The organism is Citrobacter sp. Igbk 14, from assembly GCF_028069825.1.
Taxonomy (GTDB): Bacteria; Pseudomonadota; Gammaproteobacteria; order Enterobacterales; family Enterobacteriaceae; genus Citrobacter.
The window spans coordinates 1-47,804 of sequence record NZ_JANEWM010000034.1 but is presented as its reverse complement, the minus strand read 5'-3'; the positions used below and the strand labels follow the sequence as shown (position 1 = coordinate 47,804).

Here is a 47,804-nt window from a genome sequence, read left to right as displayed (position 1 = left end):
CAATGAATATGTTTTCTACTTATTATCATTACATTATCTCTTCGAGAAAAAGTCTCTTCCTAGTGGCTCCGGGAGTCCCAATGCAGCGACTAACCTGTCTGATGAAGCCATGTAGCCATCGATATCTGAAGCGTCTAAAGATGTTTCTAGAGCATCTGAAAATACAGCTGCAACCTTTGCATAAATGTGATCCTGTGGGGTCCTAGTAATCTTATAAGATTTTTCGTTACCCTTCATAACCCCTTGAAAAGTCATGTAACTATAATCTTGAAATCTGAATTCAATTTTCAGTGCTTTGTCTTCTAATTTTGAAATAGTGATTTCAGGTAGGCACTTTCTTACAACCTCGCGAATTTGCATCCGGTCAGTATGAGTGACATCATTCAATAGTTCCTCAGAAAACAGACTGAGAATATCTATGATCAACTCATTCAAGTCGCTTTCTGACCCCTGTAGAGACAATTTCTGTTTCAGAGAGTCCAGTTCTAACAATAGGGATTGCTCACGCTGCGAAAGCACTGTGACTTGTTCTATTAGTGCCTGAATTGGCCCTGTTGTGCTTATCGCTTGTGCCTGATGAGTTAGTTGTTTTTTTACTAATCTGAGTTCAGTCTCTTTAGATTCAATTAATGGCGTCAAATCTTCTGCTTTTGTGTTTCCTAGTAGGATACTATGCGTATACCCGTATATCAGAGCACGGGCTGTTAAATTCTCAATAATACTTCCGTTGACTGACCAGACTTTACAGGTCGATTTCTGAATTTTTCCATTTAAACAGACATAGCGGAGTCGCCCTTCTCTACTATACGCAATCATAGGGCCACCACATAGCCCACACTTCAGAACACCTAGTCCAGACAAAAGGCTGATCATCTTTTTCTGTTCGCCTTGTACAAGCTTGTTTCCGGTTCTGATGTCTTGGATACGTGCAAACTGTTCAGGCGTCACCAAAGCAGGGTAATACCCATCTAATTTGTGTTCATAACCTTCAATTGTCAGTTTCTTCACCCCCATTAATGCTGGGTTTTTTCTCATCGTCACTAAGTTAGGGACAGTCCATTTTTTTATACCTTGATCAATCCGCTTCTTTGTTGGTTTTGGGGCTGGATAAAAGTCCAAATGTGAATTCAGATATGCAGTGACACGGAAACAGCCCCAGCCCAAAAGGAACAGTTCTATTGCCTTTTGTGCTGCAATCCAGTGAACAGGATGTGGTTTAACAGCTTCATATTTTGAACCACTTGCGTCAAACCACCATGGATCGTTACTCATATTTTTTATGTTGGTGGGGTGACCTTGCTTAAAACGTGTAACAAGCGCCATAGCGGTAGCGTTGGTGCGATTCTGTTTAGTTTTAGATTCTTCGTTAGACCTACTGAACATCAACAGCGAGATCAACATATCTGTAAGGTTCTCGTTTGCTGATTCCATCGTATAAACGCGCTGATCCATACCTGTTACCACTGTCAAGCCTAGATCGAGCAAATCAAGTAATAACTTTTGTGCAGTACCCACTCCGCTTCGTGTGAGTCGGTCCAAGTTTTCAATAAAAATGGTTGAATCCTTTTCTATAACCCCATCTTTGACAGCCTGAATAAATGCACCTAAAGCACCATGTGTAATATTTTTACCTTTAAATGCGGATACCCCAGCATCTCTAATTTCTGCGTATTCCAAGCCATTCTCAGCAGCATATTTGCGTGCGGCTTCTGTCTGCCTAGCTAAAGATGTCCCCACCGTTTGTTTCTGGCTTGACCAGCGAATATAGCTGTATAATTTTTTCATATATGGTGTATCTGTCCGCCTGTTTCATTGTGGATCTCACAAGTTTACACTGTTGCATTGATTGGCATCTATTTAAATTATGGCTTGCCATTAATGCGCACTCTTAGTAACTTTTGCGCGCCAATGGAGAGATAAGGAGAAACGTATGAATATTAATCTGGCCAAACTTGAGCAAGCAGAAATGGACAAGGTTAACGTCGATCTGGCTGCGGCAGGCGTCGCATTTAAAGAGCGCTACAACATGCCTGTCGTTGCTGAAGTTGTCGAGCGTGAACAGCCTGCACATTTACGCGACTGGTTCCGTGAACGCCTGATCGCGCACCGTTTAGCTTCCGTTTCCCTCTCACGTTTACCTTACGAGCCTAAAGTAAAATAAACCTTATATTAAGTTACGATTCCTTACATGATGCCTGCTACAGTATAAGCACATTCTTAATCTATTATTTAAGGATGGTTGTAGACACTATGAAAAGGAAATCATTATGTCACACTGGAAAATTGCTGCAGCGCAGTACGAACCACTTCAAAGATCATTAAGCGAACACGTCGCCCATCATTTGCAGTTCATTCATGAAGCGGCTAAATGCCAATGCGAATTGTTGGTTTTTCCATCATTGTCCCTGTTGGGATGTGTGGACGAAGACGACGCTCTCCCAGCCCCGCCCGATGAAGAGTTATTGCAACCCCTCGCCCACGCCGCGGCCACGTATCGTATGACCATCATTGCCGGGTTGTCGGTAGAGCATCACGATCGATTTGTGAAGGGAATAGCGCTTTTCTCTCCCTGGATGAGCTCGCCGTTAATGTTTCATCAAAGCCATGGCGCCTGTATCGCCAGGCAACGAAATGCCATCAGCGTTGTCGACAGCCAGCCGGAAGGTATTGATATCGACCCGACATTTTCGCTATTCACAACCTGTCAGTCCGTCAGCGAACCAGAACTACTCTCTTCCGCTTCGCGCCTGCAAAGTTTTTCGCATAAATTCGCCATTGCGGTACTGATGGCCAATGCCCGTGGCAGCAGCGCATTGTGGGATGAATGTGGTCGGTTAATTGTACGCGCCGACAGCGGTTCATTACTGTTAACCGGTCAACGCACGCCACGGGGTTGGCAAGGTGATATCATTCCATTACGCTAGTCGTTTTTGGTCTGGAGCCCGGCATGTTGCGCATAATAGATACAGAAACCTGTGGTCTGCAGGGAGGCATTGTTGAGATTGCATCTGTCGATGTCGTTGACGGAACGATCGTTAATCCCATGAGCCATCTGGTGCGCCCTGACCGTCCCATCAGTCCACAAGCCATGGCTATCCATCACATCACTGAAGCGATGGTAGCGGATAAACCGTGGATTGAAGATGTCATCCCGCACTATTACGGCAGCGAGTGGTACGTGGCGCATAACGCCAGTTTTGATCGGCGTGTGCTGCCCGAAATGCCGGGGGAATGGATTTGCACCATGAAGCTTTCCCGTCGCCTGTGGCCGGGGATCAAATACAGCAATATGGCGCTCTATAAATCCCGCAAGCTGAGCGTCCAGACACCGTCTGGTCTACACCACCACCGCGCGCTTTATGACTGCTACATCACGGCGGCACTGCTGATCGACATTATGCAGACGTCCGGTTGGACCCCGGAGCAAATGGCCGATGTCACCGGTCGTCCTGCGTTGCTAACCACATTTACCTTCGGGAAATACCGCGGGAAACCGGTATCTGAAGTCGCTGAACGCGATCCGGGCTATTTGCGCTGGCTGTTTAATAACCTTGACAATATGAGCCCGGAATTGCGCCTAACGCTGAAACACTATCTGGATAACGCCTGAGTTGCCGCCTGATCAGGCAGTGTTCCCTGCGCGAGACCAATTAAAAAAGCGAACTCGAGGGCCACACCTTCATAGGATTTATAACGTCCGGATTTACCACCATGCCCGGAGTCCATGTCCGTACACAATAGCAACAGATGATCGTCTGTTTTCATTTCACGCAGTTTCGCCACCCACTTCGCCGGTTCCCAGTATTGCACCTGGGAATCGTGTAACCCTGTGGTAACCAACAGATGCGGATAATCCTGTGCGGTGACATTATCGTATGGGCTGTAGCTTTTCATGTAGGTGTAATATTCTTTGTCCTGCGGATTACCCCACTCTTCAAACTCACCGGTTGTCAGCGGAATTGATTCATCCAGCATGGTGGTCACCACATCGACAAATGGCACCTGGGCAATAACACCGTGAAAAAGTGTCGGACGCTCGTTGATGGCAACACCCATCAGCATCCCCCCGGCGCTTCCTCCCATCCCATAACACAATGAAGGTGATCCATAACCCAGTTTGAGCAGTGCATCACAGACGTCAAGATAGTCATTGAAGGTATTTTTCTTGCGCAGAAATTTACCATCTTCATACCATTGCTGCCCCAATTCACCACCGCCACGCACGTGGGCGATCGCGTACACAAAGCCACGATCCAATAAGCTTAAGCGGCTGCTGCTGAAATCAGCGTCCATGCTTGCGCCATATGAACCATAGCCATACACCAATAATGGATTTTTCCCTTTACGGAAATGCTGCTTGTGGTAGACCAGCGAGACAGGTACCTCTGTACCATCGCGCGCGGTTATCCACACGTGTTCACTGCGGTAATTTGCAGCGTCGAAACCGGGGACAGTGGTCTGCTTAAGTACACGGCGCTCGCCAGTATCCATATCCAGCTCGAACAGTGTGTCCGGCGTAGTCATGGAAGAATAGCCATAGCGCAGGCGCGATGTCTCCGGCTCGGGATTATAAGCCAGCCAGGTCACATAGGCGGGATCGTCAAAGGCAATCCCTATTACTTCGCGCGTTTTGCGATTGATCTGCCGCAGGCTGGTTAATCCCTGTTGTCGTTCTTCCACCACCAGCCAGTCGGTGAACAGCGTAAAGCCCTCCAGCATGACACTGTCACGCGCAGGGATTAGCGTCTCCCAGGCGTGTTCGTCTCGTACTCGGGTACGGTACAGACCGAAGTTTTTACCCTGACGGTTTGAGCGCAGATAAAACGCGTGCTGATAATGATCGAGACTGTATTCATGGTCTTTCCGACGCGCCAAAAAGACCAGTGGCTCGGCATCAGCCAGTTCTGCATCAATGAGCAAAACCTCACTGGTGGTTGCACTCGCAATATGAATAACAACATAGTGCTGTGAGGTGGTTTTATGCAGGCTGACATAAAACATATCATCAGCCTCTTCATACACCAGCTCATCATCAGTGGATGGTGAACCGACAGTATGCCGCCAGACCTGATACGGCAGCAATGTGGTTTCATGCTTGCGGACATAATAGAAAGTCTGCGAGTCGTTGGCCCAGACTAATTCCGGCTCGACGTTTTCAAGTACCTCCGGGTACCAGTTACCCGTTTGTAAGTTGCGAAAGCGCACGCCATATTGCCGGCGGGAAAGGTAATCCTCCGCCAGCGCCATAATGGTATTATCCGGTGATATTGCCAGACCACCTAATGTATAGAATTCGCTATGGGCTGCGCGCTGGTTCCCATCCAGCAAGGTATCCCATTCATCCCACTCTTCACTGAGAGCAGACTGACGCTGATAAATGGCATATTCACACCCCGGTTCATAGAGATGGCGATAGCGGTACCCATTTTTCACATACGGTGCGGACACATCCTGAGGGGGAATACGGTCGATAATCTCTTTCAGAACACGATCCTGCAAAGCTTGCTGCGAAGCCATCACCTGGCGGCCATACGCATTTTCTTGTTGCAGGTAATTCAATACTTCTGGCTGCGAGCGGGTGTCATCTCGCAGCCAGTAATAATTATCAACACGAGTATCGCCATGCTGCGTCATGGCGTAGGGGATACGAGGAGCTTTAGGTAGCATGTCATTGTTCTTTTGCTTAAACATTCTATAAGGGTGGCAAAAGTCAGCAATGATGCAAGCGAAACATGCTCCTGCGCAGTAACTATTTAACCCGGCAGAGCCTGTTTTTGTTGCTTAAGATCTTGCTCAATCCCTTCGCGAACATCCTGCGGAATCTTCAACGCATCACCCAACGCATTCAGATAACTGCGCTCCATAAAGTGGTCGATATCAATTGCCGCACAGCTCAGGAAGTAAATTTCCAGTGCCTCTTCTTCATTACGGACCCCCTGAGCCAGACGCTGCGGGTCGAGTGGTTGTTCAATCGCACGCTCAATCAGAACACGCCCCTGCTCTTCGACACCTGCTTCACGGAGTTGATGTTCAATGGCCGCACGCTCTTTAGCATCGATATGCCCATCGCTTTTCGCCGCAAAAACCAGCGCCAGGATCAGACGCTCAGTTCGCTCATCCAGCGGTGAGCTCTGTGCACCAAATTGTGGTTCCCCCTGATGCGCCGCACGAACCTTATCTTTGTACTTGTTCCATAACACCGTGCCGGCCACTGCGCCCCCACCGACCAGCAGCGCACTGGTTCCGTATTTACTGAGTAATTTACGTGAGGATTTGTTAGCAACCAGTAATCCTGCCAGACCGCCTAGCGCGCCAGGCACCAGCAGTTTGCTAAGCCCTTGTTCACCAGAAGATGTCGCAGATGATGCTTTTTGCCCAAGAAGAGATTGTAGTTGATTCAGCCAGTTAGCCATTTTGCCCCTCAAGTACAGACGAATAATCATCAAAGCGTACCCGAGGGGATGTCAGGAAGTGTTCAGGTCATCAAAAGATGTGCAAATTCAGCTACTGACGCACCTGATACTCTGCTGTGCCAGCTTTGCAATCAAGCTTTACCTGATATTGAATGTCGCTGCTTTTGCCGCGCACGGTCAGGGGGACTGTCCACTGCCCATCTTTACCGACAATATCCTGCGGATTGGCCCACGCTACCGGGTCAAGCTGACCAAGTTTCTTTTGATCGTCGGCCCAGCGCACAATGCGATTCTGCAGATAATCACGTTTTACGCTGGCCGCGATACCATCAGCATCCAGGCCTTCACAGTTTGGAAACTTAACTGACTTACTTTCCGTATTCGCCGCAAATACTGATACGCTGGCAGATAATAACAACAGGCTCAACAGCGCTCTTTTTTTATACATTCTTTTCTCCTTATCTCCCCTTCGTCCTTCAGGCCGCAGACCCGCGGTGTGAAGGCTGTCAGAGATTGCACAATGATTCAGGGAAAAGCATGGTACAAAATATCAGGAGCGCAAGTCGCTTCAGGCCGCCTGGGTATCATCCTCAGCGTCGCTGTCGACCACCTGTGGAGAAGGCAGCTTGCCGTTTTTCAGGATGGCGCTTAGCACCTCTTTTTGCTCAGCAAGCCACAGAGAAAGCGCTTCACGCTGCTCATCTTCCAGCGCTACCGGTGATTGTTCCAGCCATGTGTCGAGCAGATCGGCTGTATCGAGCATCTTGTCATACGCATCGGCTTCCTTTTTGCTGGTAAACGACATTTTTTCCTCACCTTCCCGAATGACTACGTATTTAACTTCAACCGCCATTTTTGCAGCCTCTTAAATTACCTGTATTTATATACAGCATATTCTTTTTCATCCCTGAAATCAACCTGGTAATAAAGACAGACGCAAACGTTTTCGTATATACTGCGCCTAGTTGAAACAGGGGATTAATTTATGACGTTATTAGGCACAGCACTGCGTCCTGCAGCAACGCGTGTGATGTTATTAGGTTCAGGTGAACTGGGTAAAGAAGTGGCGATTGAATGCCAACGCCTGGGTGTGGAAGTCATTGCCGTGGATCGTTACCCCGACGCACCAGCGATGCACGTTGCTCATCGTTCCTACGTCATCAACATGTTGGATGGCGAGGCATTGCGCCAGGTAGTCGAGCATGAAAAACCACATTTTATCGTGCCAGAAATTGAAGCCATCGCCACAGATATGCTGGTAAAACTGGAGCAGGAAGGCCTGAACATAGTGCCTTGTGCACGTGCGACTCAACTGACCATGAACCGGGAAGGCATCCGTCGCCTCGCCGCCGACGAGTTATCTTTACCAACATCATCTTTCCGCTTCGCCGACAGTGAAATGCGTTTTCGCGAGGCCGTAGAAGAAATCGGTTATCCCTGCATCGTAAAACCGGTAATGAGTTCTTCTGGTAAAGGACAGAGCTTTATCCGCTCCGCCGAACAGCTAACCGAAGCCTGGAACTATGCCCAACAGGGTGGGCGGGCTGGCGCCGGGCGTGTCATCGTCGAAGGCGTGGTGAATTTCGATTTTGAAATCACACTGCTTACCGTCAGCGCCATTGATGGCGTGCACTTTTGTGCGCCGGTGGGGCATCGTCAGGAAGACGGCGATTATCGCGAATCCTGGCAGCCACAGCAGATGAGCGAACTGGCATTAGCGCGGGCGCAGGAGATTGCCCGGAAAGTGGTACTGGCATTGGGCGGCCACGGATTATTTGGTGTGGAGCTGTTTGTCTGCGGTGACGACGTCATTTTCAGCGAAGTATCCCCTCGCCCGCACGACACGGGTATGGTGACGCTGATTTCTCAGGATCTGTCCGAGTTTGCCCTGCACGTGCGTGCATTCCTTGGTCTTCCCGTTGGTGAAATCCGTCAATACGGACCTTCTGCTTCCGCCGTTATTCTGCCGCAACTTACCAGCCAGAATGTGACGTTTGATAACGTACAGTCTGCCGTGGGCGCTGGCCTGCAAGTACGATTCTTTGGTAAGCCGGAGATCGACGGGAGTCGTCGTTTAGGGGTGGTACTGGCTACAGCGCAGACCATTGAAGACGCGGTTGAACGTGCGAAAGACGCCGCCGCACTGGTGAAAGTTACCGGATAAAAACCAGCCCCGTAGGCCGGATAAGGCATTGATGCCGCATCCGGCAAAGCCCGATGTCGGCGCTGACGCGCCTTATCGGGCCTACGGTATACGCATTAACGGCTTACTGCTTCGCGCCTTCTACTGCTTCACGCGCCAGTTTAGTAATGCGATCGTAATCACCCGCTTCCAGCGCATCCGCCGGAACCAGCCAGGAACCGCCAATGCACAGCACGCTTTTCAGGGCCAGGTAATCACGGTAGTTCGCCGGGGAGATACCGCCAGTCGGGCAGAAACGAACCTGAGAGAACGGACCCGCGATTGCCTGCAGTGCTTTCGTACCGCCGTTCGCTTCAGCCGGGAAGAATTTGAACTCTTTCAAGCCGTAGTCCATACCCAGCATCAGTTCAGAAACGGTGCTGATACCAGGGATCAGCGGAATCGTCCCTTCGGTTGCTGCTTTCAGCAGCGGCTCGGTCAGACCCGGGCTAATCGCAAACTGAGCACCAGCCGCAGTAACTTCAGCCAGTTGCTGAGGATTCAGCACAGTACCCGCACCGACGATAGCATCCGGTACTTCTTTCGCGATTGCACGAATAGCATCCATCGCACATGCGGTACGTAACGTCACTTCCAGAACGCGCACGCCCCCTGCAACTAACGCTTTTGCCATCGGCACAGCGTGTTCCAGTTTGTTAACCACGATAACCGGTACAACCGGGCCAGTGGTCAGGATTGCTTCTGCACTTGTCTTCCAGTTTTTCATCAGAGTTTTCTCTCGCCTGATTACAAATTAAGTCTTAAAAAGTGATACAGGTTGCGCCCTGCTCCGCACCGGACAGCTTTTCACGCAACGCGCTGAACATTTCACGTCCGGTCCCTATGCGCGATGCACTGAGGTCTGGAATGTGAGGCTGACGTGAAGCAAGTTCTTCTTCATCAACCAGCAGCGTCAATTCACCTGTCTGTCCATTCACTCGAATGATGTCGCCATCACGCACTTTCGCCAGCAGCCCGCCATCGTAGGCTTCTGGGGTTACATGGATTGCTGAAGGCACTTTACCTGAAGCACCTGAAAGTCGTCCATCAGTAACTAACGCAATTTTGAAACAACGGTCCAATAATACACCAAGTGGAGGCATGAGTTTATGTAATTCTGGCATTCCGTTTGCTTTTGGTCCCTGATGGCGCACAACGACCACACAATCCCGGTCAAGCAGACCCGCATCAAATGCCGGTAACACATCATGTTGACTTTCGAAGACCACGGCAGGCGCTTCAATTACTTGATTTTCAACTGGAACAGCTGAGGTTTTCATCACCGCACGCCCCAGATTGCCACTCAGTACTTTAGTGCCGCCATGATGGGAGAATGGCTGGTCAAAGGCGGCAATCACATTGCTGTCCAGCGATTTTTCCGCGCCTTCGCGCCAGTCCAGTTCACCGTTATTCAGCCACGGCTCCAGGGTATAACGCGATAAACCGAATCCGGCAACGGTATTCACATCTTCATGCAACAGACCCGCGTTCAGCAGTTCACGCATTAATACAGGTACACCGCCAGCAGCCTGGAAATGGTTAATGTCTGCTGGGCCATTCGGGTACAAACGCGCCATCAGCGGCACGATATCGGACAGGTCGGAGAAGTCATCCCAGTTAATCAGAATACCGGCCGCACGCGCCATAGCCACAAGGTGCATCGTATGGTTGGTTGAACCGCCGGTCGCCAGCAGCGCGACAATACCGTTCACTACCACTTTTTCATCGATCATTTTACCGATCGGCATCCACTCGTTACCGTTCCCGGTCAGACGTGTTACCTGACGGGCCGCCGCTGCGGTCAATGCTTCACGCAGTGGTGCATCCGGGTGCACAAAAGAAGAGCCTGGCAACTGCATGCCCATAAACTCCACGACCATCTGGTTGGTGTTTGCGGTGCCGTAAAACGTACAGGTACCCGGTGCATGATAAGACGCAGCCTCGGATTCGAGCAGTGCCATACGATCTACTTTGCCTTCGGCATACAGTTGACGAATACGCACTTTCTCTTTGTTCGCCAGACCACTCGCCATCGGGCCTGAAGGGATGAAGATTGAAGGCAGATGACCGAAGGAAAGCGCCGCCATGACCAGGCCCGGGACAATCTTGTCACATACGCCAAGGAACAGCGCACCATCGAACATATTGTGTGAGAGCCCCACGGCCGCCGACATCGCAATGACTTCACGACTTAGCAGAGAAAGCTCCATGCCGTCCTGACCCTGGGTCACTCCGTCGCACATCGCAGGTACGCCACCAGCAACCTGGCCCACCGCATTGGCTTCATGTAGTGCTTTACGAATGATGGCCGGATAGTGTTCATACGGCTGGTGTGCGGAAAGCATGTCGTTATAGGAGGTAATGATCGCGATATTGTTACGCAACATGCTTTTTAGCGAGGCTTTATCCTCTGGCTGACAGGCGGCAAAACCATGCGCCAGATTACCGCATGCCAGTTGTGAACGATGGACGGTAGTCGTTTTAGCCTGTTCGATTCGAGCGAGGTAGGCGGAACGCGTGTCCCGGGAACGTTCGACGATACGTTGTGTTACGCGTAACAAATTCGGATTCATAGCGGCTCCTAAAATTTATCTGTCAGAGCGGTTGGGTAAACAGTGTTACTCAGCATCACTAAATATTGCTGAATCGCTTGTTAGCCGTAGCTCAGGGGCAAAATCGTTTCAGGCAGTGTAATAAAAAAAACCTCGCGGGTGAATCCACGCGAGGTTTAAAAGTGCAAAAATTATTCTACAATCTGTGTTAGATCATGTTACCGGTAAAATAACACCTAATGGCTAGATGATATTTTACTCGAATTCATTCCAGGAACGGCCGTCACGGGTGATCATGGCCACAGACGCAACCGGTCCCCAGGTTCCTGCCTGATAAGGCTTCGGCGACTCGTTATCCATCGCCCAGGCTTCGGTAATTGAATCCACCCACTTCCAGGCTTCTTCGACCTCATCGCGACGCACAAACAGAGCCTGAATACCGCGCATGGTTTCCAACAGCAGGCGCTCATAGGCGTCGGCCAGGTGCGTTTGGTTGAAGGTTTCTGAGTAGCTCAGATCCAGCTTAGTTATTTGCAGATTATGTTTGTGGTCCAGACCCGGCACTTTGTTCAGTACCTGGATATCAACCCCTTCATCAGGCTGCAAACGAATAGTCAGCTTGTTCTGCGGCAGATCCTGCCAGGATTCTTTAAACAGATTCAGCTCAGGTGTTTTGAAGTAAACCACCACTTCAGAGCACTTGGTTGGTAAACGTTTACCGGTACGCAGGTAGAACGGTACACCCGTCCAGCGCCAGTTATCGATATCGACGCGGATCGCCACAAACGTTTCCGTGTTGCTGCTCTTATTCGCGCCCTCTTCTTCCAGGTAACCCGGTACCTTTTTACCCTGGGCAAAACCGGTGGTGTACTGACCGCGAACCGTTTTTTCACGCACGTTCGAGCGATCGATGCGACGCAGCGATTTCAGTACCTTGACTTTCTCATCGCGAATGCTGTCGGCGCTCAGATCAGCCGGAGGAGACATTGCGATCATGCAGAGGATCTGCAGCAGGTGGTTCTGGATCATATCCCGCATTTGACCTGCCTGGTCAAAATAGCCCCAGCGTCCTTCAATACCCACTTCTTCCGCCACCGTAATTTCTACGTGGTCGATAGTGCGATTATCCCAGTTATTTACAAACAAGGAGTTAGCGAAACGCAGCGCCAGCAGGTTCAGAACCGTCTCTTTACCAAGATAGTGGTCGATGCGGTAAACCTGGCATTCTTCGAAATACTCACCCACCTGGTCGTTGATTTCACGGGATGTCGCGAGCGAAGTACCCAGCGGTTTTTCCATCACGACACGCGCAGGTTTAGCATTAAGTTTTGCTTCACCCAAACCTTTGCAGATCGCGCCAAAGGTGCTTGGCGGCATTGCGAAATAGTTAATCGTGGTACGTGATTTTTGATCCAACATCTCGCCCAGACGGCTAAATGCGGCGGTGTCATTGACGTCCAGGTTACAAAAATCCAGACGGCCGCTGAGGGTTTCCCATAAACTTTCATCAATTTTTTCTTTCATGAAAGTTTCGAGCGCTTCGCGTACAACCTTGGTATAGGCAGCTTTGTCCCAATCAGCACGCCCTACTCCAATGATACGGGTATCCGGGTTAATCTGACCGGCCTTTTCCAGTTGATACAGGGAAGGCAGCAATTTCCGTCGCGCCAGGTCGCCCTTCGCGCCGAAAATGACCAGGTCACATGCCTGGGCTGTTTGCGTTACCGCCATGTCATTCTCCTCAATTGAGTGCCTGGTGCTTTTGCCAGACACTGGTTGTAATTTTCTTACAATGCACTGTACTGCTTTTACGTGATTCCGTGAACCGTAAACGCTTATCCAGCCGTGCTGTTACCGAAAACAGCGGCTAAAGAGACGCCAGTTGGACTCAAAATGGATAAAAAAGTCGTTTTTTTTCGTACCCATGAAGAAGTATGAAAACCAGACTTCGATCATGTAATGAAAAAAAACAACAACTATTCTCTCCATTTTGCCCCGTTCCTTCGCTCCCAGGGGTAGTATCTATACACAAAATAATTCGCGTTGCAGGACAGCGGCAAGAGTGTGACAAACTCGTCAGGAACGAATTTTCCCTGCTGAAGGATGTCCCTCATTCCCTCCCGATGAACTTACTCAAGTAAGTGATTCAGGTGAGTTAACATAGCCAACGCCCCTGCGGTTCGAAGTATGCCGTGTATAACAAAATTATGCCCCGATTTCCCCATGTTGCTGAAATCGCTTTTGCCCATGACCCATGAGTCCACCTACATCATGAATATGCTGGAAAAAATCCAGTTAAAACTGGAACATTTGAGCAAGTCAGAACGTAAAGTTGCTGACGTTATTCTTACCTCACCAGACCAGGCAATCCATTCGAGCATTGCTGCGCTGGCGCTGGAAGCCAATGTCAGCGAACCGACCGTTAACCGTTTCTGTCGCAGCATGGATACGCGTGGCTTTCCTGATTTTAAACTGCATCTGGCGCAAAGTCTGGCAAATGGTACCCCATATGTTAATCGCAATGTGGATGAGGATGACAGCGTTGAATCCTACACGGGGAAAATCTTCGAGTCTGCAATGGCAAGCCTTGACCATGTTCGTCAGTCTCTGGATAACGTGGCGGTAAATCGTGCGGTTGATTTGCTCACTCAGGCGAAGAAAATAGCCTTTTTTGGGCTAGGTTCCTCCGCTGCGGTGGCGCATGACGCCATGAATAAATTTTTCCGTTTTAACGTTCCGGTTATCTATTCCGACGACATCGTTCTGCAACGCATGAGCTGTATGAATTGTAGTGATGATGATGTCATTGTGCTCATTTCACACACCGGAAGAACCAAAAGTCTGGTGGAACTGGCACAACTGGCAAGAGAAAACGATGCCATGGTGATTGCCCTGACATCTCCTGGTACTCCGCTGGCACGTGAAGCAACTCTGGCAATTACCCTCGATGTACCGGAAGATACTGACATTTATATGCCCATGGTCTCTCGACTTGCTCAACTTACCGTGATAGATGTGCTGGCTACAGGATTTACTTTGCGCCGTGGGGCAAAATTTAGAGATAACTTGAAGCGTGTCAAGGAAGCGCTCAAGGAATCGCGTTTTGATAAAGAATTACTCATCAAGAGTGATGACCGCTAAAAGCAATAACAATGTTCTACCCTTTTATCATCCGGGTCGTTCATTTTACCGTTTATGTTCGAGAACGGCCGGATCAATGTTCACGCAACACCTAGTTGTTTCAGTCAACGGAGTATTACATGTCCAGAAGGCTTCGCAGAACCAAAATCGTTACCACGTTAGGCCCGGCAACTGACCGCGATAACAACCTTGAAAAAATTATCGCCGCTGGGGCGAACGTTGTACGTATGAACTTTTCACACGGCTCTCCAGAAGATCACAAAATGCGGGCGGATAAAGTCCGTGAGATTGCCGCCAAACTGGGACGTCATGTAGCTATTTTGGGTGACCTGCAGGGACCTAAAATCCGCGTATCGACCTTTAAAGAAGGCAAAGTATTTCTCAATGTTGGCGACAAATTCCTGTTAGACGCCAACCTCGGTAAAGGTGAAGGCGACAAAGAAAAAGTCGGCATCGATTACAAAGGTCTGCCTGCTGACGTCGTGCCGGGCGATATCCTGCTGCTGGATGATGGTCGCGTACAGCTCAAAGTGCTGGAAGTTCAGGGTATGAAAGTTTTCACCGAAGTCACTGTCGGTGGCCCGCTCTCCAACAATAAAGGCATCAACAAACTTGGCGGTGGCCTTTCTGCTGAAGCGCTGACGGAAAAAGACAAAGCAGACATCATTACTGCAGCGCAAATCAGCGTTGACTATCTGGCGGTATCCTTCCCTCGCTGCGGCGAAGATCTGAATTATGCCCGCCGCCTGGCGCGCGACGCAGGCTGCGATGCGAAAATCGTTGCCAAGGTCGAGCGTGCTGAAGCCGTCTGCGACCAGAATGCGATGGATGACATCATCCTTGCCTCTGACGTGGTAATGGTTGCGCGTGGTGACCTGGGCGTGGAAATCGGTGACCCGGAACTGGTCGGTATTCAGAAAGCGTTGATCCGTCGCGCACGTCAACTGAACCGTGCGGTAATTACCGCAACGCAGATGATGGAGTCGATGATCACTAACCCAATGCCGACCCGTGCAGAAGTCATGGACGTGGCAAACGCTGTTCTGGATGGGACTGATGCCGTTATGCTGTCTGCAGAAACTGCCGCAGGCCAGTACCCGGCGGAAACCGTCGCAGCGATGGCTCGCGTATGTCTGGGGGCAGAGAAAATCCCGAGCATCAACGTTTCTAAACACCGTCTTGACGTACAGTTTGATAATGTAGAAGAAGCTATCGCTATGTCAGCGATGTATGCCGCGAACCATCTGAAAGGCGTTACCGCTATCATCGCCATGACCGAGTCCGGCCGTACTGCGCTGATGACATCCCGCATCAGTTCTGGCCTGCCAATTTTCGCGATGTCTCGTCATGAGCGTACGCTGAATCTGACCTCTCTGTACCGTGGCGTTACGCCGGTCCACTTTGACAGCGAAACTGACGGTGTAGTGGCTGCCAACGAAGCGGTCAATCTGCTGCGCGACAAAGGTTACCTGGTGTCAGGCGATCTGGTGATTGTGACTCAGGGTGATGTCATGAGTACCATCGGTTCCACCAACACTACACGTATTCTGACTGTAGAATAACGACGCTGCTGACTGCCTGATATTACTCGCTATTCAGGACGGGTCATCTGATACAAAAAAGCCTCTCGAACGAGAGGCTTTTTCTATTTCTTAGGATAAAGATCTTTGCGTTTATACGGTTCGATTTCGCCGGGTTTGCGGGTCTTTAGCAGTTTCAGAATCCAGGTGTATTGTTCGAGATGCGGGGTGACAAAAATCTCCACTTCTTCATTCATCCGTCTGGCAATGGTATGGTCATCGGCCGTCAGAATGTCATCCATGGGCGGGCGTACCTGAATCGTCAGACGATGCGTTTTGCCATCGTACACCGGGAACAGCGGTATTACGCGCGCATGACAAACCTTCATCAGACGACCAATTGCCGGTAACGTTGCTTTATAGGTCGCGAAGAAATCCACAAACTCGCTGTGCTCCGGGCCGTGGTCCTGATCCGGTAAGTAATATCCCCAGTATCCCTGCCGAACTGACTGAATAAAAGGTTTAATACCGTCGTTACGTGCATGTAAACGGCCGCCAAAACGTCGACGTACCGTATTCCAGACATAGTCAAATACCGGATTGCCCTGGTTATGGAACATCGCTGCCATTTTCTGGCCTTGAGATGCCATCAGCATTGCCGGAATATCAACACCCCAGCCGTGAGGGACGAGAAAAATCACCTTTTCCTCATTACGTCGCATCTCATCGATAATTTCCAGGCCCTGCCAGTCAACGCGGTGCTGGATTTTCTCCGGACCGCGCATGGCTAATTCTGCCATCATAACCATCGCCTGAGGCGCAGTCGCAAACATCTCATCAACGATGGCCTCACGCTCGGCTTCGCTGCGCTCAGGAAAACAGAGGGATAAATTGATAAGCGCTCTACGACGCGAACTTTTCCCCAGCCGTCCGGCAAGCCGTCCCAGTTTCGCCAGAATGGGATCGCGAAATGATGCTGGCGTTAATGCAATCCCTGCAATCGCTGCCACGCCAAGCCAGGCGCCCCAGTAGCGCGGGTGACAGAATGATTTATGAAACTCAGGGATATACTCAATACTCTTTTTTTTCGTTTCCATGCTCTTCCAGTATCGGGGGCCGCGAAAAAGTAAATCTGCTGATAGTGTAGCGGCGCACCGTGTCCCGTACAAAATAAAAAAGCCGGCACGCATAGCGTACCGGCTCTGTCCGTGTATTTATTAATCGAAGCGTAACTGAGGCAGAACCTCTTTCACCTGTGCCAGGTACTCGGTACGATCTGAACCGCTCAGCCCTTCCGTACGCGGCAGTTTTGCCGTCAACGGGTTCACAGCCTGCTGGTTGACCCATACTTCGTAGTGCAGGTGCGGGCCAGTAGAACGCCCAGTGTTACCTGACAGCGCAATACGATCACCTCGTTTCACTTTTTGCCCTGGTTTAACCAGCAGCTTACGCAGGTGCATGTAACGGGTGGTGTAAGTGCGACCGTGACGAACAGCAACATAGTATCCGGCCGCGCCACTGCGTTTCGCGACCACCACTTCACCATCACCGACTGACAGCACCGGCGTACCTTGCGGCATCGCAAAGTCGACACCTTTGTGCGGTGCAACCCGTCCGGTTACCGGATTCAGGCGACGTGGATTGAAGTTTGACGAAATACGGAATTGCTTCGCCGTCGGGAAACGCATAAACCCTTTAGCAAGCCCGGTCCCGTTACGGTCATAGAATTTACCGTCTTCAGCACGGATCGCGTAATAATCCTTGCCTTCAGAGCGCAAACGAACGCCCAGCAGTTGGCTTTGTTCGCGTTTACCGTCCAGCATCTCGCGAGACATCAAAACGGAGAACTCATCGCCTTTCTTCAGCTTGCGAAAGTCCATTTGCCATTGCATCGCTTTAATCACCGCGCTGATTTCAGAACTGGTCAAGCCAGCATCTCTTGCACTGGCGACGAAACTACCGCCCACCGTACCGTTGATTCGGCTGTTAACCCAGTCGCCCTGCTGCATTTCGCTGCTCATTTTGAAACCCGTTGCCGTACGATCATAAGTACGGGTTTCACGGCGGGAAACTTCCCAGGTCAGGCGCTGCAAATCACCTTCCGAAGACAGCGTCCAGGAAAGTTGCTGGCCAATTTTCAGATTACGTAGATCTTTATCAGATGCGGCAAGCTGGCTGATATCGCCCATATCAATGCCGTACTGGTTCAGAATACTGCTCAGCGTATCGCCGGTAGAGACAACATACTCGTGAACCCCGGCCTCGCCAGAGGTCTTATCATCGAGTTCGTCCTGAGGGATAGCTTCATCTTCCTGAGCGGCTTGATCGATAGGTTCGCTGGCCTCTGGCAGCAGTGAACGTATCTCGCTTTTTTCCAGCTCAATGGTTTTAACGATGGGTGCAGAGTCGGGATGGTATACATAAGGCCGCCAGACTGCGACGGCCAATGTCAGAACAGTAAGCGACCCCAACATTACACGATGGGGTCGCGGCAAATTATTAAATGCCAGAGCGACAGAGCGGGCTATCTGTTGCACGTATTCACTTCCTCATTAATCTCCTTTCAGGCAGCTCGCATACTGGTTGGCTAATTGGTTCAGAAACGCTGAATAGCTTGTTTTACCCAGTTTGATATTCGTTCCGAGGGGATCCAACGTTCCCATTCGAACGGATGTCCCTCTCGCTACGGCTTCAACGACCGCTGGCCTGAACTGTGGCTCAGCAAAAACGCAGGTTGCTTTTTGCTCAACCAACTGTGTTCTTATTTCATGTAAACGCTGCGCACCAGGTTGAATCTCAGGGTTCACGGTAAAGTGACCAAGCGGCGTTAGCCCGTAGTGTTTTTCGTAGTAGCCATAGGCGTCATGAAAAACAAAATACCCTTTCCCCTTGAGCGGTGCGAGCTCGTTACCTACCTGCTTATCGGTTGCGGCTAATTGTGCCTCAAAATCCTTCAGGTTGGCGTCAAGTTTGGCTCGACTTTGCGGCATAAGTTCCACTAATTTATCATGGATTGCAACCGCTGAGGCCCGCGCTATCTCTGGGGAAAGCCAAAGATGCATGTTGTAATCACCATGATGGTGATGCTCGTCACTTTTTTCGCCGTGAGCGTCGTTATGCCCATGATCGTCATCATCATCGTCAGCGCCTTTCATGAGTAACGGTTTCACGTCATTGAGCTGCGCAATCGTTACCTGTTTTGCGTTAGGAATATTCTTGACTGACTTTTCCATAAACGCCTCCATTTCCGGACCGATCCATACTACTAAGTCCGCGTTCTGTAAGCGTTTTACATCTGAAGGGCGCAGCGAATAATCGTGTTCGGAAGCCCCGTCAGGCAGCAGAACCTGGGTGTCTGTAACCCCATCTGCAATCGCTGAAGCAATAAAGCCCAACGGCTTAAGTGACGCCACTACAGCGGCATTTGCTGCCTGAGTTGCACTACCCCAAAGAGCAGCGGATAATGCTGCGAAAAGAAGCGTATTTTTATGTAACATAATGCGACCAATCATCGTAACGAATGTGAGAAATGTGATATTATAACATTCTATAACTTCTGCAAGACTAAAATTGATATGACGACTTTGGTTTCACTGGAAAATGTCTCGGTCTCTTATGGTCAACGCCGCGTCCTTTCTGACGTATCGCTTGAACTTCGACCCGGCAAAATTTTAACGCTTCTTGGCCCAAATGGGGCCGGAAAGTCTACGCTGGTGCGCGTTGTATTGGGGCTGGTAGCGGCTGATGAAGGGGTTATCAAGCGCAACGGGCATTTGCGAATTGGCTATGTACCGCAAAAACTCTACCTCGATACAACACTTCCGCTGACGGTGAGCCGCTTTTTGCGCTTACGTCCTGGCACAAAGAAAGCCGACATTCTCCCTGCGCTAAAGCGTGTTCAGGCCGGGCATCTGATGGATGCTCCGATGCAAAAACTGTCCGGCGGGGAAACGCAGCGTGTCTTGCTGGCCCGTGCTTTGCTTAATAAACCACAGCTCCTGGTGCTCGATGAACCGACGCAGGGAGTGGATGTGAATGGTCAGGTTGCACTGTACGATCTTATCGATCAGTTGCGACGTGAGCTGGATTGCGCCGTGCTGATGGTCTCCCATGACCTGCATCTGGTCATGGCAAAAACCGACGAAGTCCTGTGTCTGAACCACCACATTTGCTGCTCCGGCACACCAGAGGTGGTTTCAATGCACCCCGAATTCATTTCTATGTTCGGGCAACGCGGCGCTGAACAACTCGGAATTTACCGTCACAACCATAATCATCGCCACGATTTACAGGGTCGCATTGTTTTACGCCGGGGAAATGGTCACTCATGATTGAATTATTATTACCCGGCTGGTTAGCCGGGATCATGCTGGCCTGCGCTGCTGGCCCGCTTGGCTCGTTTGTGGTCTGGCGTCGGATGTCTTATTTTGGCGATACGCTGGCGCACGCATCTCTGCTGGGCGTTGCGTTTGGTCTGCTGCTGGATGTAAACCCCTTTTATGCTGTTATCGTCGTCACCCTGTTGCTGGCCGCAGGCCTGGTATGGCTGGAGAAGCGCCCGCACCTCGCGATTGATACCCTGCTCGGTATTATGGCGCACAGCGCGCTGTCATTAGGCCTGGTGGTTGTCAGCCTGATGTCGAACATTCGTGTGGACCTGATGGCCTATCTGTTTGGCGATCTGCTCGCCGTCACCCCAGAAGATCTGGTGGCCATTGCCATTGGTGTCGTGGTTGTACTGGCTATTCTGTTCTGGCAGTGGCGTAACCTGCTGTCGATGACTATCAGCCCGGATCTGGCTTTTGTTGATGGCGTGAAGCTGCAACGTGTCAAGCTATTGCTGATGCTGGTCACAGCACTCACTATTGGTGTGGCGATGAAATTCGTCGGGGCACTGATTATCACCTCACTGCTGATTATTCCTGCGGCTACCGCACGCCGTTTTGCGCGTACGCCAGAGCAGATGGCAGGCGTTGCCGTAGGTGTAGGGATGATAGCGGTTACAGGCGGGCTGACCTTCTCAGCGTTTTATGACACACCGGCGGGGCCATCCGTGGTGCTTTGCGCTGCGCTGCTGTTTATCTTTAGTATGATGAAGAAGCAAGCGAGCTGAGCATGTGTTGCCCGGTGGCGCTGCGCTTACCGGGCCTACAAAATCGCCAGGCCTGATTAGCGTAGCGCCATCAGGCATTATTGGGGCTTAAGTCATTTCCGGCGGTGTAATGCCAAAGTGGTTCCATGCCCGCACCGTTGCCATGCGCCCACGTGGGGTACGTTGTAGAAAGCCTTGCTGAATCAAATACGGTTCCAGCACGTCCTCAATGGTTTCACGTTCTTCGCCGATTGCCGCCGCCAGGTTATCCAACCCGACCGGACCACCAAAGAATTTATCGATCACCGCCAGCAGCAGCTTGCGGTCCATATAATCGAAGCCTTCAGCATCGACATTGAGCATATCCAGTGCCTGGGCCGCGATATCCGCCGAGATGGTGCCGTCATGCTTCACTTCGGCGAAATCACGCACACGACGCAGTAAACGGTTAGCAATACGCGGCGTACCGCGTGCCCGGCGTGCAACCTCCAGCGCCCCTTCGTCACTCATCTCCAGCCCCATAAAGCGGGCACTGCGTCCAACAATGTGCTGAAGATCAGCGACCTGATAGAACTCCAGGCGCTGCACAATGCCAAAGCGATCACGCAGTGGAGACGTTAACGAACCCGCACGCGTTGTGGCGCCAATCAGGGTAAACGGCGGCAGATCGATTTTAATTGAACGTGCTGCCGGGCCTTCGCCAATCATGATATCCAGCTGATAGTCTTCCATTGCCGGATACAACACCTCTTCCACTACCGGTGACAAGCGATGGATTTCATCAATAAACAGCACATCATGGGGTTCGAGATTGGTGAGCATGGCCGCCAGATCGCCTGCTTTTTCCAGCACCGGACCGGACGTAGTACGCAGGTTGACGCCCATTTCATTGGCAACAATATTGGCAAGCGTGGTTTTACCCAGACCCGGAGGTCCAAAAATCAGCAGGTGATCGAGGGCATCACCGCGCAGCTTCGCCGCCTGGATAAAAATTTCCATCTGCGAACGTACCTGAGGCTGGCCGATATACTCTTCCAGCAATCTGGGGCGAATCGCACGATCCACCAGGTCTTCAGGGGTATTGCTGGCAGCCGAAATCAGGCGATCTGCTTCAATCATCCTTTACCTCACAATGCCGCGCGAAGGGCTTCGCGAATCAGGGTTTCACTGCTGGCATCAGGGCGAGCAATTTTGCTTACCATGCGGCTGGCTTCTTGTGGTTTATAGCCTAACGCTACCAGCGCAGCAACCGCTTCCTGCTCGGCATCATCGCTTACCGGACCGGCAGGTGATGTCAGCACCAGATCGGCAGCCGGTGTAAAGAGATCGCCATGCAGTCCTTTAAAGCGGTCTTTCATTTCGACAATCAAACGCTCCGCCGTTTTCTTACCGATACCCGGTAATTTCACTAACGCGCCAAGTTCTTCGCGCTCAACAGCATTCACGAACTGTTGCGCAGACATGCCGGAGAGGATCGCCAGCGCCAGCTTTGGCCCCACGCCGTTGGTTTTAATTAGCTCTTTAAACAGCGTGCGTTCTTGCTTATTGTTAAAGCCATACAGCAGTTGTGCGTCTTCGCGCACCACAAAATGCGTGAAGATGATCGCTTCCTGCCCGGCTTCCGGCAGCTCGTAGAAACAGGTCATCGGCATATGTACTTCATAGCCTACCCCACCCGTTTCCAGAAGGACCAGTGGGGGTTGTTTTTCAAGAATGATGCCTCTGAGTCTGCCTATCACATGACGCTCCTGCGTTAAGGGCTAAAAGGTAATGCGCTATCATAAAAAAAGGCTGGATAGATATCCAGCCTCATTTGTCACTAACGTAACCTACCGCGTGCTAAATTCAACCTCGACTCGCTCATTTGCATGGCGTTCTGGCTGACATGGCAGTGAGTAATGGCAATCGCCAGCGCATCCGCAGCATCCGCCTGCGGGTTAGCCGGGAGTTTGAGCAGCGTACGCACCATGTGCTGTACCTGGCTTTTTTCCGCGCTGCCGATACCGACGACTGTCTGTTTAACCTGTCGGGCAGCATACTCAAACACCGGAAGATCCTGATTGGTCGCAGCAACAATCGCTACGCCGCGCGCCTGTCCCAGCTTCAGCGCCGAATCGGCATTTTTCGCCATAAAGACCTGCTCGATGGCAAAATAATCCGGCTGGAACTGGGTGATGATTTCCGTCACCCCCGCGTATATCAATTTCAGACGTGACGGGAGATCATCAACTTTGGTGCGAATACAACCACTGCCGAGGTAGGTCAGCTGTCTGCCGACCTGACGGATTACGCCATAACCGGTAATGCGCGACCCCGGATCAATGCCGAGAATGATAGACATCACGCATCTCCTGTTATTTTATGGCTTAACCACATCATTCTAACGTAGCTGCAACCTCATCGGAGATTTCGCCGTTGTGGTAAACTTCCTGCACGTCATCGCAATCTTCCAGCATATCGATCAGACGCATCAGCTTCGGCGCTGTTTCTGCATCCATATCCGCTTTGGTAGATGGGATCATAGAAACTTCAGCCGCGTCCGCTTTCAGACCTGCCGCTTCCAGCGCATCACGAACTTTCCCCATCTCTTCCCACGCGGTGTAAACGTCAATCGCGCCGTCGTCGAAGGTTACAACATCTTCAGCACCGGCTTCCAGTGCCGCTTCCATGATGGCGTCTTCGTCGCCTTGCTCAAAGGAGATCACGCCTTTCTTGCTGAACAGGTATGCGACGGAACCGTCAGTACCGAGGTTGCCGCCTGTTTTAGTGAATGCGTGGCGCACTTCCGCAACGGTACGGTTACGGTTGTCAGACAGACATTCAATCATCACGGCTGTACCACCAGGACCGTAACCTTCATAGATGATGGTTTCCATGTTGGAATCTTCATCACCGCCCACGCCGCGCGCGATTGCACGGTTCAGGGTGTCACGGGTCATGTTGTTTGCCAGCGCTTTATCAACCGCGGCACGCAGACGCGGGTTAGCATCCGGATCGCCGCCACCCAGTTTAGCCGCCGTTACCAGCTCACGAATGATTTTGGTGAAGATCTTACCGCGCTTAGCATCCTGCGCTGCTTTACGATGTCTGGTGTTGGCCCATTTACTATGACCTGCCATAAATAATCTCTCCAAAAAGCGCGCCTTCTCAGGCGACGTTAATTACAAACTCTTCAATCGCCTGCCGGTTACTCCACGACTTGGTTAACTGTGCAGCCTCGTGCGCATTAACCCAACGGTAGGTCAAATGTTCGGTGAACACGATCTCTCGTTCAGTGGGCAGTGCCAGGCAAAACCAGGACTCCGTATTACGTACAATTCCTGGCGCATAGCGATGACGTAAATGACTAAAAATCTCAAACTCCACCGTGCGCTGGCAGTCAATTAAGGTCAGTTGCTCACGCGCAACATCAATGGCGACCTCTTCCTTTACTTCGCGCAGGGCGGCTTGCGACGCGGTTTCACCTTCTTCAAGGCTGCCGGTGACCGACTGCCAAAAATCAGGATCGTCGCGTCGCTGTAACATCAGCACTCTCCCGGTGTCCTTTGCATAAATCACGACTAACACCGAGACAGGCTGTTTATATGCCATATCAGTTATTCTCGGCCTTCTTAACAACCTGAATGCTCAGTTCCGCCAGCGCAGCTTCGTTGGCAAAGCTAGGCGCTTCGGTCATCAGGCATGCGGCAGCTGTCGTTTTCGGGAAAGCAATAACGTCACGGATGTTATCAGTACCGGTCAACAGCATGGTCAGACGATCCAGACCAAACGCCAGGCCCGCGTGCGGCGGTGTACCGTATTTTAATGCATCCAGCAGGAAGCCAAATTTCTCACGCTGCTCTTGTTCGTTGATACCCAGAATACCGAATACGGTCTGCTGCATATCACCGTTATGGATACGTACAGAACCACCGCCTACTTCGTAGCCGTTGATAACCATATCGTACGCATTGGCAACCGCATCTTCCGGCGCAGCTTTCAGCTCAGCCGCCGTCATGTCTTTCGGTGAGGTGAACGGGTGGTGCATCGCGGTCAGACCGCCTTCACCATCGTCTTCAAACATCGGGAAGTCGATAACCCACAACGGCGCCCATTTGGATTCGTCGGTCAGGTTCAGGTCTTTACCCAGTTTCAGGCGCAGAGCCCCCATCGCGTCGGCAACCACTTTCTTGTTGTCGGCACCGAAGAAGATCATATCGCCGTCTTGTGCGCCAGTACGTTCCAGAATGGCTTCAATGATTTCTGCGTTCAGGAACTTAGCCACCGGGCTGGTTATCCCTTCCAGGCCTTTCGCACGCTCGGTGACTTTGATGTAAGCCAAACCTTTCGCGCCGTAGATCTTAATGAAGTTACCGTAATCGTCGATCTGCTTACGGCTAAGTGCGGCGCCGCCAGGTACGCGCAGAGCCGCTACACGCCCTTTCGGATCGTTAGCCGGACCAGAGAACACGGCGAATTCAACAGATTTCAGCAGATCAGCAACGTCCACCAGCTCCATCGGGTTACGCAGATCCGGCTTATCGGAACCGTAACGACGCTCTGCTTCAGCAAAGGTCATGATCGGGAAATCGCCCAGGTCCACACCTTTTACTTCCTGCCACAGATTACGCACCAGCGCTTCCATCACTTCACGCACCTGCGGTGCGGTCATGAAGGAGGTCTCAACATCGATCTGAGTAAATTCAGGCTGGCGGTCAGCACGTAAATCTTCATCACGGAAGCATTTTACGATCTGGTAGTAACGGTCGAAGCCAGACATCATCAGCAGCTGTTTGAACAACTGAGGTGACTGTGGCAGCGCGTAGAATTTACCTTTATGTACGCGAGACGGTACCAGGTAGTCACGCGCGCCTTCTGGCGTCGCTTTGGTCAGCATCGGCGTTTCGATGTCGAGGAAGCCATGGTCGTCCATGAAACGACGCACCAGGCTGGTAATTTTGGCACGCGTTTTCAGACGCTGCGCCATTTCAGGGCGACGCAGATCGAGGTAGCGATACTTCAGACGAGCTTCTTCAGTATTTACGTGGTTAGAGTCGAGCGGCAGTGAATCTGAACGGTTGATAATGACCAGATCGGATGCCAGCACTTCAATTTCGCCCGTCGCCATATCGGCGTTGACGTTTTTCGCGTCACGCGCACGCACGGTGCCCGTTACCTGAATGCAGAACTCATTACGCAGTTCGGAGGCCAGCTTTAACGCGTCCGCACGGTCCGGATCGAAAAATACCTGCACGATACCTTCGCGGTCGCGCATATCGATAAAGATCAGGCTACCAAGATCACGACGACGGTTGACCCAACCACACAGAGTCACCTGCTGCCCCTCGTGGGACAGACGTAGCTGTCCGCAATATTCTGTACGCATGAGATATCCCTTAACTTTGCCGCAGGCGGATTGTCACCTGCCCGGCAGATGACGAAGTCGCAGCTTTAGCTGAATGTCACAACTGAATGAAAAAAGGCGGCTATTATACTGGAAATTCTGCCGCACGATAAGAGCCTACTGGGGTAGACTCTCAGTCCGGTACTGACTGTACGCGTGTTTCCTAAGCGGGTATTGCGTAATCTCACAAAAAATAACAAAAATTGTCGCCCCTTTCACACAGATTCGCGATTAAGGTGTAACGGAAATCTTTTTTTACTGGAGTCACCATGCTGGAACTGAACGCAAAAACAACCGCGCTTGTCGTCATCGATCTACAGGAAGGGATCCTGTCTTTCGCGGGTGGGCCACATTCGGCAAACGACGTCGTCGCCCGCGCAGCACAACTAGCGGAAAAATTCCGTACCCACGGTTCACCGGTGGTGATGGTTCGCGTCGGCTGGTCTGCGGATTATGCCGAAGCGCTAAAACAACCGGTTGATGCCCCCGCGCCAGCCAAAGCATTACCCGACAACTGGTGGGAATACCCGCAAGCGCTGGGAAAATGTGCGACAGATCTGGAGGTCACCAAGCGCCAGTGGGGAGCATTCTACGGTACTGACCTGGAACTACAGCTGCGCCGTCGTGGTATCGACACCATCGTCCTTTGCGGGATCTCCACCAATATCGGCGTCGAATCCACCGCGCGTAACGCCTGGGAGCTGGGTTTTAGCCTGATCGTTGCCGAAGACGCCTGCAGCGCCGCCAGCACCGACCAGCATCAGGGCAGCATGACGCATATTTTCCCACGTATTGCCCGTGTACGTCGCGTTGACGAGATCCTGCAAGCGTTATGATCTATATCGGCTTACCCCAGTGGTCACACCCGAAATGGATGCGTCTGGGGATCACCAGCCTTGAAGAGTATGCCCGCCACTTTAACTGTGTGGAGGGTAATACCACGCTGTACGCCTTGCCGAAGGCCGAGATTGTTGACCGCTGGTTTGCACAAACCCGCGACGATTTTCGCTTCTGTTTCAAATTCCCGGCCACCATCTCGCATCAGGCCGCACTGCGGAATTGCGATGACCTGGTACAGGAATTTTTTACGCGCATGTCACCGCTGGATGCCCGTATCGGACAATACTGGTTGCAGCTACCTGCCACGTTCGGCCCGCGTGACCTCCCTGCCCTGTGGCAATTCCTCGATGTTCTCCCTAAAACGTTTACCTACGGTGTCGAGGTTCGTCACCCGGACTTTTTTGCGAAAGGTGAATCAGAGATTCAGCTCAATCGGGGTCTGCATGAACGCGGGGTTAATCGGGTCATTTTAGACAGTCGTCCGGTCCATGCCGCGATCCCACACACGGAAGCGATACGCGATGCTCAACGTAAGAAACCGAAGGTCCCGGTCCATGCGGTAGTCACGGCAAACCACCCGATGGTCCGTTTTATCGGTAGTGATAACATGACACAAAATCGGCAGTTCTTTGCCGCCTGGCTGGCAAAGTTGTCACTCTGGCAACAGACCACCACGCCATATCTTTTTTTGCACACGCCGGATATCGCACAGGCTCCACAGCTTGTAGACACGCTATGGGCAGATTTACGTAGTGCCCTGCCAGAGATCGGATCAGCACCCTCGATTCCACAGCAATCTTCTCTTTTCTGAAAATGCCACCTATCATAGTCAATGCCATCAACCCAACCGTACTCTAAATAATTCGAGTTGCAGGAAGATGGCAAGGGAGAGAATCCCCTGGAGCTTACATAAGTAAGTGACTGGGGGGAGCGAGTACAGCCACCGCGCATGCAACTTGAAGTATGACGAGGAAAGGGAGTTTGTATGGTAAGCGCGCTTTATGCCGTCCTGGGTGCGTTATTGTTAATAAAGTTCTCCTTTGACGTCGTTCGCCTGCGCATGCAATATCGCGTTGCCTATGGTGATGGTGGCTTTAGTGAGCTGCAAAGCGCTATCCGCATTCACGGCAATGCAGTGGAATATATTCCCGTTGCATTAGTGCTGCTGCTTTTTATGGAAATGAACGGCGCTGAAACGTGGATGGTGCATATTTGCGGGTTGATGTTGATAGCCGGGCGACTGATGCATTATTACGGATTCCATCACCGTCTTTTCCGCTGGCGTCGTTCCGGCATGAGCGCCACCTGGTGTTCACTGTTGCTAATGGTGCTGGCGAATCTTTGGTATATGCCCTGGGAGTTGGTTTTCTCCCTGCATTAGCGCACAATACGCCACTTTATTTTTCCCGGATTTTTACGTTATGTCTCACCGCGACACGCTTTTTTCTGCGCCTATCGCCAGTCTGGGTGACTGGACCTTTGATGAACGGGTAGCTGAAGTCTTCCCGGATATGATCCAGCGTTCCGTTCCCGGCTATTCCAATATCATTTCTATGATTGGCATGCTGGCCGAACGTTTCGTGCAACCCAACACGCAGGTCTACGATCTGGGCTGCTCTTTGGGCGCAGCGACGCTCTCGGTGCGTCGCAATATCCATCATGAGAATTGCAAAATTATCGCCGTTGATAACTCGCCGGCGATGGTTGAACGCTGTCGTCGTCATATCGATGCCTATAAAGCCCCTACGCCTGTTGACGTGGTCGAAGGCGATATTCGCAACATCACTATCGAAAACGCCTCGATGGTGGTGCTGAATTTTACCCTGCAATTCCTTGAGCCACCTGAGCGCCAGGCATTGTTGGATAAGATTTATCAGGGGTTGAACCCCGGCGGTGCGCTGGTGCTATCCGAGAAGTTCAGCTTCGAAGATGCCAAAGTTGGCGAACTGCTGTTCAACATGCACCACGACTTCAAACGCGCCAATGGCTACAGCGAACTGGAAATCAGCCAGAAGCGCAGCATGCTGGAAAACGTGATGCTAACTGACTCTGTTGAAACGCACAAAGCACGTCTGCATCAGGCAGGTTTTGAGCACAGCGAACTGTGGTTCCAGTGCTTCAACTTTGGGTCGCTGGTCGCGTTGAAATCTGAGGTTCCTGCATGACAGACTTTGGTAACTTTTATCAGCTGATTGCCAAAAACCATCTTTCCCATTGGCTGGAAACGCTCCCGGCACAAATCGCCGCCTGGCAGCGCGATCAACATGGGTTGTTTAAGCAGTGGTCGAATGCCGTGGAGTTTCTGCCGGAACTGACGCCGCATCGTCTGGATTTACTGCATAGCGTGACTGCCGAAAGCGAAGAGCCGCTCAGCGAAGGGCAGATCAAACGGATTGATACGCTGATGCGACATCTCATGCCGTGGCGCAAAGGCCCATATTCGCTGTACGGTGTCAATATTGATACCGAATGGCGTTCCGACTGGAAGTGGGATCGCGTTCTGCCGCATTTATCCGATCTGACCGGGCGAACCATTCTCGACGTGGGCTGCGGTAGTGGCTATCACATGTGGCGCATGATTGGCGCAGGGGCTCATCTGGCTGTCGGTATCGATCCTACGCAGCTGTTCCTGTGTCAGTTTGAAGCAGTACGTAAATTGCTGGGTAACGATCAACGCGCTCACCTGCTGCCGCTGGGTATCGAACAGCTTCCGGCACTGAACGCGTTTGATACCGTATTCTCTATGGGCGTGCTTTATCACCGCCGCTCTCCACTGGAACATCTCTGGCAGTTGAAAGATCAACTGGTAAAAGACGGAGAACTGGTGCTGGAAACACTGGTGGTCGAAGGTGATGAGAATACCGTTCTGGTACCAGGTGACCGCTACGCGCAAATGCGTAACGTCTACTTTATTCCATCCGCGCTGGCGCTGAAAAACTGGCTGGAAAAATGTGGATTTGTGGATGTCCGTATCGCCGACGTCTGTGTCACTACCACAGAAGAGCAGCGTCGCACCGAATGGATGATAACCGAGTCACTGGCCGATTTCCTCGACCCGAATGACAGCAGTAAAACACTGGAAGGTTACCCTGCCCCATTACGTGCGGTATTGATTGCACGTAAACCGTGATGGATTGCCCGGTGGCGCTACGCTTACCGGGCCTACAAATATCGTAGGCCTGATAAGGCATCGCCGCCATCAGGCATAGAAGGATAAAAAAAGGCCCCTGTTGAATTGGCAGGGGCCTGGTACGAGCAAGCATCATATTGGGCGACATGATGCAACGGTAAAAATCAGCTGGCCTGGTGGTGCGCAATGATTGCCTTCATTTCAGCAACCGCCGCCCCGTCTACCGCATAGCGGGAATATTCATCCGCCTGCGTATCCGAAGACATCGACAACCCCGAATTGCGATACCGCATGGGTGAAGCCAGCCATACTCCGGCAGAACTGTGGACTTCCTGCACTCCAGCGTTGAGGAACAGGGATAAATTCGCGGCGCGAACCCCCGCTCCGGCCATAATGATTGGAGCATCCACCTGCGCAATAAGTTCCATTATTTTTGTTAAACCTTGCGCTGCATCTGATTTTTGCCCGGAAGTCAGCACTCTGGCGACACCCAAATCGGACAATTTATTCAGCGCATTTAATGGGTTGGCGCACATATCGAAGGCCCGATGAAACGTCACATTTAGCGGGCCCGCAGCAACCATTATTTTTTCCATGCGTGGCATATCGACATTTCCGTCCACATCGAGAACGCCGGTCACCAGCCCTGAAAAACCTAAATCTCTGACCATCGCGATATCATCAAGCATCGCGGCAAATTCACCGTCGGTGTAACAAAAATCGCCCCCACGCGGGCGGATAATCGGATTAACAGGAATAGAGACATGCTGGCGTACAGCGCGCAACACCCCCAGCGACGGCGTCAATCCCCCTTCTTTGGGCGCCGAGCACAGTTCAATACGGTCAGCACCCTGAAGCTGCGCGGTGCGTGCGCACTCCATGCTGTAACAGCAGATTTCCAGTAATGCCATCACTCACTCCTGTTGCTCGCTTGCGACAATCGCTTCAATTGACCACGGATGAAATTTGAGGGTGACGCTGCCATCACTCACCGCCAGTGTCGGATTCGGTAAACGCTCACGCTCTCCTTTTGGCGAGCTGGTTTTCACGAAAATCCCCGGCTGACTCAATCCTTCATCAGAAAGCAGCGCCAGCGCACGCGCGTTCAGTGTTTCTGGCGCACCGGGCAGAACGATTTCGATATGCTCCCACCCCTCATGCGGGTAACGTTTTTCACCCGGCCATGGCAACTCAACCACCGAAAACTGCCAGTGCGCGACACAAACCGGCTCATCCAGTTTGAACAGGCAAATCGGTCTGCCATTAATGATATTTTCCGATAGCAGCGTACCACACTGTTCAACCCCCCGACGCCAGCGTTCTGCGGTGGTATTTTGATGACAGCGCAAAGAGATATGATCGGCGTCCAGCGATGAAATATCCAGGCCCAGGCGGGTGGAAAGTTCCGTTAATGCCTGAATGAAATGCGGTAAATCTGCGGAAATATCATGCAGTTCTTCAACTGTTTGCCAGTTCGCCATAGTAAAAGCCCATATCCATGTTCAAAGCCGCTAATTTACTCTGTTGCGCAGCCCCATCCAACTGCTGATTTTGTCGGGCATGGGATGATGAATCCCACCGGGTTACCGTGTTTGCGTTTCAGGCAGTCGGCGGTACTCGCAATGCCGACGAGTGCTGACGGCAACGGGCATTTGCAGTATACTCCCGCCCTAAATTCTTAAACTGGTGCGGTGAATTTTATCCCGCTTCATAAATGTAAGGTATTCCGGTGAATATTCAGGCTCTTCTCTCAGAAAAAGTTAGTCAGGCCATGATTGCTGCAGGTGCACCTGCAGATTGCGAACCGCAGGTTCGTCAGTCAGCAAAAGTACAGTTCGGCGACTATCAGGCCAACGGCATGATGGCAGTTGCTAAAAAACTGGGTATGGCGCCGCGACAACTGGCAGAGCAGGTGCTGACTCATCTGGATCTCAGCGGGATTGCCAGCAAAGTTGAAATTGCAGGCCCAGGCTTTATCAACATTTTTCTCGATCCGGCATTCCTCGCGCAGCATGTTCAGCAGGCGCTGACTTCCGATCGCCTGGGCGTCACTCAACCGGCAAAACAAACGGTTGTTGTTGACTACTCCGCACCTAACGTGGCGAAAGAGATGCACGTGGGCCACCTGCGTTCCACCATCATCGGTGACGCCGCGGTGCGTACGCTGGAGTTTCTCGGCCATAACGTTATTCGCGCCAACCACGTCGGCGACTGGGGCACCCAGTTCGGCATGCTGATCGCATGGCTGGAAAAACAGCAGCAGGAAAATGCCGGAGAAATGGCGCTGGCAGACCTGGAAGGTTTCTACCGCGATGCGAAGAAACACTACGACGAAGATGAAGCCTTCGCCGAGCGTGCTCGTAGCTATGTGGTGAAACTGCAGGGCGGGGATGAATATTTCCGCGAGATGTGGCGCAAGCTCGTCGACATCACTATGTCGCAGAACCAGTTAACCTATGACCGTCTGAACGTCACCCTGACCCGTGACGACGTGATGGGCGAAAGCCTGTACAACCCGATGCTACCGGGCATTGTTGCTGACCTGAAAGCCAAAGGTCTGGCTGTTGAGAGCGAAGGCGCTACCGTTGTATTCCTTGATGAGTATAAAAACAAGGAAGGTGAACCGATGGGCGTCATCATTCAGAAGAAAGATGGCGGCTATCTCTACACCACGACCGATATCGCCTGTGCGAAGTATCGTTACGAAACGCTGCACGCCGACCGCGTCCTCTATTACATCGACTCCCGTCAGCATCAGCATTTAATGCAGGCGTGGACTATCGTGCGTAAAGCCGGTTACGTGCCGGACTCCGTACCGCTGGAACACCATATGTTCGGCATGATGCTGGGTAAAGACGGTAAGCCGTTCAAAACTCGCGCTGGCGGTACCGTAAAACTGGCCGACCTGCTGGATGAAGCACTGGAACGTGCGCGTCGTCTGGTGGCCGAGAAGAACCCGGATATGCCCGCTGATGAGCTGGAAAAACTGGCGAATGCCGTCGGTATCGGTGCGGTGAAATATGCGGATCTGTCGAAAAACCGTACCACCGACTATATCTTCGACTGGGACAACATGCTGGCCTTCGAAGGCAATACAGCACCGTATATGCAGTATGCCTACACGCGCGTACTTTCCGTGTTCCGTAAAGCGGATATCGACGAAAACGCGCTGGCCAGCGCACAGGTTATTATCAGTGAAGATCGCGAAGCTCAGTTGGCCGCGCGCCTGCTGCAGTTCGAAGAGACGCTGACCGTTGTCGCACGTGAAGGGACGCCGCACGTAATGTGCGCTTATCTGTACGACGTTGCAGGCCTGTTCTCTGGCTTCTACGAACACTGCCCTATCCTCAGCGCTGAAAATGAAGAGATTCGTAACAGCCGTCTGAAACTGGCGCAACTGACGGCGAAAACGCTGAAACTGGGTCTGGATACGCTGGGTATCGAAACCGTAGAACGCATGTAATCGCCTCGAGTGATGTGAAAGCCCGCGCTATGTCGCGGGCTTTTTTATTATGATCTTACCTGCCCTCACAGGCGTGATAAGTAAAGCATCATCAGGCGGTCAGCCATACCTTGCCGGATGGCGGCGTAAACGCCTAATCCGGCCTACTGATAGCATCAATTTGTAACAACTCACAAGGAATGACACATTTCCGTTGAGGGATGGAACATTTTTTGCCTGTCATCCCATTTACGCCTCCGTATCATTAGGCGGCGAATTAATCGGGTACGGGTCAATGACATTCAGAGATTTTGAGGCGGAAGAAAGACTTTTCCAGCGGCGTGTAATGGTGGCCTTTGGCCTGGTCGTCATCTGTTTTGGCATCCTGATTTATAACCTCTATAACTTACAAATCCGTCAACACCAGTATTACACCACCCGTTCGGATGCAAACGACATCAAAATGCTGCCCGTCGCCCCAACGCGCGGTATCATTTACGATCGCAACGGCATTCCGCTGGTACGAAATGTCACCTGGTACGACATTTCTGTTACGCCGTATAAAATCAGCGATATGGACGCCCTGCTGAAGCAACTCACGCCGATTGTTGACCTCACGCCAGATGATATTGACCAGTTTCGCCATGAACTGAAGGCCAGCAGTCGCTATCGCCCGGTAGTACTTAAAAATGCGCTGACCGATGTAGAAATTGCCCGTTTCTCTGTGAACCAGTTCCATTTCAGCGGCGTGACCATCAATAGCTACGAAGATCGCCAGTATCCTTATGGGGCGGAGCTGGCACATGTACTTGGCTACGTATCAAAAATCAACGATAGCGATCTGAAAGCACTGGATAAAAAAGGGCTGGCAGAGAACTACGCCGCCGACCACAACATCGGTAAGCAGGGCATTGAGCACTACTACGAGAATGACCTGCACGGCAAAACGGGTTATCAGGAAGTGGAAGTTGATAATCACGGGCGTATTGTACGTTTGATTAAAGACGTCCCCCCTGTCGCCGGAAAAGATATCCATCTGACGCTGGATTTACACTTACAGGAATACATTGAAAGCCTGCTGGTGGGACAACGCGCCGCGGTGCTGGTGGAAGATCCCCATGATGGTTCCGTGCTGGCAATGGTCTCAAACCCCAGCTACGATCCAAACCCGTTTGTAAAAGGCATCAGCTACCAGGATTACAACACGCTGTTGCAGGATAAAGACCTGCCATTAATTAACCGTGTCACCCAAGGGTTATATCCTCCCGCCTCAACGGTAAAACCGTACATGGCGATGTCAGCCTTATTAAACGGCGTGATCACACCACAAACCAGCTTCTTTGGCGCCCCGACATGGACACTCCCCGGCACCGAACGGCATTACCGCGACTGGAAAAAAACAGGACACGGCATGCTGGATGTGACCAAAGCGATTGAAGAATCAGCGGATACGTTCTTCTATCAGGTGGCGTACATGATGGGGATCGACCGTATTAACAGCATGCTTAGCCAGTTTGGCTACGGCAAACCTACCGGTATCGATCTTGATGAAGAGTACAACGGTCTGCTGCCAAGCCGCGACTGGAAACAACGGGTGCATAAAAAAGCCTGGTACCAGGGAGACACCATTTCGGTCGGTATCGGCCAGGGCTACTGGATTGCCACGCCAATTCAGATGGTAAAAGCGATGGTCGCACTGATTAACAACGGGAAAGTTATTGCCCCTCACCTGCTACAGGATGAAGAAAGCGGCAAAACAATCACACCCTATCAGGCACCGGAGGCACCCGCGCAAATAGCCTCAGCCTCATCACCGTACTGGAGTCTGGTACGCCAGGCCATGTTCGGCATGGCGAATGCCCCAAACGGTACTGGTTATAAGTTTTTCCATACGGCACCTTATGGCATCGCGGCCAAAAGCGGAACATCACAAGTCTTTAGCCTGAAAGAAAACCAGACTTACAATGCGAAGATGATCCCCATACGACTGCGCGACCACGTGTTCTATACCGCATTTGCGCCGTATAAGAATCCAAAAGTCGCCATCGCATTGATTCTGGAAAACGGCGGCAGCGACGGGGTTACCGCCGCGCCGGTCATGCGCCAAATCATGGATCATCTGTTTGCGCCGCAGGACAACACCGGTCAACCCGATGCCGCAGAACAACCTGACCCAGTCAACACGGCATCAGCGGACGACACAATTAATAGTACTTACGCAAGTATTCGGTGAGGCACAGCATGGCCATGGCCTGTCCGTAAGGCATAGAGGTGAGTGGGATGTTGTGGTAGAAATCGAGATTGTGCCCCATGCCGGTGCCAAACGAGGTTTGTAGCAACTCCCCTTCCGGGGAAATGTGTTGCACAATACCTCTGATAGCTTTCTCCGCCACCCCCGCATATTCCTGACCGACATAGCGTTTACGCACCGCTTTGAGAATACCGTAAGCGAATCCAGCCGTTGCAGATGCTTCCAGATATGACTGAGGATCATCCAGTAAGGTGTGCCACAATCCGCTCTCATCCTGACATTCCGCCAGGGCTGCAATTTGCGCATTGAGAACCTGCACCAGATAACGGTGAATGGCGCTGTTTGGCGGCAAATCGATAAGTTCAAGGAAGTCCGGGATCACAATCGTAAGCCAACTATTACCTCGCGCCCAACGGGCGTTCGCGAAGTTATGCCGCCCCACATAGCTCCAGCCGTGGAACCACAGCCCCGTTTCCTTATCCATCAGATTTTGTACATGCAGCAGAAACTGATACGTGGCCTCTTCGATATACTCAGGACGATTGAGCAACCTGCCAATTTTCGCCAGCGGCAGCACCGTCATCATCAGTGTGTCATCCCACATCTGTTGATGGTTTTCTTCTGCCAGCGTGATGTGTTGCATACCGCCAAACTCAGTACGGGGCATCTGATGCATGGCCCACTCTGCCCATGCGTCAAGCCAGGGCAGATACGCCGGATTACGCGTTTCTTCATAGCGATATGCCAGTGTTAAAAACGGGGCCATCGTGTTGACGTTTTTGGTCGTCGCCCCTTCCGCAAAGCGTTCGGCAAACCAGCTATCGATAATGTCGCGCATCATCTCATCACCGGTTTGCTGATAATACTGATACATTCCGTACAGGCCGACGCCGTGAGTCCACTCCCATCCGGCCCAGCCTTTGGTATCAATAACACGTCCGTCATCCAGTCGCAGCAAGAACTCGCCCGTTTCATCATGAATATTGACCAGGTTATGCGTCACCTTTTTAATGAGCGTTTTTAATTCATCCCTGGATATAAAATGTTCTGGTTGACGCAACAATGGACTGTGTTTAACCGGGTAAACAATCATTTCCTTAACCTCTGTCAGTGTCGAATTCAATGCTGCGCCCTGTTCCAGTTTCGGCGCGGCAGGTTTATTACGATTCAGGTAACCCTGTGTGTTGTTACCCTAAAGTGATGTGTAAACATTGGGCATCATTACCGGGCCACAGTAAAAGCTAACCGCAGGGGAAACCTTTTTGTTTCTGCCAGGGATTTTTGCGAAATGGCAATAGCACAAAGAGTCCGACAACACAGGTCACTAATTTTATAAAACAGCGTTTCTTTTTAATCGGGGTGGTCGATCAGAACTGCGAGGTGGCCAGCAGTTTCGCCTGCTGGCCGACGTAATGAAGGGAATTAACGGTAGTTCACAATCACCTGATTGCTCTGAACCTGCAAGGCAGGGATCAGGCGACCGCCACCAGGCACTTCCCAGACGAAGTGCATGGGTTCAATCGCAGGGACACTATTAAAGCCATTAGTGGTCCCGCTTTGCCCATCCAGTTCGACACAACGGGACTGAGAGCATAAGCGCACACGTAATCCCGCAGGCGTAGGCCCATTTAATTCATAGCGCCAGGCGACCAGCGTCATCAGGCCTGAAACGGGCTGGCTGGGAACCAAAGGCGAAGATGAAGCCGACTCCCCACGATAATTTAAGGTAATCCCCATACCGCTTGCCTGCCATGTCCCTTCCCCGGCAGCCTGTACAGCCAGCGGGAAAAACAACAGCCAAAGAAATTTACCCATTATTTACCTCCAATGGTCGCGGTCATACGGATATGACGGTTATCGGAAAGCTCCATATTCGACAACACCACCAACTGCGGAATACTGCGACGTAAAAAACGCGCAAGGAGAGGTCGCAGCGCATGATTCACCAGCAATACTGGCGGCGCACCCAACATTTCCTGACGAGACAGTGCTTCTTGCGTCTGTGCCAGCAACCGATCTGCCAGACCAGGTTCAAGGCCCCCACCGCCCTGTAACGCTTGTAACAACAGGCGCTCAAGCGGTGTATCGAGTCCGATAACCTGAACTTCCTCGTTACCCGGGAACCACTGTTGAGTAATCGCCCGTCCAAGCGCCACACGAACCACTGCGGTAAGTTCATGCGGATCATTCTGTAACGGGGCATGTTCCGCCAACGTTTCAAGAATGGTGCGCATATCACGAATAGGGACTTTTTCATCCAACAGGTTCTGCAGCACTTTGTGCAGTGTGGTCAGTGTGACCACACCCGGCACCAGATCTTCTGTCAGTTTTGGCATCTCTTGTGAAACACGATCCAACAGCTGTTGCGCCTCCTGGCGACCAAATAGCTCTGCGGCAAACTGGCCAATCAGATGGTTCAGGTGTGTGGCAACCACTGTACTGGCTTCAACAACGGTGAAGCCCTGAATTTGCGCCTGCTCTTTTAGCGCACTTTCAATCCAAATAGCATCCAGTCCAAAGGCAGGATCAACCGTTTTCTCCCCTGGCAGCGATCCGGCCGCGGTACCCGGGTTGATAGCCAGCCAGCGCCCAGGGTAAGCATCACCACTACCAATCTCAACCCCTTTCATCAGAATACGATAGCGGGCAGGTTGCAGATCCATATTGTCGCGAATGTGTACCACTGGCGGCAGGAACCCCATATCCTGGGCAAATTTCTTACGAATGCTGCGAATACGCCCCAGCAATTCGCCGTCCTGTTGGAAGTCCACCATCGGAATCAGACGATACCCAACCTCCATTCCCAGCGTGTCTTCCAGCTGTACATCACTCCACGTCGCTTCTACCACCGAGTTGTTTTCCGGCATTTTCACCGGCTGAGCTTCTTCTGGTGCTTTTTGCTCGCGTCCGCGCATCCACCAGGCAAGCCCCAGTAATGCCGCGGTAAACATCAGAAACACCAGGTTTGGCATTCCCGGTACCAGTCCCAGTAAACCGAGGACCGCCGCACTAAGCAGCATGACGCTTGGGTTGCTGAACAACTGGGTAACCATCTGTTCACCCACGTCCTGATCGGTACTCACGCGGGTTACGATAACCCCCGCCGCCGTTGAGATAACCAGCGCAGGGATCTGTGCTACCAGCCCGTCACCGATGGTCAGCAGGGTATAGCTTTCTGCCGCGCTGCCCATGCTCATACCGTGCTGCAACACCCCAACCAGCAAGCCGCCCACCACGTTGATGACCATGATCAGAATACCGGCGATGGCATCCCCACGAACAAATTTACTCGCACCGTCCATGGAGCCGTAAAAATCGGCTTCCTGTGTCACTTCAGAACGGCGTTTTTTGGCCTCATCTTCACCAATCAATCCCGCATTCAGATCGGCGTCAATCGCCATCTGTTTACCCGGCATCCCGTCCAGCACGAAGCGCGCACCCACTTCAGCGATACGTCCCGCACCTTTGGTGATAACCATAAAGTTGATGATGACGAGAATGACGAAGACCACGATACCGATGGCAAAGTTACCGCCGACCAGGAAGTGACCAAAGGCTTCCACCACCTTACCTGCCGCCGCTGCACCTGTATGTCCTTCCATCAATATGATACGCGTAGACGCGACGTTCAGTGCCAGGCGCAACAAGGTGGTGAACAGCAGAATCGTTGGGAATGCGGCGAATTCAAGCGTGCGCTGGGTGAACATCGCCACCAACAGCACCATGATCGACAGTGCAATGTTAAAGGTGAACAGTAAATCGAGGATGAAGGCCGGAAGCGGCAGCACCATCATCGACAGGATCAGCAGAATGAGGATCGGCCCGGCAAGAATTTGCCATTGCGTGGATTTCAGGTTGCCGGGCAGACGCAGCATCGCGACCAGATTAGCCATCAGTATTCTTCTCGTTCATAAAATCCAGTGCTTCAGGCACCGGAAGGTTTCCAGGTTGTGGTGGCGGCGTGCCGCCAGCCAGACGCCAGCGTTTTAGCTGCCATACCCATGCCAACACTTCGGCAACGGCGGCATACAATTGGCCAGGTATTTGCTGACCGATCTCAGCATGGCGATATAACGCACGAGCCAGAGGCGGAGCTTCTAACGTTGGGACACGGTGCTCCGCGCCAATCTCTCGAATACGCAATGCCACCAGTCCGGCCCCTTTAGCCACAACTTTTGGCGCGCTCATTTTGTTTTCGTCGTACTGCAAGGCAACCGAATAGTGCGTAGGGTTGGTCACAATAACATCCGCCTTCGGCACATCTGCCATCATGCGGCGCTGTGCGGCCGCACGCTGCATCTGGCGAATTTTGCCCTTAACGTGCGGATCACCTTCGCTTTGTTTAAATTCGTCACGGATATCCTGACGCGACATCCGCAGTTTTTTTACGTGGCTATAAATCTGGAAAAAGACGTCAAACCCCACCATCGGAATGACGCCAAGCACCACCAGCAATGCGCACATACCGACTAAATCCAGCGCATTACCCATCGCCGTAATCGGGGATTCGGCCATCAGGCGCATCATCTCTGGCCAGTTATGCCAGAGATAGAATCCCGCCACGCTACCCACCAATGTGGATTTCAATATGGCTTTAAGCAGCTCAGCCCCGGTTTGCGCCGAGAACATACGCTTAATACCCGGTAACGGATTCAGCTTTGAGAATTTGGGTTGCAGCGATTTACCACTGAAGATCAAGCCGCCAAGCATCACCGGGGAGATCAATGCCACCAGCACAACCCCGGTAATCAGCGGCAACAACGCAATCATGGCGTCTTTAATCAACAGAATGATTTGGCTCAGGATCAGGTTAGGGTCATTGACCATACTATGGTCAAAGCGTAATCCAGTTGACAGCATGCCTGCCAACCTACGGGCGAGCGACTCCCCACCAATCCAGATAATGCACACGCCCACCAGCAAAATAAGCAGTGAGGTTAGCTCCTTGGATCGGGGTATCTGCCCTTCTTCCCGTGCTTTTTCAAGTCGGTGGGGTGTGGGGGCTTCTGTTTTGTCGTCGTCGCTTTCTTCTGCCACGCATCAGACCCTGGATAGAGATATAGGCGTGAATGATGCCAGAACAGCCATACAACAATGGGGAGAGTAAGCGGTAAAAAAGACGGGATTTATGGCTTTAACGCCAATTGCCGATGAATAACATGTAAGCCGGATGAGAAGTTTCCTCCCGCATCCGGCAAATACACATCAGAAACCGAGGCTATCCAGCAGGTCGTCAACCTGATCCTGGCTTGCCACTACGCCGGCTTTTGAAGTGTCAACCTGCGGACCATTCAGCAAACTTTCGTTCTCGCGTTTTGGTCGGGCGCCCTGCTCCGGAATGTTTTCCAGCAGCACCATCAGCAGTTGACGTTCAATCTCCTGGATAACATCCATCATGCGCTTGATAACCTGACCGGTAAGATCCTGGAAATCCTGCGCCATCATGATGTCCAGCAATTGGGCATTGGTAAAGCTGGTATGACCGGGGACATCACCAAGAAACTGGCGGGTATCAGTGACCAGTTCACGGGCATCTGACAGTTCAATCGGATTTTCGAACCATTCATCCCAGCGTTTGGTCAGGTCTTTTGCCCCTTTTTCCATGGCATCCTGGTGTGGCTGTGAAGCTTCTACGCTGTTCAGTGCGCGCTCTGCCGCCTGTGCAGTCATTTGTACAACGTAGTCCAGGCGATCGCGCGCGTCGGGAATGGCTTCCGCCGCTTCGGCAATGGCCTGATCCAGCCCCAGTTCACGCAGGCTGTCGCGCAGCATTCGGGTTAAACTACCGATGCGCGCAATGATGTCCCCTGCTGAGTGTTCGTCAACAGGTTTAATTTGTGGTTGCATCATCATCACATCCTCACATGCCCAGTTTCTCAAAGATCTTATTGAGTTTTTCTTCCAGCGTCGCCGCGGTGAACGGTTTTACAACATAACCACTGGCACCCGCCTGTGCTGCCGCGATAATGTTTTCTTTCTTCGCTTCTGCCGTCACCATCAGCACTGGCAGAGCAGACATGCTGCCATCAGCACGAATGGTTTTCAGCAGTTCAAGACCGTCCATGTTAGGCATGTTCCAGTCGGAAATAACAAACCCGAATCCCCCTGCCTGCAGTTTGTTCAACGCGTCAACACCATCTTCAGCTTCTTCAACGTTGTTGAACCCCAGTTCCTTCAGCAGGTTACGCACAATGCGACGCATGGTGGAAAAGTCATCCACAACCAAAAACCTAAGCTCTTTATCCGCCATAAAAATAAACTCCTGATTCAAATACGTATTGCCTGTCCGGCACTGATTTTCGCCAGCATTTGCTGGCTTACCTGGCTAAGATCGACCACTTCGCTTACGCCACCCATATTGATGGCCTCGCGCGGCATGCCGAACACCACACAACTTGCTTCGTTTTGCGCAATGGTCCAGGCACCAGCCTGGTTCATCGCTAACATTCCGGCGGCCCCATCGTTGCCCATACCGGTCAGGATCACCCCGACGGCATTGCGCCCCGCGTGTTTCGCCACCGAATGAAACAGCACATCCACTGAAGGCCGATGCCGGTTAACCGGCGGACCATCATGAATTTTAATCTGGTAGTTCGCCCCGCTACGCGCCAGTTCCATATGCTTGTCGCCAGGGGCGATATACGCATGCCCTGGAAGCACGCGCTCTCCGTCTTCTGCCTCTTTCACGGTTATCTGACACAGTTTGTTCAGACGTTCGGCGAACGAACGGGTAAATCCTGGCGGCATATGCTGGGTAATAAGAATACCGGGACTTGAAAGCGGCAATGGCTGGAGTACATGACGAATTGCCTCTGTTCCTCCGGTTGATGCGCCGATGACCAGCAGTTTTTCCGAACTGAGTAACGGCCCCGCCTTCAAGGTCGCTGGCGCTGCCGTGGGTTTGTGGGCGGCCAGTTTTGCGCGCGATGCAGTGCGGATTTTCTCCGCAATCATCTCGCTATACGCCAGCATTCCTTCGCGGATCCCCAGTTGAGGTTTGGTAACAAAGTCAATCGCCCCCAGTTCCAGGGCCCGCAGCGTGACCTCAGAACCTTTGCCAGTCAGTGAAGAGACCATCACCACGGGCATCGGACGCAGACGCATCAGTTTTTCAAGAAAATCGAGGCCGTCCATGCGCGGCATTTCAACATCCAGCGTCAGAACGTCGGGATTAAATTTTTTGATGAGATCCCGCGCAACCAAAGGATCAGGCGCTGTCGCAACCATCTCCATATCGCTGTGGCTGTTAATAATCTCGGTCATGATTTGACGCATCAATGCAGAATCATCAACCGACAATACCCTGATTTTACTCATGCTTTATCCTTACCTAGCGCATACACCGTCTGCCCGCGCAGGCTAAACTCGCGCACGAGGTTGCTAAAGTTTTCTGAATGACCGGCAAACAGCAGTCCGTCAGGTTTAAGGAGTGGAACAAAACGGTGCAAAATGTCCTGCTGAGTCGTTTTGTCAAAATAGATCATGACGTTACGACAGAATATGGCGTCGAACGGACCTGGCACGTTGTATTTTTTGTCCAGTAAATTCACGCTGGAAAATTCAACATGGCTTGCCAGTTCTTGCCGTACGCGTACCAGCCCTTCATGAGGCCCGGTACCGCGCATGAAATAGCGTTGCAGTTGCTGTGGCGACAACGTTTTTAGCTCATCAAGGCGGTAAATACCGCTTCTTGCCTTTTCCAACACCTCAGTATCAATGTCGCTCGCAAAAACACGCCAGCGACCCGGTGCCATACCCAGGGTATCGGCCAACGTAATTGCAATACTGTAAGGTTCTTCTCCGGTAGACGCTGCCGCGCTCCAGACGCGATATTCACCGCTGCGTCGACGGGCGTGGTCAGACAGCACCGGAAAGTGATGCCCTTCGCGAAAAAAAGCGGTCAGGTTGGTGGTCAGGGAGTTAATAAAAGCCTGCCACTCAGCACTGTTCTGGTTGGCTTCCAGCATGCTGAGATAGCGACCAAAATCATCCAGTCCCAGGGTACGCAACCGGCGAACCAGGCGGTTATAGACCATGTCCCGCTTGTGGTCAGCCAGCACGATCCCCGCGCGCTGGTAGATTAATTGACATATCCGACGAAAATGCGCGTCAGACAGCGCGAGGCGCTGTGTCATCTGTAACAATAATGACGTTTGCCCGGAGGGCAGAGATGATGTCATAGCGCCTTCTCAATCACATTCAGGATACAACGGGCACAACCTGCGGTTGCGCCAATTCTTGTTGTGTTACGGTTTGCTCTTCAAGCTTAAAAAATGCGACACAGGCGGAAAGATTATCTGCCTGGGTAGCTAACTGCTCAGTGGCGGCTGCCGCTTCTTCCACCAGCCCGGCGTTCTGCTGTGTGACAGAATCCATCTGGCTGACGGCTTGCGCCACCTGCTCAATGCCTCTGCGTTGTTCATCGGAGGCCGAGGCAATCTCCCCCATGATGTCGTTAACTCGGGTAACCGAGCTAACAATCTCTGTCATCGTGCGCGCCGCCATATCCACCAGTTGCGATCCCTGATGAACGCGGGTGACGGACTCTTCAATCAGCCCTTTAATTTCTTTCGCGGCCTGCGCGCTACGGCTTGCCAGATTGCGGACCTCTCCGGCGACCACGGCGAAACCGCGCCCCTGTTCACCGGCACGGGCAGCTTCTACCGCGGCGTTTAACGCCAGGATGTTGGTCTGGAAGGCAATGCTGTCAATCACACTGGTGATGTCACCTATCTTCTGCGAGCTGGCAGAAATCTCATGCATAGTGCTGGCAACCTTAGCCGTCTGTTCCCCTCCTTTATGCGCTGTATCGGCCGCACTTTTGGCAATGCCTGAAGCTTGTCGCGCGTTATCCGCATTTTGCCCCACGGTGGCGGTAAGCTGTTCCATACTGGCTGCCGTTTGCGCCAGCGATGCCGCCTGCTGTTCAGTTCGCGAGGACAGATCGTTATTACCCATCGCGATTTCCGAGATCCCGGTATGCATTGCCGAGCTCCCCTGGCGTACCTCACTGACCGTCTCACGCAGTGCCTGTTGCATCGCTTTCAGGCTGGCAAAAATAGCTGAAATCTCATTACGGCCATATACCGCTATCGGTCGCGCCAAATTACCGGCCGCAATGCTGTCGAAATGGCTACCGATGATAGCCAGTGGCTGTACAATCATTTTTCGCGACCAGTACAGCGCTGCAGTCGTTAACAGTGCCGCCAGTACCAGCATGGTGGCGAAAATCACCCCGGACATATGGTAACTACGCTGGCTGTGGTCCTCTGCTTTTTGCAATACCAGGTTGATGTTGTTCTGCCACGCCGTAAAGTTTGCATCAAAGGCATCCTGTGAAGCCTGTACCGGCGCGGTCAAAAAATCCGACAACTGGTTATTTTCCAGCCAGGTTGCCTGGTGAACCAGATCGCTATGCCATTGACTGAAACTTTTCGCGGTTGCGCTTTGCAGCGCCTTCCCCTCTTCTGCCGTCTCTGTTGTCGCCATAAAGCGTTTAAACATCGATTCGGACTGGGCCAGGCTGTCCTGTGCAATCACCATCAGCGCTTTGATATCCTCTGGCGGATAGCTCAAAGCCGTCAGCGTTCCTGCTTTATTAAGAGCAGTACTGGCCTGTAATAACACAGCGCGGGTTTGCGCCAGCGCAGTGCGTTGCTGATTACTCTGTTCGACCTGGTTCAGGTTCTGAAAACCATCCCTAAATGCCCAGAAGGACAAGCCATTACTGCCAATCTGCAAAACACCACAGAGGATTAAAATCAAAAACAGCGTGGTCGAAATTCGAATACGATTAAACATCAACGCTCCCATCAGGCGGCGCAGGCCGCGGTTTAGCTGTCAGTCAAAATGTTTCCCAATGCGTATCTTGTTCGGTAGCGAGCTGGCGCGGTTGTGACGCCGGAGTCGATGTTGCAGGTAGTCGTGTTTCCCGCGTCTTTGATGATGCAGGACGCGTCGCGAGGCGGAATGTCGATACCGACTGGGTCAGGCGACTGGCCTGCTCCTCGAGTGCGGCAGCGGCAGCGGCCGACTCCTGCACCAGTGAGGCGTTCTGTTGCGTAACCCGATCCATTTCAGACACAGCGAGCGCAACCTGATCTATTCCTCGACTTTGTTCATCGGATGCTGAGGCGATTTCACCCATGATGTCGGTCACACGCGTGACCGCATTAACGATGTCATGCATGGTTTCCCCGGCGCTTTCTACCAATACAGAACCGGTATCAACCCGCGATACAGAATCTTCAATTAGCGCTTTAATCTCTTTTGCTGCCTGCGCACTGCGGCTTGCCAGGTTTCGCACTTCACCAGCAACGACGGCAAAACCACGGCCTTGTTCACCGGCACGCGCAGCTTCTACCGCCGCATTCAGCGCAAGAATGTTTGTCTGGAATGCAATGCCATCAATAACGCTAATGATGTCGGCAATTTTCTTCGAACTATCGGCGATTTCGTGCATGGTATTCACCACGCTATCAACCACTTTGCCGCCATGTTGTGCGGTGTCGGAGGCGCTTTTCGCCAGTTGAGAGGCCTGACGCGCATTGTCCGCATTTTGCTTCACGGTAGCCGTCAACTGTTCCATGCTGGCTGCTGTTTCTTCCAGCGCGGAAGCCTGTTGTTCGGTACGGGATGAAAGATCGGTGTTACCGCTGGCAATTTCACTGGTACCGGAATAAATCGCATCCGAACCTTCGCGCACCAGGGTTACTGTTTCGGTCAGCGAACGCTGCATATGATCGACCGTGCTGGCCAGTTCGCCAATTTCATTACGGCCGCTTACAGCCAGAGTTGCGGTTAAGTTACCGCTGGCAATTTCACGGATATGCGCAATGACGCGGGACAAAGGGCTCAGCAAGGCATGACGGATGCCATACCACACCACCACCAGAATCAGTACCAGCACGACAGCCAGAATGCCGAGTTGCCATTGGGCAAAATGGTAATCGCTTGCGCTTTGATCGAAGGCCTGTCGGTAGAGTTTCTCGCTAACATCTGCATATTTACCTAACGCTTCACCGAGGGCGTTTTGCATGCCCTGAGTTGGTTGTGCAAAATATGCATCCATGTTGCCGTTTTCAAGGAACTGGACGAGCTCCACCAGGGCTGCATGGTACTGCTGATATTTTTCATCGACGTTGCCGCTGGCATCCGTCATATCAGGCAACGGCGTGATTTTTTTGAAATTAGCGTAATGCTTTTCGGCTTGCGCCAGCGACGTTTTCGCATTCTTAAGCAGATCGTTCTTCGCGCTGCTCTGTTGGTTGGACGCATCCATCATCATGCGCGCAGAGGAACGACTCAAATTGATGCGTGTTTGCAGCATCAGGTCCCATGTCGAGGTGAGTTCACTTTGCTGCTGTCGTAGATCGTTAGAAATAACAAAACTTTGCTGATTCTGCTGCAATGAAGAAAACAACAGACCACCGGAAACAAGCTGTAGCAGTGCGAAAACCCCCAGCACCATCATCAGCATTGTGACAACGCGGATACGGTTAAACATAAGGCACCTTCCTGAAAACGAGTTATCAACATTATCGGCATTCACTGAGATAACTTTACGTTTGCAAAAAGGAAATCCAGCAGGAAAGCAAGGCCCGGCGGGAGAAGGGAAAAACTGAGGAATAGAAACCACAACTCATTTACATAAAAACATCATAATTATCATGCAAATAACATTTTAAACCGCCCTGTTTGACCACTATTTGTATTCCCCCCCTCCCTTTTCCTGTGATACCGATCACATAACCATCCGCCGAATACCACAACAAAACGGATAAAAAATTAAAAAAAGTTGTATCTGCCTGGGCTTTAATTCAATTTATATGATGAATACTTCGTTACCACTTAATAAG

The 47,804-nt window shown here is 51.8% G+C and carries 44 protein-coding genes; 15 read left to right on the top strand and 29 right to left on the bottom strand.

What is annotated here, in order from left to right:
* Positions 1-33: 33 nt before the first annotated feature.
* Positions 34-1,785, bottom strand: coding sequence for a recombinase family protein (locus NNN64_RS14415; RefSeq protein ID WP_271441799.1), 1,752 nt, complete (start codon positions 1,783-1,785; stop codon positions 34-36).
* Between the two features lie 145 nt (positions 1,786-1,930).
* Between NNN64_RS14415 and NNN64_RS14410 the strand changes: the two genes are divergently transcribed.
* From NNN64_RS14410 to exoX, 3 genes are all read left to right on the top strand, one after another.
* A complete protein-coding gene (locus NNN64_RS14410; RefSeq protein ID WP_005120732.1) occupies positions 1,931-2,161 on the top strand; it encodes a DNA polymerase III subunit theta in 231 nt (76 codons plus the stop codon).
* 106 nt (positions 2,162-2,267) lie between these two features.
* On the top strand, positions 2,268-2,924 hold the full coding sequence (locus tag NNN64_RS14405) for a carbon-nitrogen hydrolase family protein (protein ID WP_271441798.1): 657 nt from the start codon (positions 2,268-2,270) through the stop codon (positions 2,922-2,924).
* A gap of 23 nt (positions 2,925-2,947) precedes the next feature.
* Positions 2,948-3,610 carry an exodeoxyribonuclease X gene (gene exoX / locus NNN64_RS14400; RefSeq protein WP_271441797.1) on the top strand — a complete coding sequence of 221 codons (663 nt, stop codon included), beginning with the start codon at positions 2,948-2,950 and terminating at the stop codon, positions 3,608-3,610.
* Here the strand turns inward: exoX and ptrB are convergent.
* From ptrB to yebG, 4 genes are all read right to left on the bottom strand, one after another.
* Positions 3,592-5,667 (bottom strand): oligopeptidase B, encoded by a 2,076-nt coding sequence (gene ptrB, locus NNN64_RS14395; protein ID WP_271441796.1) that lies wholly within the window; start codon positions 5,665-5,667, stop codon positions 3,592-3,594. The genes exoX and ptrB overlap by 19 nt on opposite strands.
* A gap of 86 nt (positions 5,668-5,753) precedes the next feature.
* Positions 5,754-6,413 (bottom strand): tellurite resistance TerB family protein, encoded by a 660-nt coding sequence (locus tag NNN64_RS14390; RefSeq protein ID WP_271441795.1) that lies wholly within the window; start codon positions 6,411-6,413, stop codon positions 5,754-5,756.
* Positions 6,414-6,504: 91 nt separating this feature from the next.
* Positions 6,505-6,861 carry a protein YebF gene (gene yebF, locus NNN64_RS14385; protein ID WP_271441794.1) on the bottom strand — a complete coding sequence of 119 codons (357 nt, stop codon included), beginning with the start codon at positions 6,859-6,861 and terminating at the stop codon, positions 6,505-6,507.
* Positions 6,862-6,981: 120 nt separating this feature from the next.
* On the bottom strand, positions 6,982-7,266 hold the full coding sequence (gene yebG / locus NNN64_RS14380) for a DNA damage-inducible protein YebG (RefSeq protein WP_271441793.1): 285 nt from the start codon (positions 7,264-7,266) through the stop codon (positions 6,982-6,984).
* 132 nt (positions 7,267-7,398) lie between these two features.
* Between yebG and purT the strand changes: the two genes are divergently transcribed.
* Positions 7,399-8,577, top strand: a complete 1,179-nt coding sequence (gene purT, locus NNN64_RS14375; RefSeq protein ID WP_271441792.1) for a formate-dependent phosphoribosylglycinamide formyltransferase — start codon at positions 7,399-7,401, stop codon at positions 8,575-8,577.
* 103 nt (positions 8,578-8,680) lie between these two features.
* On the opposite strand, the gene kdgA is transcribed toward purT, so the two are convergent.
* From kdgA to zwf, 3 genes are all read right to left on the bottom strand, one after another.
* Complete coding sequence (gene kdgA / locus NNN64_RS14370) at positions 8,681-9,322, bottom strand: bifunctional 4-hydroxy-2-oxoglutarate aldolase/2-dehydro-3-deoxy-phosphogluconate aldolase (RefSeq protein WP_005120716.1); 642 nt, start codon at positions 9,320-9,322, stop codon at positions 8,681-8,683.
* A 34-nt stretch (positions 9,323-9,356) separates the two neighbouring features.
* Positions 9,357-11,168, bottom strand: coding sequence for a phosphogluconate dehydratase (gene edd / locus NNN64_RS14365; protein WP_271441791.1), 1,812 nt, complete (start codon positions 11,166-11,168; stop codon positions 9,357-9,359).
* Positions 11,169-11,402: 234 nt separating this feature from the next.
* Entirely contained in the window at positions 11,403-12,878 is a 1,476-nt protein-coding gene (gene zwf, locus NNN64_RS14360) for a glucose-6-phosphate dehydrogenase (protein ID WP_137381576.1), read from the bottom strand.
* Positions 12,879-13,418: 540 nt separating this feature from the next.
* Here zwf and NNN64_RS14355 point away from each other — a divergent pair.
* Positions 13,419-14,288 (top strand): MurR/RpiR family transcriptional regulator, encoded by an 870-nt coding sequence (locus NNN64_RS14355; protein ID WP_137381864.1) that lies wholly within the window; start codon positions 13,419-13,421, stop codon positions 14,286-14,288.
* A gap of 119 nt (positions 14,289-14,407) precedes the next feature.
* Complete coding sequence (pyk, locus tag NNN64_RS14350) at positions 14,408-15,850, top strand: pyruvate kinase (RefSeq protein ID WP_137381575.1); 1,443 nt, start codon at positions 14,408-14,410, stop codon at positions 15,848-15,850.
* A gap of 83 nt (positions 15,851-15,933) precedes the next feature.
* On the opposite strand, the gene lpxM is transcribed toward pyk, so the two are convergent.
* The 3 genes from lpxM to znuA form a co-directional block, all read right to left on the bottom strand.
* Entirely contained in the window at positions 15,934-16,905 is a 972-nt protein-coding gene (gene lpxM, locus NNN64_RS14345) for a lauroyl-Kdo(2)-lipid IV(A) myristoyltransferase (RefSeq protein WP_271441790.1), read from the bottom strand.
* Positions 16,906-17,025: 120 nt separating this feature from the next.
* On the bottom strand, positions 17,026-18,345 hold the full coding sequence (gene mepM, locus NNN64_RS14340; RefSeq protein WP_071887356.1) for a murein DD-endopeptidase MepM: 1,320 nt from the start codon (positions 18,343-18,345) through the stop codon (positions 17,026-17,028).
* Positions 18,346-18,360: 15 nt separating this feature from the next.
* Positions 18,361-19,305: a zinc ABC transporter substrate-binding protein ZnuA gene (gene znuA / locus NNN64_RS14335; protein WP_005120703.1), complete on the bottom strand. Its 945-nt coding sequence runs from the start codon at positions 19,303-19,305 to the stop codon at positions 18,361-18,363.
* Positions 19,306-19,383: 78 nt separating this feature from the next.
* Here znuA and znuC point away from each other — a divergent pair, with 78 nt between their 5' ends.
* Both znuC and znuB read left to right on the top strand, forming a co-directional pair.
* Positions 19,384-20,139 (top strand): zinc ABC transporter ATP-binding protein ZnuC, encoded by a 756-nt coding sequence (gene znuC / locus NNN64_RS14330; protein ID WP_040232396.1) that lies wholly within the window; start codon positions 19,384-19,386, stop codon positions 20,137-20,139.
* Positions 20,136-20,921: a zinc ABC transporter permease subunit ZnuB gene (gene znuB, locus NNN64_RS14325; protein WP_137381571.1), complete on the top strand. Its 786-nt coding sequence runs from the start codon at positions 20,136-20,138 to the stop codon at positions 20,919-20,921. Before znuC ends, znuB begins: the two co-directional genes overlap by 4 nt.
* A gap of 87 nt (positions 20,922-21,008) precedes the next feature.
* Here znuB and ruvB read toward each other — a convergent pair whose 3' ends face one another.
* The 6 genes from ruvB to aspS all read right to left on the bottom strand — a co-directional run bounded on the left by ruvB (position 21,009) and on the right by aspS (position 26,265).
* Complete coding sequence (ruvB, locus tag NNN64_RS14320) at positions 21,009-22,019, bottom strand: Holliday junction branch migration DNA helicase RuvB (protein WP_271441789.1); 1,011 nt, start codon at positions 22,017-22,019, stop codon at positions 21,009-21,011.
* An 8-nt stretch (positions 22,020-22,027) separates the two neighbouring features.
* Positions 22,028-22,639 carry a Holliday junction branch migration protein RuvA gene (gene ruvA, locus NNN64_RS14315; protein ID WP_137381569.1) on the bottom strand — a complete coding sequence of 204 codons (612 nt, stop codon included), beginning with the start codon at positions 22,637-22,639 and terminating at the stop codon, positions 22,028-22,030.
* An 80-nt stretch (positions 22,640-22,719) separates the two neighbouring features.
* Positions 22,720-23,241 carry a crossover junction endodeoxyribonuclease RuvC gene (gene ruvC / locus NNN64_RS14310; RefSeq protein WP_003034867.1) on the bottom strand — a complete coding sequence of 174 codons (522 nt, stop codon included), beginning with the start codon at positions 23,239-23,241 and terminating at the stop codon, positions 22,720-22,722.
* A 34-nt stretch (positions 23,242-23,275) separates the two neighbouring features.
* Positions 23,276-24,019, bottom strand: a complete 744-nt coding sequence (locus tag NNN64_RS14305) for a YebC/PmpR family DNA-binding transcriptional regulator (protein WP_003833836.1) — start codon at positions 24,017-24,019, stop codon at positions 23,276-23,278.
* A gap of 28 nt (positions 24,020-24,047) precedes the next feature.
* Positions 24,048-24,491, bottom strand: coding sequence for a dihydroneopterin triphosphate diphosphatase (gene nudB, locus NNN64_RS14300; RefSeq protein ID WP_040232398.1), 444 nt, complete (start codon positions 24,489-24,491; stop codon positions 24,048-24,050).
* A 1-nt stretch (position 24,492) separates the two neighbouring features.
* Positions 24,493-26,265 (bottom strand): aspartate--tRNA ligase, encoded by a 1,773-nt coding sequence (gene aspS, locus NNN64_RS14295; RefSeq protein ID WP_271441788.1) that lies wholly within the window; start codon positions 26,263-26,265, stop codon positions 24,493-24,495.
* 287 nt (positions 26,266-26,552) lie between these two features.
* On the opposite strand from aspS, the gene NNN64_RS14290 reads away from it, so the two are divergent.
* The 5 genes from NNN64_RS14290 to cmoB all read left to right on the top strand — a co-directional run bounded on the left by NNN64_RS14290 (position 26,553) and on the right by cmoB (position 30,253).
* Positions 26,553-27,119 carry a hydrolase gene (locus NNN64_RS14290; RefSeq protein WP_271441787.1) on the top strand — a complete coding sequence of 189 codons (567 nt, stop codon included), beginning with the start codon at positions 26,553-26,555 and terminating at the stop codon, positions 27,117-27,119.
* Positions 27,116-27,934, top strand: a complete 819-nt coding sequence (locus NNN64_RS14285) for a DUF72 domain-containing protein (protein WP_271441786.1) — start codon at positions 27,116-27,118, stop codon at positions 27,932-27,934. Before NNN64_RS14290 ends, NNN64_RS14285 begins: the two co-directional genes overlap by 4 nt.
* 174 nt (positions 27,935-28,108) lie before the next feature.
* Positions 28,109-28,504, top strand: a complete 396-nt coding sequence (locus NNN64_RS14280; RefSeq protein WP_003833847.1) for an MAPEG family protein — start codon at positions 28,109-28,111, stop codon at positions 28,502-28,504.
* A gap of 40 nt (positions 28,505-28,544) precedes the next feature.
* Positions 28,545-29,288 (top strand): carboxy-S-adenosyl-L-methionine synthase CmoA, encoded by a 744-nt coding sequence (gene cmoA, locus NNN64_RS14275; RefSeq protein ID WP_271441785.1) that lies wholly within the window; start codon positions 28,545-28,547, stop codon positions 29,286-29,288.
* A complete protein-coding gene (gene cmoB, locus NNN64_RS14270) occupies positions 29,285-30,253 on the top strand; it encodes a tRNA 5-methoxyuridine(34)/uridine 5-oxyacetic acid(34) synthase CmoB (RefSeq protein WP_271441784.1) in 969 nt (322 codons plus the stop codon). Before cmoA ends, cmoB begins: the two co-directional genes overlap by 4 nt.
* A gap of 164 nt (positions 30,254-30,417) precedes the next feature.
* Here cmoB and cutC read toward each other — a convergent pair whose 3' ends face one another.
* A complete protein-coding gene (cutC, locus tag NNN64_RS14265) occupies positions 30,418-31,164 on the bottom strand; it encodes a copper homeostasis protein CutC (protein WP_271441783.1) in 747 nt (248 codons plus the stop codon).
* A gap of 3 nt (positions 31,165-31,167) precedes the next feature.
* On the bottom strand, positions 31,168-31,734 hold the full coding sequence (locus NNN64_RS14260) for a VOC family protein (protein ID WP_271441782.1): 567 nt from the start codon (positions 31,732-31,734) through the stop codon (positions 31,168-31,170).
* Between the two features lie 248 nt (positions 31,735-31,982).
* Between NNN64_RS14260 and argS the strand changes: the two genes are divergently transcribed.
* Together argS and mrdA are read left to right on the top strand one after the other, a co-directional pair.
* On the top strand, positions 31,983-33,716 hold the full coding sequence (argS, locus tag NNN64_RS14255) for an arginine--tRNA ligase (protein ID WP_271441781.1): 1,734 nt from the start codon (positions 31,983-31,985) through the stop codon (positions 33,714-33,716).
* Positions 33,717-33,990: 274 nt separating this feature from the next.
* Entirely contained in the window at positions 33,991-35,928 is a 1,938-nt protein-coding gene (gene mrdA / locus NNN64_RS14250) for a penicillin-binding protein 2 (protein ID WP_271441780.1), read from the top strand.
* Here mrdA and bglB read toward each other — a convergent pair.
* From bglB to tar, 10 genes are all read right to left on the bottom strand, one after another.
* Positions 35,900-37,039: a beta-galactosidase BglB gene (bglB, locus tag NNN64_RS14245; protein ID WP_271441800.1), complete on the bottom strand. Its 1,140-nt coding sequence runs from the start codon at positions 37,037-37,039 to the stop codon at positions 35,900-35,902. The genes mrdA and bglB overlap by 29 nt on opposite strands.
* A gap of 329 nt (positions 37,040-37,368) precedes the next feature.
* Positions 37,369-37,761: a flagellar protein FlhE gene (flhE, locus tag NNN64_RS14240; RefSeq protein ID WP_271441779.1), complete on the bottom strand. Its 393-nt coding sequence runs from the start codon at positions 37,759-37,761 to the stop codon at positions 37,369-37,371.
* Positions 37,761-39,839 carry a flagellar biosynthesis protein FlhA gene (gene flhA / locus NNN64_RS14235; protein ID WP_048211356.1) on the bottom strand — a complete coding sequence of 693 codons (2,079 nt, stop codon included), beginning with the start codon at positions 39,837-39,839 and terminating at the stop codon, positions 37,761-37,763. Before flhA ends, flhE begins: the two co-directional genes overlap by 1 nt.
* Positions 39,832-40,983 carry a flagellar biosynthesis protein FlhB gene (gene flhB, locus NNN64_RS14230; RefSeq protein WP_271441778.1) on the bottom strand — a complete coding sequence of 384 codons (1,152 nt, stop codon included), beginning with the start codon at positions 40,981-40,983 and terminating at the stop codon, positions 39,832-39,834. Before flhB ends, flhA begins: the two co-directional genes overlap by 8 nt.
* A 168-nt stretch (positions 40,984-41,151) precedes the next feature.
* Positions 41,152-41,796, bottom strand: a complete 645-nt coding sequence (gene cheZ / locus NNN64_RS14225; protein ID WP_040232409.1) for a protein phosphatase CheZ — start codon at positions 41,794-41,796, stop codon at positions 41,152-41,154.
* Between the two features lie 10 nt (positions 41,797-41,806).
* Positions 41,807-42,196, bottom strand: a complete 390-nt coding sequence (gene cheY / locus NNN64_RS14220; protein ID WP_005127682.1) for a chemotaxis response regulator CheY — start codon at positions 42,194-42,196, stop codon at positions 41,807-41,809.
* A gap of 17 nt (positions 42,197-42,213) precedes the next feature.
* Positions 42,214-43,263, bottom strand: a complete 1,050-nt coding sequence (locus tag NNN64_RS14215) for a protein-glutamate methylesterase/protein-glutamine glutaminase (RefSeq protein ID WP_005127683.1) — start codon at positions 43,261-43,263, stop codon at positions 42,214-42,216.
* The gene (gene cheR, locus NNN64_RS14210) at positions 43,260-44,126 is read right to left on the bottom strand and encodes a protein-glutamate O-methyltransferase CheR (protein WP_271441777.1); all 867 of its coding nucleotides are present in this window, start codon (positions 44,124-44,126) and stop codon (positions 43,260-43,262) included. The genes NNN64_RS14215 and cheR overlap by 4 nt, the downstream gene beginning before the upstream one ends.
* A 19-nt stretch (positions 44,127-44,145) precedes the next feature.
* Positions 44,146-45,747: a methyl-accepting chemotaxis protein IV gene (gene tap / locus NNN64_RS14205; protein ID WP_271441776.1), complete on the bottom strand. Its 1,602-nt coding sequence runs from the start codon at positions 45,745-45,747 to the stop codon at positions 44,146-44,148.
* Positions 45,748-45,790: 43 nt separating this feature from the next.
* Positions 45,791-47,452 (bottom strand): methyl-accepting chemotaxis protein II, encoded by a 1,662-nt coding sequence (gene tar / locus NNN64_RS14200; protein WP_271441775.1) that lies wholly within the window; start codon positions 47,450-47,452, stop codon positions 45,791-45,793.
* Between the last annotated feature and the right edge of the window lie 352 nt (positions 47,453-47,804).

Coding starts and splice junctions, on each gene's coding strand:
- NNN64_RS14415 (WP_271441799.1), bottom strand. CDS start 1,785: ATGAAAAAATTATACAGCTATATTCGCTGGTCAAGCCAGAAACAAACG.
- NNN64_RS14410 (WP_005120732.1), top strand. CDS start 1,931: ATGAATATTAATCTGGCCAAACTTGAGCAAGCAGAAATGGACAAGGTT.
- NNN64_RS14405 (WP_271441798.1), top strand. CDS start 2,268: ATGTCACACTGGAAAATTGCTGCAGCGCAGTACGAACCACTTCAAAGA.
- exoX (WP_271441797.1), top strand. CDS start 2,948: ATGTTGCGCATAATAGATACAGAAACCTGTGGTCTGCAGGGAGGCATT.
- ptrB (WP_271441796.1), bottom strand. CDS start 5,667: ATGCTACCTAAAGCTCCTCGTATCCCCTACGCCATGACGCAGCATGGC.
- NNN64_RS14390 (WP_271441795.1), bottom strand. CDS start 6,413: ATGGCTAACTGGCTGAATCAACTACAATCTCTTCTTGGGCAAAAAGCA.
- yebF (WP_271441794.1), bottom strand. CDS start 6,861: ATGTATAAAAAAAGAGCGCTGTTGAGCCTGTTGTTATTATCTGCCAGC.
- yebG (WP_271441793.1), bottom strand. CDS start 7,266: ATGGCGGTTGAAGTTAAATACGTAGTCATTCGGGAAGGTGAGGAAAAA.
- purT (WP_271441792.1), top strand. CDS start 7,399: ATGACGTTATTAGGCACAGCACTGCGTCCTGCAGCAACGCGTGTGATG.
- kdgA (WP_005120716.1), bottom strand. CDS start 9,322: ATGAAAAACTGGAAGACAAGTGCAGAAGCAATCCTGACCACTGGCCCG.
- edd (WP_271441791.1), bottom strand. CDS start 11,168: ATGAATCCGAATTTGTTACGCGTAACACAACGTATCGTCGAACGTTCC.
- zwf (WP_137381576.1), bottom strand. CDS start 12,878: ATGGCGGTAACGCAAACAGCCCAGGCATGTGACCTGGTCATTTTCGGC.
- NNN64_RS14355 (WP_137381864.1), top strand. CDS start 13,419: ATGAATATGCTGGAAAAAATCCAGTTAAAACTGGAACATTTGAGCAAG.
- pyk (WP_137381575.1), top strand. CDS start 14,408: ATGTCCAGAAGGCTTCGCAGAACCAAAATCGTTACCACGTTAGGCCCG.
- lpxM (WP_271441790.1), bottom strand. CDS start 16,905: ATGGAAACGAAAAAAAAGAGTATTGAGTATATCCCTGAGTTTCATAAA.
- znuA (WP_005120703.1), bottom strand. CDS start 19,305: ATGTTACATAAAAATACGCTTCTTTTCGCAGCATTATCCGCTGCTCTT.
- znuC (WP_040232396.1), top strand. CDS start 19,384: ATGACGACTTTGGTTTCACTGGAAAATGTCTCGGTCTCTTATGGTCAA.
- znuB (WP_137381571.1), top strand. CDS start 20,136: ATGATTGAATTATTATTACCCGGCTGGTTAGCCGGGATCATGCTGGCC.
- ruvB (WP_271441789.1), bottom strand. CDS start 22,019: ATGATTGAAGCAGATCGCCTGATTTCGGCTGCCAGCAATACCCCTGAA.
- ruvC (WP_003034867.1), bottom strand. CDS start 23,241: ATGTCTATCATTCTCGGCATTGATCCGGGGTCGCGCATTACCGGTTAT.
- NNN64_RS14305 (WP_003833836.1), bottom strand. CDS start 24,019: ATGGCAGGTCATAGTAAATGGGCCAACACCAGACATCGTAAAGCAGCG.
- nudB (WP_040232398.1), bottom strand. CDS start 24,491: ATGGCATATAAACAGCCTGTCTCGGTGTTAGTCGTGATTTATGCAAAG.
- aspS (WP_271441788.1), bottom strand. CDS start 26,265: ATGCGTACAGAATATTGCGGACAGCTACGTCTGTCCCACGAGGGGCAG.
- NNN64_RS14290 (WP_271441787.1), top strand. CDS start 26,553: ATGCTGGAACTGAACGCAAAAACAACCGCGCTTGTCGTCATCGATCTA.
- NNN64_RS14285 (WP_271441786.1), top strand. CDS start 27,116: ATGATCTATATCGGCTTACCCCAGTGGTCACACCCGAAATGGATGCGT.
- NNN64_RS14280 (WP_003833847.1), top strand. CDS start 28,109: ATGGTAAGCGCGCTTTATGCCGTCCTGGGTGCGTTATTGTTAATAAAG.
- cmoA (WP_271441785.1), top strand. CDS start 28,545: ATGTCTCACCGCGACACGCTTTTTTCTGCGCCTATCGCCAGTCTGGGT.
- cmoB (WP_271441784.1), top strand. CDS start 29,285: ATGACAGACTTTGGTAACTTTTATCAGCTGATTGCCAAAAACCATCTT.
- cutC (WP_271441783.1), bottom strand. CDS start 31,164: ATGGCATTACTGGAAATCTGCTGTTACAGCATGGAGTGCGCACGCACC.
- NNN64_RS14260 (WP_271441782.1), bottom strand. CDS start 31,734: ATGGCGAACTGGCAAACAGTTGAAGAACTGCATGATATTTCCGCAGAT.
- mrdA (WP_271441780.1), top strand. CDS start 33,991: ATGACATTCAGAGATTTTGAGGCGGAAGAAAGACTTTTCCAGCGGCGT.
- bglB (WP_271441800.1), bottom strand. CDS start 37,039: ATGATTGTTTACCCGGTTAAACACAGTCCATTGTTGCGTCAACCAGAA.
- flhE (WP_271441779.1), bottom strand. CDS start 37,761: ATGGGTAAATTTCTTTGGCTGTTGTTTTTCCCGCTGGCTGTACAGGCT.
- flhA (WP_048211356.1), bottom strand. CDS start 39,839: ATGGCTAATCTGGTCGCGATGCTGCGTCTGCCCGGCAACCTGAAATCC.
- cheZ (WP_040232409.1), bottom strand. CDS start 41,796: ATGATGCAACCACAAATTAAACCTGTTGACGAACACTCAGCAGGGGAC.
- cheY (WP_005127682.1), bottom strand. CDS start 42,196: ATGGCGGATAAAGAGCTTAGGTTTTTGGTTGTGGATGACTTTTCCACC.
- NNN64_RS14215 (WP_005127683.1), bottom strand. CDS start 43,263: ATGAGTAAAATCAGGGTATTGTCGGTTGATGATTCTGCATTGATGCGT.
- cheR (WP_271441777.1), bottom strand. CDS start 44,126: ATGACATCATCTCTGCCCTCCGGGCAAACGTCATTATTGTTACAGATG.
- tap (WP_271441776.1), bottom strand. CDS start 45,747: ATGTTTAATCGTATTCGAATTTCGACCACGCTGTTTTTGATTTTAATC.
- tar (WP_271441775.1), bottom strand. CDS start 47,452: ATGTTTAACCGTATCCGCGTTGTCACAATGCTGATGATGGTGCTGGGG.